Origin of the sequence: Streptococcus saliviloxodontae (genome assembly GCF_016908655.1) — a bacterium.
In the GTDB taxonomy this organism is placed as follows: domain Bacteria; phylum Bacillota; class Bacilli; order Lactobacillales; family Streptococcaceae; genus Streptococcus; species Streptococcus saliviloxodontae.
This window is the reverse complement of the sequence record NZ_JAFBEI010000014.1, coordinates 1-49,720: the sequence shown is the minus strand read 5'-3', so window position 1 is coordinate 49,720 and position 49,720 is coordinate 1. Positions and strand designations below refer to the sequence as shown.

Below are 49,720 nucleotides of genomic sequence, written 5' to 3'. Positions count from 1 at the left end.
TTATCCTTTGACAAATATCTAAGCCGACTACTTTAGGTCAAAAAAGGTTCTGTCGTTCAGAAAATGAAATGGAGTATCTCATGCGTTTGTCGTGCGAAGTAAGTAAAAAGGCTTTACAGAGCCTTTTTTTCGTGTTATAATTAAATTTGTGTGAAATAATAGCAGAGAAACATGAAGCTCGTCAACAGGTGTCTTGAAATAAGTAACCTTGGCTGTTTAGGCGAAGGGCACCTGCACGAATCAGGGTTTCTTAAGACGTTATTTCCTCACTATTATTTTAAGAGGAGGGCATTATAAATGTCACGTTATACAGGTCCATCATGGAAACAATCACGTCGCCTTGGTTTGTCACTTACAGGCACAGGTAAAGAATTGGCACGTCGTAACTACGTACCAGGTCAACACGGTCCAAACAACCGTTCAAAACTTTCAGAATACGGTTTGCAACTTGCTGAGAAACAAAAACTTCGTTTCTCATACGGTTTGGGTGAAAAACAATTCCGTAACTTGTTCGTACAAGCTACTAAAGTTAAAGGTGGAACACTTGGTTTCAACTTTATGGTTCTTCTTGAGCGTCGTCTTGACAACGTTGTTTACCGCCTTGGTCTTGCAACTACTCGTCGTCAAGCACGTCAATTCGTAAACCACGGTCACATCCTTGTTGACGGTAAACGTGTTGATATCCCATCATTCCGCGTTGAAGTTGGTCAAGTGATTTCTGTTCGTGAAAAATCAGCTAAAGTTCCAGCTATTCTTGAAGCAGTTGAAGCAACAATCGGTCGCCCAGCATTCGTATCATTCGATGCTGAAAAACTTGAAGGTTCATTGACTCGTCTTCCAGAACGTGATGAAATCAACCCAGAAATCAACGAAGCACTTGTCGTTGAATTCTACAACAAAATGCTTTAATTTTAAAGACAATCAAAAAGAACTTGGAATGTATGTATTTCAAGTTCTTTTTTGTTTTGGATGAGCTTAAGGTAACAATTTTAGGAGGAGCTTGGTCATTTCCTCTGGTGTTTCAATCTTTCCTTTTGCAATCCAGGCTTGAAAAATGCCGAAGACAGCTTGTGAAAAGTAGATGCTAGCATAGTCATGCTCAACAAGATTTAAATCGGTATGACCAAATCGCTCAAAGGTGTTGCGATCGATAAATCTCCTGACTTTTGTGAGAAGGAATCCTTGGAGCTCTTGGGATCCATTGCTACTGATGAGAGCAGATAATAGCTCTTCTCGCTTAAACAAGGAGAAGATATCAATTAGGGCTGCTTGTTTATCATTGTGGTGCTGATTAAAGATATCTTCGATGACTAGAAAGAGTTCTTTTTGATACGAATCAATCATCTCGTACTTGTCTTTGAAGTGGGTATAAAAGCTGGATCGACTGATACCAGCAGTTCGAGCTAGGTTGATGGTAGTAATATCATTAAATGTTTGTGTCTGTAGACAGGTTACCATGGCTTTTAAAATTGCTTTTCGTGTATTTTCTTTTCGATGATCCATTGTTAAAATTCCTTTATGAACATTTTTGGACATTGTGTCTAAAAAATGGTTATTTTGCTTGATTATTATCAATAGCTCTGTATAATATAGTTTATCAAAACTTAGACAGTATGTCTAAAAAGGAGTAACGGATGTTTTCTAAGTTAAAATCATTATTAAGGAAACCTATGGTTTGGATAACTATGATTGGTGTTTCTTGTTTGCCTGCTCTATATAATCTTAGTTTTCTAACATCAATGTGGGATCCCTATGGAAATCTCAATCATTTACCTGTTGCGGTTGTCAATGAGGACAAGGTTGCACAGTTAAATGGGAAGCAAGTGACTATCGGTAAAGATATGACACGTCGACTCTCTAAGAGTGATGATATGGACTTTCATATTGTATCTGCTCAAACAGCTAAGAAAGGGTTGGAATCGGGTAGTTACTATATGGTCATTACCCTACCTAAAGATTTATCACAAAAATCAACAACCCTTCTAACTACCCATCCAGAGAAAATGACGATAAAGTATGAGACATCAAAAGGACGTAGTTTTGTTGCTGCTAAGATGAGTGATTCTGCAGCTACAGCGCTAACCAAAAAAATCTCAGAGCAAGTGACAGGTACTTATACGAAATCTGTTTTTGCTAGTCTTTCACAATTGCAATCCGGTATGAAACAAGCTTCATCTGGAGGAAAAGCCTTGGTTGATGGTGCAGATAAGCTTGAGGCGGGAGGACAAACTTTATCAACTGGCTTGTCTAAATTAGCAACTTCAACAAATACATTGACAGATGGTGCAGGAACTTTAGAATCTGGTTTGGCTACCTATACAGGAGGCGTGTCGCAGGTTTCATCTGGTTTATCAACTCTGTCAACAGGTCTATCTACTTACACTAGCGGCGTTTCCACTTTGGCAAGTGGTGCTGGTCAATTGGATTCGAAATCAGAGTCGCTAGTTCAAGCTGTCGCACAATTGAAGGAAAAATCAACTCAGGTTCAAAGCTTGGTTGATGGTGCGGATAAGTTAAACAGTGGCTTATCACAATTAGCTAGTTCAAGTACGCTCTCTGCAGAGCAAACCAATCAAATTAATAGCTTGATTTCAGGCTTGCCTCAATTACAGTCAGCTATTAGCCAACTCAATGCTAGTTTATCTCAAACAGCTCAGCCAGTCTCATCTATTGATACTAGTAGTATTTCAACGCTCTTGGGAGATATGTCTAGCCAAGCACAGGCTATTTTGTCAGCTGCAGAGTCAGATAAGGCGTCAAGCCTTTCGGCAGTTCAATCTACTGCTGCTTATCAGAGCATGACTGCAGATCAGCAGGCGGAGATTACAGGTGCTTTGAGTGGTAGTTCTTCTTCAGTAGCTTCCTATGCTCAAACTCTCTTGTCAGATTTAGCATCTATGTCAACAGTCATGTCTAACTTACAAACAGGTTTACAGGCTATTCAAACTGCAGGTGCACAGATGAGCAATCTTCAAGCATCCGTTAGCCAGATTGATGCATCCGCTTCTATTGTATTACCAGGAGTGTCATCTGCTTTGACTAGCCTATCTACCGGCTTATCCCAAGTCAATACAGCCTTGACTAATCAAATTGTACCAGGAAGTAGTCAGCTTACTTCGGGAGTTTCTCAACTTCAAACAGCTTTATCGAGTGGAGCAGATCAGTTATTATCAGGGGTAAGAGCTTATACTGGAGCAGTCTCATCCATCAATTTAGGCGCTCAAAAATTAGCAGCTAATAATAATCAGTTGACTAGTGGGGTAGCTCAATTACAAACAGGTGCTTCACAATTAGATAGTAACTCATCTAAATTGATGAGCGGTAGCAGTCAATTGACAACTGGAGCAGCTCAGTTAGCTAATGGAGCAGGTCAATTATCATCTGGATCTGATACTTTGACAAGTGGTTTAAGCACCCTATCAGCAGGGGTGACTAGTTTGTCAGACTCATTGGCCACAGCAAGTGACCAGCTAACCTTAGTCTCTGTGACTGATAAAAATGCTAAAGCTGTCGTTAGCCCAGTTAGCCTCAAGAAGAAGGATAGAGATAAAGTGAAGACAAATGGTGTCGGATTAGCGCCTTATATGATGTCCGTAGCGATGATGGTTGCAGCTTTATCAGCAAATGTCATTTTTGCGAAATCTCTTGATGGTAAATCATTTGCTAGCCGTTGGGATTGGGCAAAGAGTAAGTTAATGGTCAATGGCCTGATTGCTACTCTAGGAGCGTTGATTTTATATACTGTTGTTCGCTTGATTGGTGTCGATCCTAATTATCATATGGCTACTCTAGGGTTAACAGTATTGATTTCATGGACATTGATGACGCTAGTAACAGCCTTAATTGGATGGAATAGTCGTTTCGGCTCATTTGCTGCCTTGATTGTGCTATTATTACAACTAGGATCAAGTGCAGGAACTTATCCTATCGAACTTAGTCCGAAATTCTTCCAGGTCATTCAACCTTATCTTCCGATGACTTATGCTGTTTCGGGTCTTCGCCAAACGATTTCGATGAGAGGGGACATTACTCATCAAGTCTTTGTTTTAGGCCTCTTTCTAGTAGGATTTATGGTTCTAGGTTTACTCATTTATCATCCAGAGGAAGAAGATTAATGTGGAAAATAGCAGAGCAAATTACTTGCTTTGCTATTTCTGATAGGATAGACTAGTACAGTTAAATCATTGGAAAAGGAAATATTATGTCAGTTATTACACTTATTTTAGCAACTTTAGTAGCTTTGGAACATCTTTATATTATGTACCTCGAAACATTTGCAACCCAATCTGATAGCACGGGACGAGTCTTCAATATGTCTAAAGAAGAGCGTGAGCGTGACTCGGTGGATAAACTTTTCAAAAATCAAGGTATCTATAATGGTTTGATTGCCCTTTTCATGCTTTACGGTATCTTTACAGGAAACGTAACGGTTGTTACTATCTTCTTGCTCAATGTTGTCCTAGCAGCAGCTTACGGTGCCCTCACAGCAGATAAGAAAATCATCTTGACACAAGGTGGCTTAGCAATCTTAGCTCTAGTTAGTCTCTTGTTTTAACATAAAAATCCATCTAGACAAAAAACTAGGTGGATTTTATTTTTATTGGATAGAGACATCACTGACTGAGGACTGAATGGTAAGAAAATTAGTTTTACTGTCCTTAAGTTGGTTTGTAATAGTGTTGTCTTCGTTGTCAGTTTTGTCAATTAATGTTAGGTCATAGCTATCTAAGGTGATATCAATATCACCGCTATTAGAGACAATAGTATTCTCTCCCAAGAATTTAACGCCGTTAGCATAGTAATCTCCAGTTGATAGTGTTAACATACTGTCTGTAAGACTAAGATGATCGAAGTCTGTGTCACCAGTTTGGAGGTTTATTTGAGATTTTTTAAGTTGGCTATTAGAGGCATAGAGGTCACCCAGTTTGAGTGTCAAGTTGGTATTAGAGATGTCACTATTATTTGCTGTGAAATCTCCAGATGTGACTGTCAGATTGAGATTGGAGACGGTTTGGTTATTAAGTGATACAGAGCCTGAAAAATGACCATAAATAGATGAAATAACCTGTTTTTTAGGAATGTAGAGGATGATTTCATTAACGTATTGTCCTGTCCAGTGATTATTTTTGATCATACCGATGAGATCGCTGAGTTTCAGATGATTAATTTGATAATCTGAAGTAGAAGAGTTATTCTTATCAGTAATTGTCAATGTTTTATCTTTGTTGGTAATATTGATACCATTTTTGGCATAGCTGATGTAGGCTTGATCCTTGTCCGTTGTTTTGATAGTAAGGTCGTGAAATCCAGTCTTCTGATTAGTGTCCTCAAGTTTGATACTAGTAAAGTTATCTAGGGATTTCTTATAGAAAGTCTGCTTGTGTTCTTGTTGATATAGCGTATTAAGCTCATCAATACCTCCAGTAAAATAACCAATAGCAGTTAATAGGATTCCCAAAACTAGACCGAAACTGGCAATAACCAGAATAAGTTTCTTTATTTTTTTCATGATTTTCTCCCTTTTTGAATCATCCATTTGATAAATCTAAACAGTAATCTCACAAACCATTCGAAGATCAGATAGCCTAAAAAGATCACGATAATAGCACAGCTAATGATGATCAGTCCAAGTCCGATACCCAAAAGACCTCCAGAAAAACTAGTTGCTAAGCTTGTAAGTCCACTGTAAATGATACTTGCCCCCAATACTCCTCCTGCAAAAAGAATACCTAATAAAGTAATGAAAGCAGCGAAAAAGATTGCGATGACAGTGATGATAGCTGCCGATAGTATCAGAAATAGCGGAATGGCTACTGGTGAGGCTAGCACTGCCAAGAGGGTGATCCAAAGCAGACTCAAGTGCTTCTTCGGAGATGTTACCTGTTCATCCATTTTATCATCGAGGAGTTGATAGAGGATATCACTAGCTGCCTCTTTTGGGCTACCAAGCTCTTCAATCACTTGAGCTACGTTTTCAGGACCTGCCTCGTCAAAATACTCTATGAAGTAGTCCATGGCTTCTTCGTAGTCTTCTTTTGGTAGGCGTTTGAGGTAACGCTCTAGTTGTGTCAGGTATTCAGTCCTTGTCATGTCTTAATCTCCCTTCAATAATCCCATCTACTGTATCTTTGTAGCTCTGCCATTCTCCACGAAGAAAGGCAAGGTGATCAGTCCCTTCTGGTGTGATGCGGTAGTATTTTCTTTTTCGTCCTTGATATTCTTGACTGTAGGTCGTCACGTAGCCCGCCTGACCGATTTTTTTGAGAATGGGGTAGAGCGTTGACTCTTTGATGTTGGCGACTAGCTTGATGGTTTGGCTAATCTCATAACCATAGGAGTCATTCTTCTCAATAATACTCAAAATCAAAAATTCAATCAGAGTTGCTGATGTTGGAAAGTACATCTCAGTCCTCCTTTATGTATAAATTTTATATATAAATATTTTACACATAGAGTATAAAATATTTTAAAAAAGCTGTCAAGAAAAATATATAAAAATTTTATATATTTTTCTTGACAGGAGATTAACAGTGTTGACGAAGTTAAGTCATAAGTTCAATGATCTAATTTGAATCATTAATCTTTTTTCTTGCTAAAATTTTCATTTTCTCCTAAAATAGTTAATTAGATTAATTAAGTTAATTAACTATTTTAGGAGGATTTATGTCTGATACTAGTCAACTTATCAAAAAAATTTATCATATGATGGGGAGAGTCTACTATGATTTGGGTATGGAAATCGAAAAAAATATCAACCTTAGTGAACGTGATGTTTATTATCTTGGTATTATTTATCGAAATCAGCCCCTAAAATTATCTGAATTTGCTCAAATATCACGAGTATCAAAACCAGCGGCAACACAAATTGTCAATCGTTTTTTAGACAAAGACTATGTTACCAAGGTAAACTCATCAAAGGATAGACGTGTCTCATTTATTAGTTTATCACCAGACATGCTACATTATTTTCAAGAAAGCGAACAGGTGCTCGATAAAGTATTTGAGAGTTTGGTAGAGAATCTTACGCCTCAAGAACATGAATCTGCACAAGCTATTCTTACTAAAATGCTAACTTCAGAAAGGAAACTCAATGATTAAAACAATTAAAAATAAGGGACGACAGCTAGAATTTGATGTTGCCAAGGTCTTTGCTATCTTCTTTATGGTGCTCATCCATGTTTATGAGACTATCAACGGTTCTGAAAATGGAGTACTGGCTTCTAAGACATGGGAAATTTTTTTAGAATTTGTTGGAGGACCACTTGCTGCCCCTATTTTCATGCTAGCTATGGGAGTTGGTATGGTTTATACACGTCACAATACTACTAAAGATTTTGCAAAACGTGGGGTACAGTTGCTTGGTTTGGGCTATCTACTTAATTTTCTACGAGGTGTCTTTCCACTTTTATTAGGAAATTTCGTCACAACTACTTTGGGTTGGCAACTTGCAGAAAATCGAACGCATTTTAACCTTTTAGAAAATTTGATGACTGTTGATATCTTGCCTTTTGCTGGATTAACTTTCCTTCTCGTTGCTTTATTAAAACAACTCAGATTTAAAACGTGGCAAATGCTACTTCTTGCACTGATATTATCAACTTTGGGAATGACTGTTGGTCGATTAACTGGTTCACATACGTTGGAGACTTATGTAGTTGGCTTACTTTTCTATTTTAACCAGTACACCAGCTTTCCTTTGACACTATGGTTCGTTTACCCTATCTTTGGTATGTTTTTTGGAGAGCTGTTGCAACAGACAGATAACAAAGATAGATTTTACCAAACTGTACTACAAGTGGCATTGGTAACGTTCATTACAATCACTGCTGTAGCTTATTATTTTAATATTGATTATCGTTACTTTTTTACTTCAGATTTTTATTATCAACAAAATCCTCTATCAACCCTATGGACATTATCCATTGTTCTCATAGCTATGTATCTCTACTACCAGCTCTCTAAACTGATTACAAGTAATTTTATTCTTTCTTGGACGAAATTCATAGGTTCTAATCTCAATCAGATTTATATTATTCATTGGTTAATCATTCCTTATATTGTTGGCTTTGTTGGTAATATCACCCCAATTACAGCAACTCTTTTATCCCTTTGTATTATGCTCTTTTCCATTTGTATTCGTAAAGGTTACCTCCTACTGAAAGATAAAGATCTCCAGTAAAGATAATCTAAAAACCGACACTTATTGGCAAGTTTGTCGGTTTTTTTATTATTTGATAACAGGGCTTAACTTCAATATCTAAATGTTATGTCCATCTAAAAAGGTAGAGTTGTTATTGATTTGTAGTGCAATATAATGAATTTCAAAAATTCAAGAATCGCATAAAATCAAGTATTTTCAGCATATGCTGAAATGTAGAAAAGTGAAGACGGTGGCTCCTGAAAACTGAAAGAGAGGTGATGCTTATGCAAGTATCAGTCAATTTCGACAGAAAGGAGGGAGTATTCTCATCGCTTTGAATATGCAAAAAGAGAGAACCAGTCTGATTCTCTCTCGCTGCTGATTATAAGTCAACCCACTACAGTTGACAAAGAGCCTGAATTTCAAGGAGAAGTCGAGCAGAACAGTTACACAACAGAACAACTCAATCAAGCGTTGGAACTGGAAAACAATAATACGATGTCTGATGAAGATAAAATAGACCTTATCACTCTTAAATATGAAAAAGACATTCAGAAGAAGACCGATAATCTGATTACGCTCTACAAAGACCAATCAAACAAAGAGCTTGATGAGATTCGATTTGAAGATACAAGTTTATAGGTTTATTTTCTATTTATTAAAGAAATTGGCGATTTATTTATTACCTCTAGAAATACCTTTGAAAAAATGGAAGGGTGCATAGGGACATCTTCTGAAAGCCACACAGAAATTATTGAAATAGTGTAATCAATTGAGATTCTAACTGTTTGTTTTGTAGTAAGAGGAGATACGTTAATTTTATTTTCTTCTAAATAGGTAATAATTGGAGTGTAGTAATTATCGAATAGGTATTTTCTCCATTTTAAATCAACTTCAGAATTGTATAATATTTTTAGCCACTCTCTGTAATCGTAAATGACAGGTAAAAGATAAGTAGCTACCCTTTCATAGATTAATGAAACATTTGGATCTGTTAGAACGTTCTCAGAAAAGACAGATAAAATCTTATTGTCTATTTCTTCATGTATATATTTAAATATCTCTTCGGTATTTTTGAAATGTTTTTGATAGATTGCTTGACGGGATATTCCTGCTTCATTAGCAATTTCTGCTAAAGTTAATTTACCTTTTGTTTTGTCACTTGAAGCAATGCGAAGAACAGCATTTACTATTTTCTTCCGTGTGTCTTTTACCATAAAGAACTCCTTTGACAAAAAAATGAAAGTAAAAAATTTACAAAATGAAACTTTTAATTATTTAGCTGTTATAATATCAACAACTATTGTTTTTTTAATTACATTTTGTAAATTTTTTATAGTTTTAAATTTATTAAGCATTAGTTATAATCAAGATGTGAACAAAGAAAATGTTCACATTCAGTGCAATATGGTTTAGGAGGTACTTAATATGTTAGTTATTTTGATTCAAGTAGCTGCTGCCTTGGGTATTCCTACTGCTACAGCTACTACAGTTGTAAATGTTATTCTCAACGCTGGAACACTTATTACTGTTCTAGGAATTATTTCATCAATTGCTTCTAGTGGAGCTACAACTTTGCTTACAGCAGGTTGGGCAGGTTTTAAAGCAACTGTTAAATCGTTAGCGAAGAAAAGTATGGCACGTGCTATTGCCTACTAAATAAAATTCAATAATCGTTATAGTTTAATTATACCATATTGCGCTGGTTTTGTTTTTGGAGAAAATTATGAATCAATATTTATATTTAATTTTTAGAATAGTATTGAGAAGTAAACTGTATAGTTTGAAAAATACTTTTAAGTTTTTGAATCAATTAAAGTTTCGTAATTTAGTTTTTGTGTGGTTACTGATATCGCTTTTTAAATTATTTTGTTCCTTAGTAAGTATTATAATGTTAGACGAACTATTAGCATTTTTTAGAATTCAATTTTTACTACCTTATGTTATAATCTTACTCATATATATATTTAGCATAGAGGAAATTGAAAAACATAATTTTTATCTAAAAGCTATAAAACAGTACTACTTAGAAGCACCTCTTTCCAAAAGGGAATTGGTTAATTTTTTTATAATTTTGCCAAACGTAATAAATCTATTGTTTAAAATAGACACAATTCTCCCTTTTTTATTTTTTAGTATATTTTTATCTAATCATATTTTTGCTGTATCAGCAGTACTTGTGATTTTATACGTTTTGTTACAAAATAGCTACAAGACAGCTATATATGTAATAGAAGAACGCAACGAGTTGAATTTTATTAACAAAGTAATAGGTAGAATATTTTTTTTAATTATTTCTTTTTTTATTGTAAACAAAATATTTAAAATAGTCGTAATATCAATACGAAGTATGAAGGAACTTTTTATAGGCTATAATTATTCTAGTGTTAGTTCTAAATTTGAGGAGAGTCTAAGAAATTTAATTCCTAATACTGAAATATTTTTAAATATTAGTAAAAATTTCTACTTATCCTTATTGCTATTTGCTTTTTTTATTAATATCTTTAATTATATTATAAAAATTAACAAGTTAATTGGATTAGAAAAAGTCATAGTCAAAAAAGGATATGATATTAGCCATTTAAGGATTTTCAAATATATAAATTTTTCAGGTATAGAAAAATTACTGCTAAGGCAAATTCTAGGGGTAAAGAATACATTTTTGTTTTTGGCTGATAATTCTGAAATATTTGTTACTTATTATTTAGTTTACTTAGTTTGTAACAATGTAAATAACTTTTATGTAAAAATTTATATTTTATTAGCTTTTTTTATAATCGGAAATTCGAATATTATAAATTCTTTTGTCATTAAAAATATTGATTTTTTTAGAAATCATAATGATATTCCTGCCATAGGTTATTGGAAAATATCTGAAAAAGGTATAGTTGACCTATATAAAATAAAAAAAGGAATATTAGAAAAAATTACTTACCCTCTTGCAATCGAGCATGTAATTATTTCTTATGTTACTGCAATTACCATATGTAACAATTTGTATGAATTAATAATCTATACAATGTTGCACTTTGTTTTCTTTTTGATATTAAATAAACTGATTAGATTTAATTCGTCTTTATCAACTTTTATGACACCATATGTGTTTGCAAGGTTTTATAAACTATTGAAAGTATCGGCTATATCAGAATACGAATTTGAAATGTATAATAAAATTTACAATTTTTATAAATTTCCTTTGGTTGTTTTAACTCTGTTACCGTTAACACTTCAAATATTTGTTAACATCTTTAATGGAATGACTTTGCTATTTTTAATAGTTTGTTTAGGTATCTATTTCTTATACATTGGCAGAGAAGAGGAATTACTTTTAGAAAAGGGGCAGAATGAATATGAAAAAATTAATGTTTAATATTACTGCCTGTTTGAAATATTTTAAAAATAACTTGATATTCACTTTAATACTCTTTATAGCATCTCTTTTAAGTGGAGTGATTATTTTTCATAGTAATAAAATTCCCATTAACCCAGTTTCCCCTTCATTTAATACTTTGTTATTAAATAACTTATTAGTTTGTTTAACGATAATATTTTCGGGTATAATTTCGTTTGGTTTTTTTGGAAACTTTGTACTTATAGCAAATTCTGTTTTTTTGGGAAGAGTGATTGTTGGTGTATATAATATGTATGGTATTTCCCCAATATTAAAATACCTAGCACCTCATTTTATTTTTGAAATAACAGCATTATTAATAGCAACAGCTATTTCACAAGAAACTAATAAATTCTTTTATAATTTCCGTCATACAGATATTAGGGTAATTAGGATAAAATATGATTTGATTGCTTTATTAATAATGCTTACACTGCTCTGCGTAGCTGCTTTTATTGAATCACAGCTATAATGCTAATGTCGGGAGGTAAAAGAGGATGTTAACAATTAACAATTTAACTTTTAGCTATGATAGTGAAACGAATATTTTCTCTAACTTTAATTTTTTTGTAAAAGAGGGAGAATTCGTTTGTTTAGAGGGCGAAAACGGTACAGGAAAGACAACCTTGCTAAATATCATTGCTGGTTTAACTTATTCACCTAATATGGACATTGAGATGTTCAATGAGAAAATTAGTCAAAATGAATTGAAAAACAGTGTAATTTATGTTCCGACAAAACCAGAATTTTATAATGACTTTACTGTAGAAGAATTTATTGAATTAATTTATTTTCTTTGGAAACAAGAAAAGCAATTTAAAGCACAGGTAAAAAAGAATATTGACTTGCTAGGCTTAACGTTTTCCCCTAATCAAAATGTTGGAAGTTTTTCCCTTGGTATGCAATATAAATTGTATTTATGTGCTTTTTTAGCGATACCCAGAAAAATAATTTTATTAGATGAGCCATTCAATGCACTAGATATTAACAGTAGAGAAATTGCCATAGCAATGGTCAAGGAGTATGTGAGACACAATAGCGGTGCATGTATATTTTCAAGTCATGTAAGAGAAACAATCAATAGTTTAAAAACACGAGTAGTTCCTGTTCAAGGAGAAAATTTATGAGAAAAAATATTCTAAAATTTCTTTATTTAATATTATTTATAGCATATGTGACTGTAGTATTCTTATTTAGAGATAGACAAGAAATAATACTTATAGGTGTTATTAGTCTTCCGATAGTAATGGCGATAATAGGCGTTCTTTTGCTAAAGTCAAAAAGATAAATCATCTTTTATATCACTCCTCTCTAAGATATCTTTTCTTCCCAATTATCTAACTTGCAAGATATTTTTTAATTCCTAATTTGTAAAATTAAGTTAGACATAAAGAGTCGTCAGAGTTATCCTCATTTAATTTTGATTGTTCTAAATGTGAAAGTATATACAAAATGATACTTTTGTGTTATAATATCTGAGAAAGAGGAGGAGAAATTATGCAACTAACAGTTAATAAATGGGGGAATAGTTCAGCTATACGTCTCCCCAAACAATTAGTGCAGCAACTACAATTACATACCAACGATATTCTTGAGTATGAAGTGTCAGGGAACAAGATTATTCTTAAAAAAGCAACGACAGTTCCAGAATTAACGGTTGATGACCTTTTTAAAGATTACCAAGGAGACCCTGTATCTGTAACACCATATCTTTTTGAAAGTGTTGGTAATGAACAATGGTAAGTATTAAGCAAGGGTCTATCATCAAAATTAACCTTGACCCTAAACAAGGTCATGAACAAAAAGGCTACCGTCCTTATATTTGTTTAAGCCATAGTGTTGTCACGAAGTATTCTAACATTGCTATTTTCGCCCCTATCAGCAACACTAAAAGGGACTATCCTTTTTATGTTCCTTTGAAAGAGGTGGAGACAACGGGTAAGGTCTTGCTAGACCAGTTGGTCACCATTGACTTTAATGCTCGTGATTATCGCTATATCGAGGATGTTTCAGATGAATTATTGACTGACTTGTTAGCTCGTGTAAAGGTACTGTTTGAAAAGGGGTAGCATATCGTTAGTTTCTCTTCGTAAAGAAAAATGAGAAAATTTTTACAATCAGCATAGAATTATAAGACAAAAGCCCTTGAAAATAGGGCTTTTCGCTTTATTTAAGTTACATTAACCAATGTGAATTGTGAGAGGTTGGTTAAGGGCAAAAGCAATTTTACTCATGGTCTCAATACTGGTATTGTTACCACGTTCAATGCGTGCAATAGTTGATTGGGGAACATGCGATAGGGCAGCAAGTTCTCGTTGAGACAGTCCAGCCTTTTGTCTAGCATTAGAAACGGCGATTGCGCTTTCTAAAATAGCCTTTTCTCCCAAATAGCCAGCCTTGAAATCATTATTTTTCAGTTCATCTTGTAAAAAATCATCAAATTTAATAGTTGTCATGGTCATTTTCCTCAAATTCTTTTTTCAATTCTTTAGCATGCCGAATTTCACTAGCTGGTGTCTTTTGCGTTTTCTTGGTGAAACCATGTGTGATAACATAACAATTATCGACCACATGAAAATAGAGAGCACGTTGAATATTAGAAGATACCTTTGAGCGGATTTCAAAAATATCACTATCAAGTTTCTTAACCCATTCCATACGCTGAGCTATCAACAATCCTTGCTCCTGAATAACACTAATAGTTGCAAGTAACTTCTGCTTATCTTTTTCTGGCAGGGTTTGTAAAAACTCAATGAATTCGGTGCGCCCATTTAAGCGTGTATAAAATTCAAATTTTGGTTTTTTCATTGTAGTTATATGATAGCATATATTGTTCATAAATGCAATAAATGACCTTTGGTACACAAAAAAGCTCTAGTCTAACTAGAACTTTTTATACTATCCGATTCAATTTTCATTCCTAAAAAGGTAGAGAAAAAAGTAGAGATTTCATTGATTTATACCACAATGTAGCGAAAATCAAAAATTTAAAAATCGCATTAAATCAAGGTTTTCAGCAGGTACTGAAATATAACGAAACCTTATTTTACTTCAGTGAGAAAGTCATGATGTTGTTAACTGTTGATGATGTTTAGAAGCGTTGATTTTATTACGTTTTAGTCAAGGTAAAAATATATAAAATATGATCATTTATTATTTCATGAAGATTTAATCAGTCAAAAATCAGTCAAGTTTGTCTAAAAAAGAAGCAGTGTTAAGAAAAGATAACTTAATAGAATACTAATGGTATCAAAGCTTTAGAAATATTTTTATTTAAATTTTTAAGAAAAATGCACAAAGCTCTTGCAAAGGCTTTCAAAAAGTACTATACTATCAGTGTAGGGTTATTGTTCATATTAAAAAAATATATAAAGTACTATACTATCAGTGTAGGGTTATTGTTCATATTAAAAAAATATATATAGGAGGACAGAGTCATGAAAAAGATGTCTGTACAAGAGCAACAAGCTGTTACTGGTGGAGCAAGTTGGGAATGCTTGCAATGTGGTTATCATAGTGAATGGCACTTATTGACTTCTACTGCAAGTCAAAGAGCATATGAACATGAATCAAGATATGGTCATTATGGTAAGACAAGAGTCAGATAATAACTGACAAGACTTCTGTTTTTAATTTTTAATTATAGCTACTAGCTTATAGTTTTGGTTAGTAGCTATTTTGGTATTCTTGGAGAAGAAAATGCTAAAGTTAGAAAATATTAAAAAAAATTATTCTAAAAAAATGGCTGTTGATAATATAAGCTTTGAATTTAATAATGGTGTATATGGACTGCTAGGGTCTAACGGAGCTGGTAAGACTACTCTCATTAACATTATTTGTGGACTTGTCAAACCATCTGGCGGTAAAGTCATTTTTAACAATAAAGATATTCTTTTAGATAAAACGATACTGCTCAATAGTATTGGCTATTTACCACAGCATTTTTCGTATTATCCTAATTTTTTGGCGTTAGACTTTCTTAGATATATGGGAGTTCTAAAGGGAATTGAAGAGAATTTAGATGAAAAGTGTGAAGAGCTACTAAAATTGGTTGGTTTATCTAAGGAATCACAAAATAAAATAAAAACATTTTCTGGGGGGATGAAACAACGTTTAGGCATAGCACAAAGTTTACTTAATGATCCTAAAGTTTTGGTTCTTGATGAGCCAACAGTTGGTTTAGACCCTAAAGAAAGAATACGATTTAGAAATCTAATAAGTTCTCTTGGCAAGGAAAGAATAGTTATTTTATCAACGCATATTGTTGGAGATATTGAATCAATAGCAAATGAAATTATTATTTTAAAAGAGGGAAATATTGTAGATACGGGAAAACCAACATATTTTTTAGATAAATTAAGCAATAAGGTATGGGAAATTGAGACAGATTTTGATAGTGCTGAGTGTTTAAAACTTGATTACACAGTATCAAATCAAAGAGTTAATGGAGATAAAATGATTTTAAGAATTGTATCGGATTCTATACCAAATGGGAATTTTAAATCGGTGACTCCAAACTTTGAGGATGTTTATTTGTATTATTTTCCTAATCAAGGAGAAAGCTGATGAAAAAATTGTATAGATTTGAATTAAAAAAAATATTTCATAATAATACTTTTTTATTTACAATACTAACTTTAGTAATTGTAGTATTTGGTATATTATGGATAAATTTTAGTAATTCACAAATGGCTTCAGGCGTTGGAATTTCGACAAGGAATTCTATTCAGTATAATCAAAAAGTAGCTAAGCAATTTGAAGGGAAATTAGACGATAGTAAGATAAAAGATATTTTAGCAAATTATCTTGAATTCTATAAAGAAAAAGTTGGTAACTCAAATAAAATATCTAATAAGCCCATGGATGTTTTTTCTTACTATATAGCAGATAATTTACTAGATACTCAAAATAATCTAGCTAGTTTAGTTGCTAAAGATCCAAATGTAACAATAGATGAAGTTGATATAAAGCCTTTGTCTAGTTTGAATATTAATGATTCAATCAAAAATTTAAAAATAACTTCATATTTTTCATGGTCAGATCTTTTTAAGGCAATAACTGCAATATTTATACCAATGATTGTTGCTATTATTGTTATAAATTCAAGGATTTTTTCAGATGAAAAATCTCAAAAAATGGATCATATACTTTTAACAACGAAGTATGGGCGTAATAAGTTAACTGTGGAAAAAATAAAGGCGGGATTCACTTCTTCAATCTTTATATTTTTTATGACAATGCTGATGATTTTAGCAGAATATACCTATTTTTATGGATTTTCTGGTTGGGATGGTAGTATTCAGGCTAACTTTTATTTGAAAACATTCAGTTTTCCTGTAACTATGAATAATTTGCAAGTGCTTCTTGTTCTTTTATTTATTCAGTTTTTAAATATTATCCTAATAACAAGTATTACTATGTTAATTTCAAGCTTGATGAACTCATCATATACAACAATGTTAGTTACTTTGGGAGTAATTGCTCTACCTAAAGGACTTGATAAAGTTTTAATGAGTGGTAGTTTTTTCAGTAAAGTGCAGCAATATATGCCAATTAATAATTTTACGCTAGATAATATTTTGAAACATATGGGTTTTGCTGAGAATTTCTTTTTCAATAATTTTTGGATAAATCTAGGAGTTGTTTGTGCATTAGCACTGATTGGTAGTATGTTAAGTATTTTTGCAGTATATACTTATCAAAAAAATTATTATATTTCATAATGATTATTTTTGTAGAAGTTATATGATAATTACTGTTTTTAGTACTAATTATAGTGAATGATATTAGTTATCAGATAAAAATTTTAGCTTATATCACGGAAAAATCACAAGTAAGGATTTATTTGATAAATTATTTCAGATAAATCCTTTTTATTTTTTTAAAATTTTTTGAGGAGAGGTATATGCTAGGGCGTTTTAAAGGAGTGTTACAACATGACACTCAGGACTGTGGTGCTGCATGTTTGACTTCTATTCTAAATTATTTTGGAAATAATGCATCACTGTCTTTAATAAAAGAGGAATTGAAAGTTGATAAATCAGGCTCCAATCTTTATACATTGAGTTTAATAGCAGAAAGGCATGGATTGGCATCTGAGGCTTTAAATGGTACTTTTGATGAATTATTAGATGAGATAAAAATAAAGAACATTTCTCTGCCTTTTATAGCTCATTTTCAAAACGATCGCTTTTTAGGACATTTTGTTGTAGTATATAAAATCTGTCATAGTAAGATGTTGATTTTTGATCCTAGTGAAGGTAACAAGAGACTGTCTTTTGAAGAATTTTTACAGAAATGGACTGGATCAATTTTAACTTTTGAAAAAACAAAGAGTTGTAAAAAGACAAAGCAAGTTAATATTACATATGGTATGCTAAGAAAAATTATGGTCAAAGATAGGAAGAATTTTTCTTATGTGATTGTATATTCATTATGTATATCTTTAATTTCAATGCTTGGGGCATTCTTTTACAAGAATGTTGTTGATAGTGTAATATCATCTGAAAAGACTGTAACTACGGTTGGGGGAATTATAGATCAACTTATTTCTAATATCAATCTATTATTTTTAGTTTTGATACTACTTTATATTTTTCAATTAATTCTTAATATATTAAATGGATTTACTTTAGCTAAAATTTCTGAACGAATAAACAATAATTTGATGATGCTATTTTTTAATCATGTGATTGGTTTACCCTTGGAATTTATAGATAGAACGGATTCAGGGAGTATTTTATCTAGATATAATAATATTATTGAAATTCAAAATCAAGGAATTAATGCGCTTTTATCAATTATATTAGATACAATAATGGCAATAGTTGGGGCAATTATTTTATTGCTAATAAGTCCTTTATTATTTATTTTAGTATTTATTGTACTTATGCTATATAGTATCTTAACGATTGTTTTTATATCACCATTGAAAAATGCTAATCGAGATATTCAAAAAGAACATTCGGATTCTGTAACGACTTTAAATGAGGTGTTAGATGGAATTGGTACGATAAAAATATATCAAGGCGAATGGAGGTTTGTACAAAAATTTAGTTATACAATTCATCAATTATCGAAGGGGATTTTTAAAAGTTTAAATTTAAAAAATATTTTAGATTCTTTAGTTATTTTTGTAGAATCGGTAGGAACAATTGCTATTATTTTGTTAGGTGGAAAGCTAGTTGTTTCGGATTCTATTTCGTTAGGAGCTTTGATAGCTTTTGAATCTTTAGCTTCCTTTTTTACTATACCTGTTAAAAATATTATAAAAACAATAGGAGAATTTCAAAATGTATTGATTTCTATTAGTCGTTTGGAAGATGTTTTTGCGGTTGAGGAAGAATACTCTTTAAATAAAAGTGATATATTAACTGATAAAAAAATTAAACGAATAACATTGAGTAGTGTAGAGTATAGTTATAATTTGATAGCTAATAGTCTTAATGATATTAATTTAGTGATAGATTTTGGTACTATTACAGGGATATTGGGAGGAAATGGTAGTGGAAAATCAACTCTTTTAAAAATGGTTGCTACTTTAATTTATCCTACAAGAGGAAAAATATTTTTTAATGAAATGGAATTGACGAAAGATGTTTTATCGGATATAAGGCAAAAACTATCATATGTTAGTCAATCTCCATATGTATTTGAGGGAACGTTGAGAGAAAATTTAACTTTGGGAAGTTTAAAAATATCAGAGAAACAAATGATTGATCTTTGTCAGAAATTTGATTTATTTAATCTAGTTGTAGGTGGGAATGATTTAGATTTATTTTTGCTAGAAAATGGAGAGAATTTATCAGGAGGACAAAAACAAAAGATAGGAATAGTTCGAGCTTTACTAAGTAATCCTGATGTTTTATTGTTAGATGAAGCAACTAGTGGTTTGGATAAAGAATCAGAGAGAAAAGTTTTTGAACATTTAAAAATTATAAAAAATGATATGATTATTATAACTATATTTCATGATTTAGATTTTGTAAAATATATTGATCAAGCTGTTATGATAGATAAAGGAAAAGTAGTCTATGATGGTAGTGTAGAGAATATAAAAGCAGTGAAAGACTGAAATTAAAATATATATAGAATAAAGTGCATTAGTTTTTTTACTAATGCACTTAACTGTGTATTAAATAGATTTTTTGTTGTACTTATAGTATATCTTTTGACATATATTAACGTTGTTGATATAATGTTAATATAAGAAGAGAGGTGTATGGTTTATGACTACAATTACATTTAAAGTTGATGATGAAATGAAAAAGGAAGCAACAGAACTTTATAAATCAATGGGGCTAGATTTATCTAGTGCATTACGCTTGTTTATAAAGCAATCTCTTGTTACTCGTAGTATTCCTTTTGTTATTAAAGCTGATGAATTAACTCCTGTTCTTGATGATGTCGTAAAGGGGGTTAATATGAGTGAGGAATTTACTGATGTTAAAAGTTTGATGGAGAGTTTAGATGCTTAAAATTAAATATCACAGACAGTTTAAAAGAGATTATAAACTAGCTTTAAAACGTGGTTTAAAAGCTTCTAAACTAGAGGAAGTCTTAGAAATTTTAATAAAGGGTGAAAGTTTACCAGAAAAATATAGAGACCACCAATTAGTGGCAAGTAAATATTACCAAAATGTTAGGGAATGTCATATTCAGCCTGATTGGTTATTAATTTATCAGATTGATAATGATAATTTGATTTTAAACTTAGTGCGAACGGGTAGTCATTCGGATTTATTTTAAAAAAGAAGTATCGTGAGTGATAAAATGAACGAGTTGAGTAATAGGGAATTTATCAAAAGGTTAGAGCAAAAGATACCATCTAAAAAGGTAAACTTTGATAATCCTGTTGATGTCAAAGAATTTTTCGGTGATGAAGATTTTTTAGAGTATGAAGAAGTGTTCAAAGATTATATTGATTTAGGATATATTTTTACTAGAACGTACGTCCGAAAGGGGAATAAACAGGGTTCTCCTCTTTATCATAATGAAATATCAGCTTTTTTAAGAGGAGGTAAAAGTCAATCAGCAAAGTATAATAAAAAGTCAGGAAAAACATATAAGGATATAGATGAGTATTTAGATTTTGGAAGACCTATCCATGTTGTTCCTCATATGTTTCGTCATAGTTTTGTTTCTATTTTGGCGAGTGAAAAAGTTCCATTAGAGACTATACGTTCGTTAGTTGGACATGCGGAAGATTCAAAGGAAATAGAACGTGTTTATCTTCATGTATTGAAAAAAGAGAAGCGATATATGAAAGATGTTATGATGAATTTGGATGAAAAATTATCTGACTAATATCCAATCAGTCAAAAATCAGTCAAAAATGCTATTTTTGAACTAAAAAAGCCTAGAAACGTTGATTTCGTAGGCTTTTAATGTATTCAATTATTTAACTTCAGTGAAAACAACGTGTTTACGAAGTTTTGGTGAGTATTTTTTCAATTGAAGACGGTCTGGAGTGTTACGTTTGTTTTTTGAAGTAAGGTACAAGCGTTCACCAGATTCTTTGTGTTCAAGTGTAATATTTACGCGCATGGTATCTCCCTTCTATTATTTAGCTTCGTTAGCTTTAGCGATTTTACGTCCTTTGTAGTATCCTTTAAGTGATACACGGTGTGAACGTGAGTAATCTCCAGTAGTTTCGTCAAATTGTACTGATGGTGCAGTCAATTTGTAGTGTGTACGACGTTTGTTTTTCTTCGCTTTTGAAGTGTGACGTGCAGGTACTGCCATTTTTTGTTTCCTCCGATTAATTTTTAATGTTCTTGATTTTCATCAACTGTAACATAATAACATATCTTTTTTGTAAAGTAAAGTTACTTGACAGATTTTTTAGTCTTTCAAATGGAAAGAGTAAGATGCGATAACAATATCTTCGTGCCAACGAAGGTAGTATTTGAGACGAAGGCTCATTTGGTTGTGAAGAAGATTTTGCCAAGATTTTTTAGGAACAAACTGAGGGATTAGAACGGTCAGTGTTTCTTGATGGTCACGTGCTTCCTGACTTGCTTGACTAACATAGTCAACAGTAGGTTTGATGACGTCACGGTAACTTGTAACAATATTGACAAGCTGTACATCAGGGAACTCTCGTTTGAAATCTTCTTGTAGTTCATCGTCTTTTTCCTTTGTTTCAGAGGTAGAGACGTGTAGGGCTGTGACATGAGGGGTTAGAGATTGTGCATAGCTGATGGCTTCTACGCTAGCTTGAGTGAGATTACCAATCAAAACGAGAACTCGATTTCCCTTGTAGTGAACGGCTCTAGCTTCACTTTCTTGGATACGGAGTTGTTTAGCAACATTGGTGTAGTGACGTTTGATAGCATAAAACATAACCATGAGAATGCCGATAATTGGAAAGAAAGGCCAAATAGCAGCCAAACGGAAAATCAATAATATAGCGATGATGCTGTAACAAATGAGTGCCCCGATAAGGTTTGTGGCTGCCTTTTTGAGAAAATGTTGTGGAGATTGCTTTTTCCAGTAGAGTACCATACCGGTCTGTGCAAGGGCGAAGGGAATGAAAACTCCGATAGTGTATAGTGGAATGAGTCCCTCAGTAGACCCATTTGAAGCGATGAGTAAGATGATCGCACCGAGCGCTAGTGTTATAATCCCATTAGAGTATCCAAGACGCGCGCCTTTTTCGAGATAGAGGTGTGGCATGTATTTGTTTTTTGCCATATTGAAGGACAAAATAGGGAAGGCAGAAAAGCCTGTATTTGCTGCGACAGCTAGAATTAAGGCAGTTGCCAATTGAAAAATATAAAAGAGTATCCGACCAATAATAGACGAACCGAATACTTTTTTAGCAATTTGAGCCAGTATTGTCACATGACTAGAGGGCAAAATACCTAACCAGTAGTTCAAGAACGTGATACCCACAAACATAAACCCAAGAATGATTGACATGGTGATTAAGGTTTGAATGGCATTTTTGGTTTTTGGTGTTTTAAAGAAAGGAACAGCATTCGAAATTGCTTCAACCCCTGTTAGTGAGGCCGATCCGCTAGTGAAAGCTCGAAGGAGTAAGACGATGGTCAAGCCAGAGATGTGCTGTCCAACATGTGCGGTGGCTGAGTAGTCTAGTTGTCCAGTAGCAATTTTAAAGAGCCCAAAAATCAATAAAAATAGTGTGGATGCGATAAAGAGATAAACTGGAATGAAGAGAGCAGAAGCGGACTCTTGCAAACCACGCAAATTCATCAACATCAAAATAAGCACTAAAATAATAGAGATATGTACATTATAGGGATGTAGGTCGGGAAATGCAGAAGTAATGGCATCCGCACCTGAGGAGACAGAGACAGCCACTGTCAGCATGTAGTCGATAAGAAGGCTACCACCGGCCAATAATCCTAAGCTAGGGGAAAGGTTTTCTGTAGACACCATGTAGGCTCCGCCTCCACTTGGGTAAGCGTGGATAACCTGACTATACGAGATGGTCAGACTGATTAGTAAGATGATAACCCCGATTCCGATAGGCAAAGACCACCAAATGGCACCGACAGATAGGGCTGTCAGAACTAAGATCACCTGTTCAGGACCATAAGCGATAGAAGACAGAGCATCGCTTGAAAGCATGGCTAGGGCTTGAGATTTGCCAAGAAGATGATTTTCTCCTGACTCATCATCAGATTTTAGGGGAGACCCTAAAAGGACGTTTTTTATTTTTGTGAACATCCTAAATTTTCCTCCGAAATAAAAACAATATGAAGGCATTATAGTCTTATTAGAGCGTAAAAGCAATATTTTTGTGTAACAAATAGATTACAAAAGAACTGTAAAAAGGATATAGTTAATAACTATTAAAAATCATAGGAAATATATATTTTACGCCTATAGCTATTTACGATATGATAGAGAAACTAAAATAAAAAAAGAGGTTTTTATGACTTATCGCAAATTAGCAGAGCATATTGTCACCAATGTGGGTGGAGAATCAAATATCGAGACTGTCACTCATTGTGCAACACGTCTTCGTTTGACGTTAAATCAGGAAGATCTAGCCAATGATGAAGCATTGAAGGAGCTTCAAGGTGTCATTGGTGTCGCAAGAAGTGGTGGTCAGTATCAAGTTGTTATTGGACCTGATGTTCAGGAAGTTTATCGCTTTGTTTTGGAAACTCTAGGACGAGATGACGCTTTGGAGACTAAGGCAGGGACTGAATCAGACAGTGAAAAGAGTCTAGGGCAAACTATTTTAGCTGCAATATCAGGTATCTTTACTCCTGTTCTTCCAATCATCACTGCTGCAGGTATGATTAAAGCGGTATTGTCTCTTCTTGTTGTCTTTAAATTAGTAGCGGTGACAGATTATAATTACCAAATCCTCAATTTTATTGGTGATGCTGGTTTTTACTTCCTCCCGATCTTTCTTGGGGGGACTGCTGCACGTCAGTTCAAGGCAAATCAATATTTGGGGATGCTGATTGGGGCAATTTTACTACATCCAACTTTTGCAACCTTAGTGACAACAGCTAAAGAGTCTGGAACAAGTTTAAGTTTGTTCGGCCTCCCTATCAGTCTAGTTTCTTACTCATCAACTGTTATTCCAGTTATTTTATCAGTTTGGTTAATGGCTTACATTGAGCGATTTATGGAACGTTGGTCACCAAAATCTGTTAAATTCTTCTTGGTCCCTGCAGTAACGACACTAGTAACAGCAGTTCTTGCCCTGGTTGTCATTGGTCCAATTGGTTCTATTTTAGGGGATTGGTTAGCAGCCTTCTTTACTTGGTTAGAGAATTTCGGTCCATGGGTTGTTCCGACCTTGGTTGGAACCTTCTCTCCTTTCCTTGTGATGACAGGAACACATTATGGTTTGGTATCTTTGGGAATCAATAATCGAATGACAATTGGATATGACACCATTGCTCAACCTGGTATGTTACCATCAAACGTTGGGCAAGGCGGAGCTGCACTAGCGATTGCATTTAAAACAAAGGATCCAGATAAAAAAGCCTTGGCTTCATCTGCAGGTTTGACAGCTATTTTAGGGATCACTGAACCAGCACTTTATGGTGTGACCTTGCAAAATCGTGCTGCTTTGATTGGTAGTATGGCAGCCGGAGGTATTGGTGGTTTCTTCCTAGGTATTATGGGAGCTAGAAATTTTTCAGGTGGATCGCCAGGATTGCTAACAGTAGCAGCCTATATTGGAGACAATACTCTTTACTATTTATATGTGGCTCTAGCTGGAATTGCTTTGTCAGTCGTTGTCGCATTTGTAGTCACTTTTATTCTTTATAAAGAAGATTAAAGAAGAGTTAGGGCTATTTAGAGAGCAGGTTGATTTTCAACCCGCTCTTTTTTCCTATCGAAAAATGTTTGAAAACATGGTAAAATATAGGAGATTACGAGAATAGAGAAAGGAGAAGGTCTGTAAACCTGTCAGGTAAACTGAATATGGTTGGAAAGCGTGGAAAATAGATAATCGCCTTAGAAATTGGGACTTCTATCCGGTTTCCTAAATTTCAGTTACTTTCTGTACGACCTTTGTATCTTATTATGAAACTTCAAAAACCTAAGGGAACGCAGGATATTCTGCCGAAAGAAGCAGCAAAGTGGCAGTATGTTGAAAACTTTGCTCGCGAGACCTTTAAAAAATACAACTACGGTGAAATTCGCACACCTATGTTTGAACATTATGAGGTCATCAGTCGTTCTGTCGGTGACACGACTGATATTGTGACCAAGGAAATGTATGATTTTTATGACAAGGGTGACCGTCATATTACGCTTCGACCAGAAGGGACAGCACCTGTTGTGCGTTCTTTTGTGGAGAACAAGCTCTTTGCGCCAGAAGTTCAAAAACCTGTCAAGATGTACTATATCGGCTCTATGTTCCGTTATGAGCGTCCGCAGGCAGGTCGTTTGCGTGAGTTCCACCAGATTGGTGTCGAGGCTTTTGGTTCGCCAAATCCTGCGACTGACGTCGAAACAATGGCAATGGCTTATCATCTCTTTACAGACCTTGGTATCAAAGATATCACGCTTCATCTCAATTCACTTGGCAGCCCTGCTAGTCGTGTGGCTTACCGTCAGGCTTTGATTGATTATTTAACACCAATGAAAGATAGTCTCTCAAAGGACAGTCAGCGTCGCCTGGAAGAAAATCCGCTGCGCGTGCTTGACTCTAAAGAAAAAGAGGACAAGGCTGCAGTTGAAAATGCACCGTCAATCTTAGACTACCTTGATGAAGAAAGTAAAGAGCACTTTGATGCCGTTCGTGAGATGCTTGAGGCTCTTGACATCCCTTATGTTATTGATACCAACATGGTGCGTGGTCTTGATTACTACAACCATACGATTTTTGAGTTTATCACTAAGGTTGACAAGTCTGATTTGACCATCTGTGCGGGTGGTCGTTACGATGGCTTGGTTGAGTACTTCGGTGGTCCTGAGACTGCTGGTTTTGGATTCGGCTTGGGGCTTGAGCGTCTTCTCCTTATCCTTGATAAGCAAGGGATTGACTTGCCACTTGAAGAGAGCCTTGATGTCTATATCGCCGTTTTAGGTTCTTCTGTCAATAGCAAAGCTTTGGAGCTTGTTCAAGCTATCCGCAAGCAAGGTTTCTCAGCAGAGCGTGACTACCTTGGCCGCAAGATCAAGGCTCAGTTTAAGTCAGCTGATACTTTCCAAGCAAAAACACTGATCACACTTGGAGAAAGCGAAGTTGAGAGTGGTCAGTTAACGCTTAAAAATAATCAAACACGCCAAGAAATCACAGCAAGTCTTGAAGAGATTAAAACAGACTTCGCTAGCCTTTTAGAAAAACTTAACTAAGAAACCCATTCTCAAGTGACCATTTTGTCATTTGAGAATATTTTTGTCAAAAAAGTAAAAATCATCCAAGGTTAGGGCTTGTATATGACCTAGGGTCGTGAGCTAGAATGAGTATGAACACAGGAATGTGTATCTCATTAAAAGGAGGTGACAGGAATGTCGCAAAGCTATTCTACTGGAGAAGTCGCTAAGTTAGCTGGTGTAACAGTTAGAACCGTTCAGTACTATGACCAAAAAGGTATTTTACGTCCTAGTAGGGTTAGTGAAGGTGGTCGTCGGATTTATAGTCAAGCTGATTTACAGCAGTTGCAAGTGATTGTCTTTTTGAGAGATTTAGATTTTTCTCTGGAACAAATCAGGTACTTTCTAGCAGATGCTAGTTCTGAAAAGACTTTAGACTTGTTACTGAGAGAGCAAGTAAGAGACCTAAAGACAGAGATTGCTAGCAAAAAGGCTAAACTTGACAGGGTTGTCAATCTTCTTGACGCTACCAAACATCACCGAGTGACTTCGAGTGAGGCTTTAGCAGATATTTCCCTAACCATGACCAATCAAAAAGCTTGGAAGAAACTGCAGTGGAAGATGTACTTGATATTAGCTGCCGAGGTTGTCTCATATGCTTTAGCTGTTTTTACAAGTACTCATTTCAATCTCAGATGGTTACTGTGGGCAGCGGTTCTAACCTTTGTTGTAGGGTTTAACGTTTCAGTTATTTATTTCAGAAGACAGTTTATCTATCTCTGTCCAAACTGCCATCAAACCTTTGAGCCTTCTTTCAAAGAGTTTGCTATTGCAGGCCATACTCCAAGAACTCGCAGGTTGACTTGTCCTCATTGTCACGAGAAATCTTATTGCTTAGAATTGGCGAAAGAAAGTAAGTAGGTTGAGGGATTTCCTCAGCCTTTTCATGTGCATCCAGTGAAAAATCTGCTATAATGTGGGAAGATTTGTGGAGGAATAACTCATGAAAAAAATAATTGAACGCTTTGATGTTTTGAGTGATGCTATTATCGCTATTGTCATGACCATTTTGGTTTTGGAGATTAAGGCACCGACAACCAGTGAGCAACTACCTGATTTTATCAAGGAAGTCAGTCTTTACTTGATTTCTTTTGTCTTGCTTAGTAATATCTGGTACCGTCGTGCTAAAATCATCGGTCGTCAACGTATCGCTAGGTCAGAGAGTTTTCTTATCGACGTGGTAGCCCATGCTTTGATGACTCTCTTTCCTCTGGCTATCAAACTGTTAGTCTCTTATGATGATACGCAGGTTGCCATTATCATCTTTGGTGTACTTAATCTTTTGGTCATGTCTCTCGTGAACCTCATTCCCATTGTGGAGTTGTCGCATGGGAATAGAACAGAAGTTGAGCAACATCTGTTTGATTTTTATGTGCGTATCTTCTTTTTTAGAATCATCGTGAATATTATCTTGATTATTGTAGCGAGCTATTTGGGACGATTTGGTGTTTACATTTACCTCTTTCTTCCAATTGCCGATTTTATCAGTAGTTACTTGCGAGACCGAAAGGTTGAGCAGTACTGGGGTGACGATGAGGCATTGAAAGAGATGATGGCAAAACGTAGTTCCAGACGTAACGAAAAATAACCTTATTTTTGTAAAAACTCTACCTCAATGGGTGGGGTTTTCTTTTTCTTTTTGCTATAATAATTAAGAATAACTAGAGTACCCTGAGGTCTCAGAAACAAAAATGACAGCTTACTTTTGCGAGGGGCTGAAAAGGAGTATTTATTACTATGAATCGTACAATGTATGCAGGTCGTGTCCGTGCTGAGCATATCGGACAAGAAATCACCCTTAAAGGTTGGGTTGGTCGCCGTCGTGACCTTGGAGGGCTTATCTTTATTGATCTCCGTGACCGTGAAGGTATCATGCAGTTGGTTATCAATCCTGAAGAGGTTTCAGCTGATGTGATGGCTACTGCGGAAGGTTTGCGTAATGAGTTTGTTGTTGAAGTAACTGGACTGGTCGCAGCACGTGAGCAGGCGAATGACAATCTGCCAACGGGTAGTGTCGAGCTGAAAGTCACAAGTTTGACAGTCTTGAACACTGCTAAAACAACACCATTTGAAATCAAAGACGGTGTTGAAGTTTCAGACGATAATCGTCTTAAATACCGTTATCTTGACCTTCGTCGTCCAGAAATGCTTGAAAATTTTAAGTTGCGTGCCAAGGTGACACACTCAATCCGTAACTATCTTGATGAACTTGAGTTTATTGATGTGGAGACACCGATGTTGACCAAATCAACACCAGAGGGGGCTCGTGATTATCTTGTGCCATCTCGTGTGAGCCAAGGTCACTTCTATGCTTTGCCACAAAGCCCACAGATTACGAAACAGCTTTTGATGAATGCTGGTTTTGACCGTTACTACCAAATCGTCAAATGTTTCCGTGATGAGGATTTGCGTGGTGACCGTCAACCTGAGTTTACACAAGTTGACTTGGAAACATCTTTCCTTAATGATCAAGATATTCAGGATATTGTTGAAGGCATGATTGCTAAGGTCATGAAAGATACAAAAGGTATCAACGTTAGCTTGCCATTCCCACGTATGGCTTATGACGATGCGATGAACTTATACGGCTCAGACAAGCCAGATACACGTTTTGAGATGCTTTTACAAGACTTGACAGAGGTTGTCAAGGGAGTTGACTTCAAAGTCTTTTCAGAAGCTGAGGCAGTTAAGGCTATCGTTGTAAAAGGTAATGCTGATAAATACTCACGTAAAGACATTGATAAGATGACTGAATTTGCCAAACAATTCGGTGCCAAAGGACTTGCTTGGGTGAAAGTGACTGATGGAGCGATTGCTGGTCCAGTAGCTAAGTTCTTGACAGTAATTGAAGACAAGTTGACAAATACTTTACAACTTGAAGAGAATGACTTGGTTCTCTTTGTAGCTGATACGCTTGAAGTTGCCAATAATACTTTGGGTGCTTTGCGTGGACGCATTGCTAAAGAGCTTAATTTGATTGACGATACTAAATTCAATTTCCTCTGGGTTATTGATTGGCCAATGTTCGAATGGTCTGAGGAAGAGGGACGCTATATGTCTGCTCACCACCCATTCACTTTGCCAACGGAAGATTCAGCTCACGAGCTTGAAGGAGATCTTGCCAAAGTGCGTGCTGTTGCCTACGATATTGTTTTAAATGGTTATGAGCTCGGTGGAGGTAGTCTCCGTATCAATCAAAAAGAGATGCAAGAGCGCATGTTCAAGGCTCTTGGTTTCTCAGCAGAGGATGCCAATGAACAATTCGGTTTCCTTTTGGAAGCTATGGATTACGGTTTCCCACCACACGGTGGACTTGCTATCGGTCTTGACCGTTTCGTGATGTTGCTTGCAGGTAAAGATAATATCCGTGAAGTCATCGCCTTTCCTAAAAATAACAAGGCTAGTGACCCAATGACTCAAGCACCAAGTGTGGTTGCAGACAAACAACTTGATGAGCTTGCTTTGACAGTTGATCTATCAACAGAAGAGTAGGCTGAGTCTATCTCTTTAGGCTAATAGAATGACACGATTCTACTGATTTGCTTGTAGCAAATAAAGGAAACAGAGCAATGAAGCGAAAAACAAGATTTAAGAAAAAGCTTAGGTATTTTATTAGTCGAGAGGCAAAGAAAGTTGGACTTTTGAAAACCCTCAGAAGTATTTCAAGAGAAAAGTACGCAGAGAAGATTTCCGCTTCTCTGCTTTATGGTCTCCTCTCGGCGATTGCAGTTAATTTCTTCTTCCAACCAGGTCATGTTTACTCTAGCGGTGTGACTGGTCTAGCGCAGGTTCTCTCCGCTATCAGTGAGCGTACGATAGGGGTAGATATTCCGGTTTCAGTGACTTTTTATGCAATCAATCTTCCTCTTTTGATATTGGCTTGGTATAAGATTGGTCATAAATTTACCGTTTTCACCTTTATCACAGTGACACTTAGTTCGGTCTTTATCCAGCTAGTGCCTAAAGTGACACTGACTCAAGATCCTTTGATTAATGCTATCTTTGGTGGCTTGGTTATGGGAACTGGTATTGGCTATGGTCTACGCTCTCGTATTTCTAGTGGGGGTACGGACATTGTCAGTCTGACTATTCGTAAGCACACTGGTCGTGATGTTGGTCGTATCTCTTTGATGGTAAATGCGGCTATCATGACCTTTGCAGGTATTTTATTTGGTTGGCAATACGCTCTTTACTCAATGATTACAATCTTTGTATCTAGTCGTGTGACAGACGCTATTTATACTAAGCAAAAGAAAATGCAAGCCATGATTGTGACTAGTGACCCCGATCGAGTCATCCGAATGATTCATAAGAAACTTCATCGGGGAGTGACCTGTATTAATGATGCAGAAGGCACCTATAATCATGAGAAAAAGTCTGTTTTACTAGCAATTATCACTCGTGAAGAATACAATGATTTTAAACACTATATGGGGAAAGCTGATCCTAAGGCATTTGTTTCTATTGCAGAGAATGTTCATGTTATGGGACGATTCGTTGATATGGATTAGTTAGTGATGAAGAGAAGTTTTAGGAGACGTCATGCAGGTTGATTATACACTCAGACTACGAAATGTTGTTATGATTGCTTTTGGGGCCGCCATTTATGCCTTTGGCTTTGTCTATTTCAACATGGCAAATAATATCGCTGCCAATGGCATTGCAGGTTTGACCTTGGTTTTTCATGCCTTATTTGGTATTGATCCGACCTATACAGGTTATTTGGTCAATCTTCCCTTGGTTGCCTTGGGTGCTTATCTGTTCGGTAAGCGTGCCATGGTCTATACAATTGAGGGGATTGCTGCCATGTATTTCTTTATCTGGCTTTTTCAAAGAATCCCTTTCTACGTGGACTTGCAGCAGGATAACTTGGTTGTCTCTTTGCTCGCAGGGATAATAGCAGGGATGGGAGGCGGTTTGGTCTTTCGGTCAGGTGGAACTATCGGTGGATCAGATATTGTTGCGCGTGTTATCGAAGATAAATTAGGTATTCAGCTTAACCAAGCTCTTCTAGGTTTTGATATTTTTGTCATGATTTTGTCTCTGACTTATATTTCTATTCCTCAGATGATGTATGCTTTGATTGCTAGTTTTATGTATAGCCAGGTGGTTAACCTCATTCAAAATGGTGGTTATGCTGTTCGTGGCATGTTTATTATTTCAGACCAATCGGAAGCTATTTCTAAGCGTATCATGGAGGATCTAGGACGTGGGGTAACTTATCTCAAGGGTGAAGGAGCTTACTCTGGTCATGATAAGAAAGTCATGTATGTCGTCTTGAGTCCAACAGATGCAAGGGAAGTCAAGCGAATCGTTGCTGATATTGATAGTAAAGCCTTTCTATCCATTTTTAATGTTGATGAGGTTGTTAGTCCAGAATTTATCGTTTCTCGAAGTAAATATCATAAACAATTGAAATTGTAGGGAGGAGTTATGATTAAAAGGCAAATAAAGAATTTGACTTTAATTGCTGTAGGGATTGCTATCTATACTTTTGGTTTTGTACATTTTAATATGGCAAATCATTTGGCAGAGGGTGGTATTTCAGGGCTTACGTTGATCATTCATGCTTTGTTTGGCATTAATCCAGCAGTATCATCATTACTTTTAAATATTCCTTTGTTCATATTAGGAGCCAGAGTGTTAGGTAAGAAATCACTAGTCTTGACAATCTATGGTACCGTGTTGATGTCAGTCTTCCTTTGGTTTTGGCAGTTAGTGCCACTTAATTTGGGTTTGGAAGATGATATGATGCTAGTAGCTGTTGTAGCTGGTCTTTTTTCTGGAGCTGGAAGTGGCTTGGTCTTTCGCTATGGAGCAACTACTGGCGGTACCGACATCATTGGTCGTGTCATAGAAGAAAAATTTGGATTTAAGCTGGGACAAACGCTCCTTTTCATTGATGTTATTGTTTTGGTGGCATCTTTGAGCTACATTGATCTAAAGCACATGCTCTACACACTTGTTGTCAGTTTTGTCTTTAGTCAGGTCCTAACTATTGTTCAAAATGGTGGTTATACTATTCGCGGCATGCTGATTGTGACAGAGAAGTCAGAAGAAGCAGCGCAAGCCATTCTTAAAGAAATCAATCGAGGTGTGACCTATTTTAAAGGTCAAGGGGCTTACTCGGGTCGTGACCGCAAGGTACTTTACGTAGTGCTTAATCCCGGTGAAGTACGAGATGTTAAGGCGATTCTGTCTGATATTGATCCAGATGCCTTTATATCAGTTATTGATGTTGATGAGGTTGTCAGCTCGGACTTTAATATTAGACGAAAGAACTATGATAAATAGCAAGAAGAGGTTAAGACCAAGGTCTAACCTCTTTTGTGATAGTGTGATGCAGTGGACGGTTAGGTCAGCGGGTACCTCTGACTTGCAAGCGCTGAGACTTTTTATCAACTTTTCGAAGCCTACCTTTGAATAGACTGCTTCAGGTCATCAGGGAAAGATAGGGTATTACTGATACAAGCGATATTGTCAGGTTACCGATTCTCATCTCTCATTTTTAATACTATTCTTTTAAAAAATGATACTATCTTAGGAAGTTCCAAGAAAACGCTTGCAAAATAATGGTTTTTAACTTAGGATATGTCTTATAAGGATTGTTACTGTTTAGCAGGCAAAACCTAAATGAATACAAGATATGGATGTGAATGCAGTCTCACAGGCCTATTTGGTATTTGTTTAGGTTTTTCTTATTGTACAAAAGCATTAGGAGGGTTTAACATGTCAAAAAAAGATTACACTGAACTTGCTAAAGATATCATCGCTCATGTTGGTGGTAAAGAAAATATCGTAGGTTTGAAACACTGTGTGACGCGTCTTCGTTTTAATTTAAAAGATGAGACTAAAGCAGACGATGATTACCTTAAGGCGCGTGATGGTGTTGTGACCGTTGTTAAAGCAGGAGGTCAGTACCAAGTTGTTATTGGTAATCATGTTCCAGATGTTTATGCAGATGTGCAGAAAGTTGCAGGTATTACTGGAGATGGTAGCCTCGATATTGATGAAGGGGATGCACCAAAAGGTAATTTATTTGATCAATTTATCGCTCTGGTATCAGGTCTTTTTCAACCCATGCTAGGAGCTCTTTCTGCTACAGGTATGATAAAAGGTGTAGTAGCTTTGATGGTAGCTTTTGGAGTTCCAAAAACAGACGGTGCTTATGTCGTTTTAAATGCAGTTGGAGACGGCTTTTTCCAGTTCTTACCAATAATTCTTGCCTACAATGCTGCCAATCGTTTTAAAATGAACAAATTTACAGCAATGGCATTGTCATTTGCTCTTGTTTATCCCAATATTGCAGCAAGTTTCACAGCTGATAAGCCACTCTACACCTTGTTTGCAGGGTCTATTATTGAGTCACCAGTTTATGCAACATTCTTAGGGTTACCTATTATCTTTCCAAGTTCAAGCTATCTTCAAACAGTTCTACCAATTATATTGGCTGTCTATGCTGGATCAAAAATAGAAGCCTTCTTTAGCAAGATTATTCCAGATGTGGTGAAAGTATTTATCGTTCCTTTCTTTACTTTGATTATTGCGGCACCGTTGGCATTTATCGTCATTGGTCCTCTAATGACTTGGGCATCTGATCTTGTAGGAGCTGGTTTCCAAGCGGTTTACGACTTTAATCCAATTATTTACGGCTTCGTTCTAGGAGCAGCTTGGCAAGTTCTTGTTATGTTTGGTTTGCACTGGGGTCTTGTTCCGATTGCTATTCTTGATATGGCAACTCACGGACAATCCACTTTCTTGGTTGCTACGGTATCTATTTGTTTTGCCCAAGCTGGATCACTCCTTAACATTATGATACGTACAAAAGAATCTAAGGTGAAACAACTTGCAGTGCCAGCGTTTATATCAGCTTTATTTGGGGTTACAGAACCAGCTATATACGGTATTACACTTCCAATGCGTACGCCTTTTATTGTAACTTGTATTGTAGGAGCTATCTTCGGGGCTTATCAAAGTTTCTTTGATGTAACAGGCTATGTTATGGGTGGTATGGGACTTTTCGCTTTTCCTTCTTATATCGCACCCAACGGTAACATTACAAGCATGATTCACTATGGTGTAGCAGTTGTGGGTTCGCTTATTCTAGGCTTTGTGTTGACACAATTTGTGAAAATTCCTAAACTTTACGATAAATAAATAGCAAAAGATAATATACTCGATGGTGAAGTGTATTATCTTTTCTGTCTTTATGTGAGTCTTTTAATAATTGAGAAAATGTGAGGTTTTAATGATGAAAAGGTCTTTGTCTCAATCATTGGTTATTACTTTTCTAGGGGGAGTGGGTTTATTAACTGCGACGAGCTATCCTGTTGCTGCGCAAGAATCTGTTTCTATTTCTGATACTGCTATTGTCATTCAAGGTTATGAGTTTGGTCCAGCAGTTCCTAAAATCGTTCTTACCCTGGATCATGCAGTATCATCTGTTTCGAAGGAAGGTCTGAAAGTAGAGACCGCAGGTGTTAATCGTCAAGTTCAAAAGGTTTATCTATCTGATAAGGATGGAGATAAGATTGATAAGTCTAGTAGGTATATTACGATTCAGATGCCTGTGACTTTCAATACTGATACAAATGCTGCTGAAGCAACGCCATTTTCCTATAACATGGAAACCTATCAGAATAACTGGGTTACAAGCTATCCTGTCTCCGTTTATAACCTACAGGTGACATCAAATAAGAAAACAGTAGCACTTAGTAGTACTAGGGATGCAATCTCGAACCGTCGCTCTAAGCAGCTAGAGGTATTTAATGACAGTTCTAGTTATTCAGGGACCTACACTAATCCCTTAACTCAGGATGATGAGGAGTTAAGGCTAAATTATGCTGCTTACGAACCTAAAAAGCTGGTATCAGGTGCTAAAAATCCATTAATCATTTGGCTCCATGGCCAAGGAGAAGGTGGTACTGATACAGATATTACCTTACTGGGCAATGAAGTAACAGCTCTGACAAGTCAGTCTATCCAATCTCACTTTAAATCTGGAAAACAAAGTGGCGCTTATGTGTTGGCTGTGCAAGCTCCCACCTATTGGATGGATGAAGGTGATGGAACTAATGGAGCTGGTGCGGGTAAGTCACGTTACACTGAAATTTTGATGGATACTATCAAAGATTATGTTGCTAAGCATCCTGACGTTGATAGTAATCGTATCTATCTGACAGGGGGGTCTAATGGAGGTTACATGACGTTGAATCTGGCTATCCAAAATCCAGGTTATTTTGCTGCATTGGTTCCTCAAGCTGCAGCCTACTCTTACTATCAGTACGAACGTAATGCTGATGGTACTTACGTGACTGTTCCAAGTGACACCAGCTTGTCGGGAGCAGCCTTTGTTCCCACTGATCAGGTTAATTTTGACCAAGAGCAGATTGCAGCACTTAAGGATACTCCAATCTGGTTTATTCATGCTTCTAATGACAGTGTCGTTGATCCAAGTAAGTACGCTCTACCAGTTTATAAGGCATTGGTTGATAGTGGAGCTAGCAATAAATGGATGTCTTACTATGAGTCAGTAGAAGGGAGTGATATGAAAGGTGTATCATATATGGGACACTGGTCGTGGCTTTACTTTTTTAATGATCGCGTTTCAGGAGTTCAAAATACAGATACAGTGAAAACCAGTAGTGGTCTAGCAGGATTTAGCCCAGATAATAAAAATCAAGGAGGTCGTTCACAAGTAGTTGTCGGAGATACTAATTATCATAATATTTTTGATTGGATGAATGCCCAAGAAAAAAAGGAGTAGCAAGATGAAGATGAAAAGATTAGTAGTATTAGGTGTGATAGGACTGACTTGTCTTAGCTTGGTGGCTTGTACTAGTCAGAATATGAAGCAGGACAAGAATAATTTTAATAGGTCTTTGGTACAGACTGTAACCGGGGGGAAGATTAAGGGGCATGAGGATGAAGATCATAATGTTTTGGAATGGTTAGGTCTTCCTTATGCTAAAGCAGAGAGATGGGAGGCTCCAACTAGAGTAGATAAGTGGAGCGAAACTCTAGATGCTACAAAGGCAGGTGAAAGTGATATCCAGTTTTCAAGTGGCAAGGTTTCAGGAATTGAGAACGCTCTTAATTTAGATATTAGCCGACCTAATAGTTCTGACAAGAATTTACCTGTCATTGTTTATATCCATGGAGGTAATAATCAGACAGGTACAGCTCAGGAAATACAGGGAAATGATTTTGTTAATGATATCAATGCGGTGTATGTATCTGTCAATTATCGTCTGGGTGTTTTCGGGTTCAACCCTCTTCAAGCATTGAAGACAGGAACAGCAGAAAAAAATTCAGGAAATTATGCTTTACTTGATATCTTAGCAGCCTTGGACTGGGTACAAGGTAATATTGAGACATTTGGTGGGAATAAGGATAATGTAACCTTAGCAGGGTTTTCAGCAGGAGGTCGCGATGTTATGGCAACTCTGATTTCACCTATGTTTAAAGGAAAGTATAATAAGGCGATCTCTTTTAGTGGAGGTATGACATTAGCTGATATGTCAGATAGCCAGACTATTTTTGCTAAAGCAATTGCACCATTAGTTGTTAATGATGGCGTCAAGTCTAGCGAGGAGGAAGCACAAAAATGGCTCTTAACGAGTGGTTCTGATGTAGCAGATTACTTAGCCGGCTTATCAGCAGAGCGATTAGCGCAGTTGATGGATAATGCCGCTATTCGAATGAGCGTTTTTCCACATTTGTATAAGGACGGAACGGTTATTCCTAAGGAAGGTTTTTCTACAAGTAGCTTTAATGATGTTCCCCTTCTTCTATTTACTGGGACTAATGAATTTTCTCTTTTTGCTGCCTACGATAATTATTTTGCACGAGATTTTACTAGTGGGAGGATTTTTCATGATTCAGAAAAAATGGCTGCTTTTGATTACGTCAAAAACTATGGAGGGCAATTATACCGATTATCAAATGGAGTGGAGAGTGCTAAAAAACTATCAGGTAACTATAAATCACCTATTTATATAGGAGAAATTTCTTACGGTGACGATAGTCAAGTGACTCCGGATTTAGCCAGAACTTTTGGAGCTTTTCATGGTATTTTTGAACCTATGTTACAGAGTCCATCCAATTATGCCAGTATTATTGGTAATAGTTTTGATAATAAAGGTGCGCAAGCTATGTCTAAGGATTTTAAACTTTATTTGAAGCAATTCTTAGATACTGGTGATCCTAATAAAGCAAATTTAACAAGGTGGTCTTCATGGTCAGATAATAATCAAGTACTGACTATAACAGCTAATCAGAATAAGAAGAAAATTATGTCTAGTCAGGATAATGTAACCGCTGAAGAGGTTCTTACTCAAATGAATGCTGACACGACTTTATCAGATTCCTTAAAATATCAAATGAATACTCAAGTTTTGAATGGACGTTGGTTTAGTTCTGTTGTTGACTCTCAGTTTAAGTAATATAAAAGTCATCACCAAATACACTCATTATCGTTTATTTTCTTTCAATAAGCGTTGTTTTTTAGAAATTACTTGCTAATTTATTAAAAAGGTTTTACAATTTAGGTGTAAAATTTATAAAAATAATATTAGGAGGACTGAAAAATGAAACTTTCTACTCATTTTAAACTACACAAGGTTAAAAAGCATTGGGTAACGATTATGGGAACAGCTATCGTACTTTCAGCAGTTGGTTCGGTGACGACAACTGTAACTGCTGATGACGTTTCTCAAACGCCAACAAGTACGGAAATAGTTTCTAATCAAGCTAATAGCACTTCTGAAACGATTCAGCCAACTACGGAGACTCCTAGTAGCGCAGAAAATATAGTGACAGAGCCTATGGATAGTAGCTCAGATATCAGTACCTCTGAAACAACGTCTAATGATGTTATTTCACAAGAGACTAGTGATGTTTTAACAAGTGACGTATCGGAATCTCCTGAGCCAAAAACAAGTGATGCGACTATTTCTGATGCTTCTAAAGGAGTAGTCGAGAAAGAACCAGTCACTAACCCATCTCCGACAAATCAGACTCCAGTTGAAGCTGAAACAACTAACAAAGAAGAAGTAGCAATTCCGTCTCAAGGTTTTTATGAAAAAGATAATAATTGGTATTACAAAAATACTAGTGGGGTGATAGCTAAAGGATATAGTACTATTGATGGCTTGCATTATTATTTTGATGAAAATGGTCGTCAACTTAAAGGGTTTGGTTATGATACTAATGGAAAATATATTGTAACAGATCATGATACAGGTGTTCTTCTAGAAGGAGAAGCAGCTAAAACAGCTCAGTATCGTGATCAGGTAAGTCGAGAATTTACCAAAGGAAAAGCTGATATTACCTATTATGATGAGAATGGTAAAACAGTCAGCAATCGTTTTGTACTTGATAAGTACTATCCAACAAATATAGATAGAAGCGCTCATCAGACAGGATGGCTCTACATTGGAGCAGATGGTAAGGCAGTCACAGGAGACCAGCTCATTGATGGGGTGCTTTACCATTTTGATAAAAAATACGGCGGTCAATACAAAGATACTGTCTACCATCAGCAAGAAGAAGGCTTAGACGGTAGCTTAGCTGGCTATTATTATTTGGATGAAAATGGTCGGCCAGTTAAAAATGCCTTTATCCAAGTAGCTACTGACAGCTATCAAGGTTATTACTATGCTGATCAAGATGGGCACTTAGCTGAAGGTTGGAAAACGATTGGTGGTAAGACGTATTACTTTGCTAAGTTAGATGATACGACTTACTATAATGATCATCGCGCTAGATTTGGGCAAATTAAAGGTCAACTATTGCTTATTGATGGTGCCAACTATTACTTTGATCCGAACACCGGTGAGATGTTAACAAACCAAACAGTAACTGTTGATGGTAAGGAGTACACTCTAGGACAAGACGGTAAAGTTCAGGAAAACTATGGATTTATTACCAAGGAAGACGGTCAAACTTATTATCAGTTGGAAAATGGTGATTACGCTAAGGGATTGACTGTTATTGACCATAAGAACTATTACTTTGATAAAGAAACTGGACAAATGGTTAGAAATAAAATTGTCGTAGATGAAGACCAGTATCTTTACGGTGCTAAGGGAAGCCGTTATTACAAATCATACTATTTTGGTAAAGATGGCTACGGTGTTCAAGGTTTACAGACTATAGACGGTAAGCTCTATTACTTTGGTACAGGTGGTCAATCTGTTTCTAGTAACTATCCACATGCTATTGCTGTGGAGGATGATTATTATTTTGTCGAAAATGATCAAGTTGTGACTAATCAACTTGTTAGTTACAATATTTTGTCGTTTGGCTACAGTCCTTATTATGGAAATAAGGTTGGTTATTATGGAGCTGATGGTAAGTTGCAACAGGGATGGTACGAAGAAGATGGCCAAACTTACTATACTATTGAGCCCGAAAATAGCATTTCCCAAAACTTTAAACCATCCTATACGCGTGCCAATGGATTGATTACTATTGATCATAATATTTATTATTTTGACAAGACTACAGGTCAGCTCAAAACTAATGGTTGGTATCAAGTAGATTCAAGTAGAGACGAATGGCGTTATATGGATGAAAATGGTAAAGTATTGACAGGATGGCAAGTACTCAATGGCAAAACCTACTATTATGGTACTGGCCAAACTGATAACGGTAACACATATATTAGCGAGGGTGTTCAAGTCAAAGGAAAATTACTTACCATTGATGGTTATCAATATTACTTTGATCCTAATTCTGGTGAGCTTTGGACCAACCGAACACTGAACTACGGTGGTTACACTTACCAACTTGATGACAAAGGTAGAGCCGTTCAACTTTAATAGGCTCTTACATCATGGTATTTTAATCTAAGAAAAGTAACGGCGGCGAGCTCTACCACATATGATATAAGAAAGGCACTCCTGTGAACATTTGATTCACAGGAGTGCCTTTCTTATATTTATGAGTGTCCTGCTGTAGGACTTGTGTTTCTTACATTTCGTTTGGTGCTTCAACTCCGAGTAGGCGGAGCGCTTCTTTAAGAACAGTTGCTGTAGCGTAGCTGAGTGCTAGTCGGCTGTCGCGTTCAGGATTTTCATCCAAGATACGTGTGTGTGCATAGTATTTGTTGAAGCTTTGAGCCAAGCTAATCGCAAATTTAGCGATGATAGATGGTTCAAAGTTATCGGCAGCACGCTTGATAATACGTGGGAAGTCTTGGATAAGTTTGATGATTTCCCAGCTTTCAGCATCATTAAGACTATAAGTTACTGAAGCGTCTGCTGTGAAATCAGCTTTGCGGAGGATAGATTGGATACGCGCGTGAGCGTATTGGACATAAGGTCCAGTTTCACCTTCGAAGGAAACCATAGCTTCCAGGTCAAAGTCATAGCCATTCATACGGTCTGTTTTAAGGTCGTAGAATTTGATGGCACCAACACCGACTGCATGAGCAACTTGATCTTTGTTGGCAAGGTTAGGGTTCTTGCTTTCAATTTGAGCTTTGGCACGGCTGACTGCCTCTGCGATTGTTGGCTCCAACAAGATGACATTTCCCTTACGAGTAGAGAGTTTTTTACCACCTTTTGTGACCAATCCAAATGGCACATGCGTCATATCATCTGACCAGTCGAAATCCATCTCTTTCAAGACAGCTTTTAGCTGTTTGAAGTGAGCTGCTTGTTCGTTTCCGACCACATAGATTGATTTGGCAAAGTCGTAAGTACGTTTACGGTAAAGGGCGGCAGCCAAGTCACGTGTGATGTAAAGTGTTGCACCGTCTGATTTTTTGATGAGGGCTGGATGTTCAATACCGTATTTTTCAAGGTTAACGACTTGAGCACCTTGGGATTCCTTTAAGAGACCTTTTTCAGTCAATAAGTCAACGACTTCATCCATCTTATCGTTGTAGAAGGCTTCTCCGTTGTAGCTATCGAAGGAAACATCAAGTTCATCGTAGAGACGGTTAAACTCAACCAAACTCTCATCACGGAACCATTGCCAGAGTTCAGTTGCTTCCTGGTCACCAGTTTCCAATTTACGGAACCATTCACGAGCTTCTTCATCTACTGATGGATCGTTTTCAGCCTCTGCATTGATGCGAACATAGAGTTGCAAGAGTTCATTGATAGGGTTAGCTTGAACAGCTTCTTTACTTCCCCATTTTTTGTAGGCAACAATCAGCATACCAAACTGCTTACCCCAGTCACCTAAGTGATTGATGCGAACAGGTTTGTAGCCTAATTTTTCAACGATGTTAGCGAGAGCATCTGCGATAACTGTTGAACGCAAGTGACCGATTGAGAAAGGTTTAGCGATGTTTGGTGATGACATGTCAAAAGCGACGTTACGGCCATTTCCGATATTTTGTTTGGCATAGTCAGAGCCGGTTGAGATAACTTGCTCAAGGACTTCTGCTGAGATTTTTGATTTATCAAGGAAGAAATTGATGTAGGGACCAACAGCTTCAACCTTTTCAAAGTTACTTGTATCGATTTGCTCAGCAATATCACTAGCAATCATTTGAGGTGCTTTGCGGAGCACTTTAGCAAGTGAGAAGGCCGGGAAGGCAAGGTCTCCCATATCAGAATTTTTAGGTGTTTCCAGGAGATTGAAAATCGTTTCTTGGTCTAAATCAGTAACGACTTTAGCGATTTCTCCCGCGATCAGTGTTTTTGTATCCATTTTATTCTCCTAAATGATAGTAGTCATCCTATTTTACCACATTTTTAAAGGAAAAGGGAGAGGGATGGAATCTAAAAAAGTCAGAGTTTTTGCCAATTTTATCTTTTTTTAGATTGCGTATTGATTTAAATTTAGTTGCTTTTTTCCTATTTAAATATGTATCTTTATTCGCTAATGACTCTTAAAAGAATTTAAGGGAAAAAGCATCCTATTTACCTTAATTAGCTAATAAATAATAGATTACTATTAGTAAAAAAGTACTAATAACATTAAAGAGAGAGATAAATAACTTTTAGATAAAATTTGATTTTAAGTGCTGAAAAAAGCCCCTTTTTTTGATATAATCCGTAAGGATATTTATGCAATACAAATAATAAGTGAAAAGGAGAAGGAATGAACAAAAAACAACGTCACGTTAAAATCAAAGAAATGATTAAGGGTGGACGTATTGGAACACAAGAAGAAATTAAGGAACGCTTGGAAGCTATTGGGATTTATGTGACACAAGCGACATTATCGCGTGACCTACGTGAAATTGGATTGATGAAATTAAGAGCAGACGATGGCAAGCTCTATTATAGTTTAACCGAAGGGGATAGCTCCCAGTTTTCTGAGAATGTTAGTGAATACATTATGAAGGTATCTCGTGCAGAGTTTATGTTAGTGTTGACCACACGTTTGGGAGAAGCGGATGTTTTGGCTAATGTCATCGATGGCGAGAACCGAGAAGATATTCTTGGTACGGTAGCTGGGGCAGATACCTTATTGGTTATTTGTCAAAATGCTATTGTTGCCAAAGAATTAGAGAGAGAGATACAGTCTGAAATTTAATGACTACCTATGAACAAGCTCTGAGTCAATTGAAGGAGTTACTCAGTCAACACGATACCATTCAGTCCTTCAAAGAAGCACAGGCTAAAATCGAGCAATTACCGGACTTAACAGAAAATGTGATTGCTATGAAATCTTATCAGCAGAAAGCTGTTTTGATGCAGAAACTGGATAAGCCACAGGCGTCAGAAGACAACGCTCATGCATCGCAGCAGCTAAAGGATAGTTTGGATGAACTGCCTATTGTGCAGGATTACCGTCGACAGATGCAGGATGCTAGTGATTTGCTGAGTCATATCACTAAGAGAATAGAAGATCAGATAAATAAGGAGCTATCTAATGGCAAATGAAAAAATATCTCCGGGAATGCAACAGTATTTGGATATTAAAGCAGATTATCCAGATGCTTTTTTGCTTTTTAGGATGGGAGATTTCTATGAATTATTTTATGATGATGCTGTTAAGGCTGCCCAGCTGCTAGAAATTGGACTGACTAGTCGTAATAAAAATGCTGAAAATCCAATCCCTATGGCAGGAGTCCCACACCATTCAGCACAGCAATACATCGACATTTTAGTGGATCTTGGTTATAAGGTAGCCATTGCTGAGCAGATGGAGGATCCTAAGCAAGCTGTTGGTGTTGTCAAACGTGAAGTTGTTCAAGTTATCACGCCCGGGACTGCTGTAGATTCTAGTAAACCTGATAATAGCAATAATTTTTTGGTGGCGATTGATAAGAGTCAGCATCAATATGCCTTATCTTACATGGATTTGTCTACTGGCGAATTTTATGTGACTGAGTTACAAGATTTTGCATCAGTTAGAAGTGAAATTCAAAATTTAAAATCTAAGGAAGTAGTTATTGGTTGTGAGCTTTCAGAGGAAGAAAAACACATGCTCACCAAGCAAATGAATCTACTTTTATCTGAAGAATATGATATGTTTGACGATGTTCAACTGGTTGACAATAAGTTGACAGAGCTGGAAATAAAAGTGGCAGGAAAGCTTTTGCAGTATGTCCATAGAACACAAAAGCGTGAATTAAGCCACTTGCAAGCTGTTTTACACTATGAAATCAAAGACTACTTGCAGATGACTTACGCCACTAAATCGAGTTTAGACTTACTTGAAAATGCGAGAACATCTAAGAAACATGGCAGTCTGTACTGGTTATTAGATGAGACCAAGACAGCCATGGGAATGCGTCTTTTGCGAACATGGATTGACCGTCCTTTGGTAAATCAAGAAGCTATCGAACAACGTCAAGATATTATTCAAGTTTTCTTAGATCAGTTCTTTGAGAGAACTGATCTAAGTGAGAGTCTGAAAGGGGTTTATGATATTGAGCGTTTAGCCAGTCGTGTTTCCTTTGGTAAGGCAAATCCCAAGGACCTGTTGCAGCTCGGACAGACTCTGACACAAATTCCTGTTATCAAGGCTATTTTGGAATCTTTTGATGCCAGAGAACTTGACAGTCTCGTCAATGATATTGATCCCTTGCCTGAGTTGGAAAGTCTAATTCGTTCAGCTATAGATCCAGAAGCTTCTGCGACTATCACCGAAGGGGGGATTATCAAAACTGGGTTTGATGAGCGCTTAGACCATTATCGTCAAGTTATGCGCGAAGGGACAAGTTGGATTGCAGATATAGAGGCTAAGGAGCGTCAAGCATCTGGTATCTCAACACTGAAGATAGATTATAATAAGAAAGATGGCTACTATTTCCATGTAACAAATTCCAATCTTTCCCTTGTTCCAGAGCATTTCTTTAGAAAAGCTACTCTAAAAAATTCTGAGCGTTTTGGAACTGCTGAATTGGCTAAAATCGAAGGAGATATGCTAGAAGCACGAGAGCAGTCATCTGATTTGGAGTATAGCATTTTCATGCGTATTCGCGAGCAGGTAGAACGTTATATCCAACGCTTACAGCATCTTGCTAAGACGATTGCAACTGTTGATGTCCTTCAATCTTTAGCAGTGGTTGCTGAGACCAACCATTATGTTAGACCTCGCTTTAACAATCAGCAAGTCATTGCTATTGACCAAGGACGTCATGCAGTTGTTGAGAAAGTTATGGGAATACAAGAATATATTCCAAATAGTATTCATTTTGATCATCAGACTGATATTCAGCTGATTACAGGTCCTAATATGAGTGGTAAATCAACTTACATGCGTCAACTTGCCTTGACAGCTGTAATGGCACAAATAGGCTCTTTTGTTGCGGCAGATACGGTTGATTTACCTCTATTTGATGCCATTTTTACTCGTATAGGGGCAGCAGATGACTTGATTTCTGGGCAATCAACTTTCATGGTTGAGATGATGGAGGCTAATCATGCCATACAGAGAGCTAGTGATAAGTCGTTGATTTTATTTGATGAGCTGGGACGTGGGACAGCAACTTATGACGGTATGGCCTTAGCCCAGTCCATTATTGAGTATATTCACGATAAAGTAGGTGCCAAAACGATGTTTGCCACCCACTATCATGAGTTGACAGAGCTGTCAACTTCACTACAGCACCTTGTTAATGTTCACGTGGCCATTTTGGAAAAGGATGGCGAAGTTACTTTCCTACATAAAATTTCAGAAGGTCCAGCAGATAAATCTTACGGGATTCATGTTGCTAAGATTGCAGGACTTCCTAGTCAGTTATTAAGCAGAGCAGATGCTATTTTAACTGATTTGGAAGCTCACTCAGCTAAATTAACTGGAGAGAGTGAAAAAGAAAGCACTCAGCTAGTGCCACCTATTGCTAGTGACTCTAACGTTCAAGAGCAACTGTCTCTTTTTAGTGATGAGGAAAATAATGGAGTTATTGAGAGATTACGATCAACAGATTTAATGAATTTGACACCGATGCAAGCCATGAACTTGGTCTTTGAATTAAAAAATATGTTGTGATAAGGTTGGGAGTGTTTCCCAGCCTTTTTTGCTTTTGTGTTATAATGAAAGGAAGTAAGAAGCGAGGAAAAATATGTCGAAAATTATCGAATTACCAGAGGTACTTGCCAATCAGATTGCAGCAGGTGAGGTTGTGGAAAGACCGGCCAGTGTGGTCAAAGAGTTGGTAGAAAATGCGATTGATGCTGGGGCTAGCCAGATTACGGTTCAGATTGAAGAAGGTGGGTTAAAATCCATTCAGATTATCGATAATGGCGAAGGGATGGCTAGTGCTGATGTTGCGATGAGTTTACGTCGTCATGCGACAAGCAAAATTAAAAATCAAGGGGACCTGTTTCGTATCCGAACATTGGGATTTCGAGGAGAAGCCCTCCCTTCAATCGCATCAATTAGTCGCTTGACAATAAAGACATCAACAGCTGATGAAGCACATGGTACCTTGTTGGTTGCCAAAGGGGGAATCATCGAAACTCAAGAGCCCATATCAACTCCTGTGGGAACAAAGATAAGTGTTGAGGACCTCTTTTATAATACACCTGCACGTCTGAAGTATATGAAGAGCTTGCAAGCTGAGCTAGGGCATATTGTAGACGTTATCAATCGTCAGTGTTTAGCACATCCAGAGGTTGCCTTTACATTGATTGCAGACGGTAAAGAGATGACCCAGACGCCAGGAACGGGTGATTTACGTCAGGCGATATCCGGTATTTATGGTTTAAATACTGCTAAAAAAATGATTGAGATTTCAAATAGTGATCTTGATTTTGAAATATCGGGATATGTGAGTTTACCAGAGCTAACGCGTGCTAATCGTAATTATATTACCATCTTAATCAATGGGCGCTACATTAAAAATTTCTTGATTAATCGAGCTATTCTAGATGGCTACGGGTCTAAGCTGATGGTGGGGCGTTTTCCCATTGCCGTGATTGATATTCAGATTGATCCTTATCTAGCTGATGTCAATGTCCATCCAACTAAGCAGGAAGTTCGTATCTCCAAAGAAGCTGAACTCATGAAGTTGATCAGCGCAGCTATCTTTGATAGTTTGAAGGAGCAAGAGCTTATCCCAGATGCCTTGGAAAATTTAGCGAAGTCAAGTACTCGAGGTCAGTCTAAGCCAATTCAAACCAGTCTTCCGCTGAAAACGACTAATCTTTACTATGATAGTGAGCGCAACGATTTCTTCCTGAAGGATGATAAATCATCTGATATCCAGGAACGTCAAATGACTTTCGGTATCGATGACAATATAGATAAAGAACAGAACATTGACGATTCTGTCAACTCATCGTCAAGTCTCCATTTTGCCAAGCGTCAGTCAGTAGAGGAGAATCAAGACAATCATGACTCCTTAGATTTAAAAAATAAGACTAAACTGGCCAAGCTAGTTACTCAATTGGAGAATGAGGAGACCTCAACGTTTCCAGAATTAGATTTCTTTGGGCAGATGCATGGTACTTATCTTTTTGCTCAAGGACAGGGTGGTCTTTATATCATTGACCAACACGCAGCTCAGGAGCGTGTTAAGTATGAGTATTACCGTGAAAAAATTGGTGATGTTGATGATAGTTTGCAACAGTTGCTAGTTCCCTACCTCTTTGAATTTTCTGGAGATGATTACCTCAATTTGCAGGAAAAAATGGCTTTACTAAATCAAGTCGGTATCTATCTAGAGCCTTATGGTAACCATACTTTCATCCTTAGAGAACATCCCATTTGGATGAAAGAAGAGGAGATTGAGTCAGGTGTCTATGAAATGTGTGATATGTTACTGTTAACAAATGATGTCTCAATCAAAAAGTATCGCGCAGAGTTAGCAATCATGATGAGTTGTAAACGTTCCATCAAGGCAAATCATATCTTGGATGATTATTCAGCGAGGGACTTACTGGTACAACTTTCCAAGTGTAAAAATCCCTACAATTGTCCCCACGGTCGTCCAGTTCTTGTGAACTTTACAAAAGCGGATATGGAAAAGATGTTTAGACGTATTCAAGAGAATCATACGAGTCTGCGTGAGCTTGGAAAATACTAAAAGCAAGCCTAACTGTCTCTAAAAAAATCATATGCAAGTCATGCTTTCTTTACAGTTCTGTCAATAATCCCTATACTGAAATTGTAGAAAGGAATACAAAATGAACTTTAGCCAACAAATAAAATCATTAAGAGCTAAACACAAAATCACACAGCAAGAAATGGCAGAACAGCTTGGATTATCGCGACAAGCGATTTCTAATTGGGAAAATGATAGAAATCTTCCTGATATCGAAATGCTGATTCTGATTTCTAAACATTATGATATCAGTTTGGATGAACTGATTTTGGGAGAAACAGATATGACAAATATGACAAAAAAATTGATTGACGATACTAGCAAATCTAAACGTGTAGCGATGAATTTAAGGATTCTAAGAGTAGCAGTTAGCTTACTTGGTTTAGGATTTATCTGCTTTCTAATTGGTTTGTTTGGCCAGCCGTCATGGGAAAATTTTATGGCAGATGCCTCACGTATCTCACTTCTAGGAGGAATGATTACATTCGTTGTACTAGGCGTTAAAAATATCCTAGAACTCTTCAATCGTTAATCATTTATATCCACCCTAAGGGGTGGATTTTTGGTATAATGGAAAGATATTGCGACAAAGGAAGTTAGTTATGTACGATTATATTAAGGGTCAACTGACCAAGATTACCGCTAAGTTTATCGTTGTTGAGACAGGTGGCTTAGGTTATATGATCAACGTTGCCAATCCCTACTCATTTTCAGATCAGGTCAACCAAGAAGTTCAGATTTATCTACATCAGGTCATTCGAGAGGATGCCCACCTTCTATTTGGCTTTCACAGTCAAGATGAAAAAGATGTCTTTCTCAAGTTGATTTCAGTGTCTGGCATTGGTCCCATGACAGCCTTAGCCATCGTGGCTGTAGATGATAACGAAGGGCTTGTGGCTGCCATTGATAATAGCGATATCAAGTACCTCATGAAATTTCCAAAGATTGGTAAGAAAACAGCTCAGCAGATGGTACTTGATTTGGCTGGTAAGTTTGTTGATACGCCTGTGGAGAATAGCAAAGCTACTAAGGCTAAAGCCAATACCAATGAGAATTTAGAAGAAGCTATGGAAGCTCTCTTGGCCTTGGGCTACAAGGCAGCTGAGCTTAAGAAAATCAAAGCCTTCTTTGAAGGAACTAATGAAACAGCTGAACAGTACATCAAACAGGCTTTGAAAATGCTGATGAAATAATGAATCAGTCCATCTACCGTCATTTTAAACGGTTGACAAATAAACAACGGTATGTTAGTTTATAAACAAATAATATTTTGTAATAACTTTATACCCGTGGTGCTAGTTAATTTCAAAGTATCTTAAATTATAAGCTAATACGATTTATTCAATTCTTAACTGTAATCCTGTTAAGCCTCTAGCCAGTGTTTGTTCTATCTCAAAAAGGACACAAAGTTCTGAAAATCGTGTTTCAATAGTCCGTCTCATAGCCATCAGCTTCCAGTGATTATGTTGCTTAGCGCCTGTCATATTCTGGCGTAGAGGTGTCCAAAGATGATAACCTTTCTGTTTCAAATTCTCTCTAAGCTCGCGGCTAAGATAACCCAAGTCTGCCAAAATATAAGGCTGTTGACAGTTTTCTAAAAGTTCATTGACAGCTCTCATATCATGAATAGAGGCTGGTGTAACAACATAGTTCAAAATATAACCTGATAGAGTAACTAGCATGTGAACTTTAAATCCGTAAAACTATAGATGTTTAGAGGCATTGCTTGTCGAATGACTTGAACTAACCAAATCAATTGTCTTGCTCGCCGATTAAAGGGCTCTTCGTCAACTGTAGTGGGTTGACTTATAATTAGCAGCGAGAGAGAATCAGATTGGTTCTCTCTTTTTGCATGTTTAAAGCGATGAGAATCCGTTTTTTGAAGTTTTTAAAGTTCCTAAAACCAAAA

The 49,720-nt window shown here is 36.4% G+C and carries 45 protein-coding genes and 4 pseudogenes; 37 read left to right on the top strand and 12 right to left on the bottom strand.

Annotation, left to right across the window (positions count from 1 at the left end; translation table 11 throughout):
• The first annotated feature begins 297 nt into the window (after positions 1 to 297).
• On the top strand, positions 298 to 909 hold the full coding sequence (gene rpsD, locus JOC31_RS04360; RefSeq protein ID WP_205016944.1) for a 30S ribosomal protein S4: 612 nt from the start codon (positions 298 to 300) through the stop codon (positions 907 to 909).
• 66 nt (positions 910 to 975) lie between these two features.
• On the opposite strand, the gene JOC31_RS04355 is transcribed toward rpsD, so the two are convergent.
• Positions 976 to 1,503 (bottom strand): TetR/AcrR family transcriptional regulator, encoded by a 528-nt coding sequence (locus JOC31_RS04355; protein ID WP_239551646.1) that lies wholly within the window; start codon positions 1,501 to 1,503, stop codon positions 976 to 978.
• Positions 1,504 to 1,634: 131 nt separating this feature from the next.
• On the opposite strand from JOC31_RS04355, the gene JOC31_RS04350 reads away from it, so the two are divergent.
• Complete coding sequence (locus JOC31_RS04350) at positions 1,635 to 4,115, top strand: YhgE/Pip domain-containing protein (protein WP_205016942.1); 2,481 nt, start codon at positions 1,635 to 1,637, stop codon at positions 4,113 to 4,115.
• Positions 4,116 to 4,201: 86 nt separating this feature from the next.
• Positions 4,202 to 4,555, top strand: a complete 354-nt coding sequence (locus JOC31_RS04345; protein WP_205016941.1) for a DUF1304 domain-containing protein — start codon at positions 4,202 to 4,204, stop codon at positions 4,553 to 4,555.
• A gap of 42 nt (positions 4,556 to 4,597) precedes the next feature.
• Here JOC31_RS04345 and JOC31_RS04340 read toward each other — a convergent pair whose 3' ends face one another.
• From JOC31_RS04340 to JOC31_RS04330, 3 genes are read right to left on the bottom strand one after another with little or no spacing between them, the layout of a single operon-like run.
• Positions 4,598 to 5,509: a DUF4097 family beta strand repeat-containing protein gene (locus JOC31_RS04340; RefSeq protein ID WP_205016940.1), complete on the bottom strand. Its 912-nt coding sequence runs from the start codon at positions 5,507 to 5,509 to the stop codon at positions 4,598 to 4,600.
• Positions 5,506 to 6,090 (bottom strand): DUF1700 domain-containing protein, encoded by a 585-nt coding sequence (locus JOC31_RS04335; protein WP_205016939.1) that lies wholly within the window; start codon positions 6,088 to 6,090, stop codon positions 5,506 to 5,508. Before JOC31_RS04335 ends, JOC31_RS04340 begins: the two co-directional genes overlap by 4 nt.
• Positions 6,077 to 6,403 (bottom strand): PadR family transcriptional regulator, encoded by a 327-nt coding sequence (locus JOC31_RS04330; RefSeq protein WP_205016938.1) that lies wholly within the window; start codon positions 6,401 to 6,403, stop codon positions 6,077 to 6,079. The genes JOC31_RS04335 and JOC31_RS04330 overlap by 14 nt, the downstream gene beginning before the upstream one ends.
• 260 nt (positions 6,404 to 6,663) lie before the next feature.
• On the opposite strand from JOC31_RS04330, the gene JOC31_RS04325 reads away from it, so the two are divergent.
• From JOC31_RS04325 to JOC31_RS10010, 3 genes and pseudogenes are all read left to right on the top strand, one after another.
• The gene (locus tag JOC31_RS04325) at positions 6,664 to 7,098 is read left to right on the top strand and encodes a MarR family winged helix-turn-helix transcriptional regulator (protein WP_205016937.1); all 435 of its coding nucleotides are present in this window, start codon (positions 6,664 to 6,666) and stop codon (positions 7,096 to 7,098) included.
• Entirely contained in the window at positions 7,091 to 8,179 is a 1,089-nt protein-coding gene (locus JOC31_RS04320) for an acyltransferase family protein (RefSeq protein ID WP_205016936.1), read from the top strand. The genes JOC31_RS04325 and JOC31_RS04320 overlap by 8 nt, the downstream gene beginning before the upstream one ends.
• Before the next feature lie 378 nt (positions 8,180 to 8,557).
• A pseudogene (locus JOC31_RS10010) lies at positions 8,558 to 8,782 on the top strand (XRE family transcriptional regulator); the annotation flags it as partial.
• Positions 8,783 to 8,784: 2 nt separating this feature from the next.
• Here JOC31_RS10010 and JOC31_RS04310 read toward each other — a convergent pair.
• Positions 8,785 to 9,357, bottom strand: a complete 573-nt coding sequence (locus tag JOC31_RS04310) for a TetR/AcrR family transcriptional regulator (RefSeq protein ID WP_205016934.1) — start codon at positions 9,355 to 9,357, stop codon at positions 8,785 to 8,787.
• Positions 9,358 to 9,568: 211 nt separating this feature from the next.
• Between JOC31_RS04310 and JOC31_RS04305 the strand changes: the two genes are divergently transcribed.
• The 6 genes from JOC31_RS04305 to JOC31_RS04280 all read left to right on the top strand — a co-directional run bounded on the left by JOC31_RS04305 (position 9,569) and on the right by JOC31_RS04280 (position 13,600).
• Positions 9,569 to 9,799 carry an uberolysin/carnocyclin family circular bacteriocin gene (locus tag JOC31_RS04305; RefSeq protein ID WP_205016933.1) on the top strand — a complete coding sequence of 77 codons (231 nt, stop codon included), beginning with the start codon at positions 9,569 to 9,571 and terminating at the stop codon, positions 9,797 to 9,799.
• Between the two features lie 232 nt (positions 9,800 to 10,031).
• Positions 10,032 to 11,510: a hypothetical protein gene (locus JOC31_RS04300; RefSeq protein ID WP_205016932.1), complete on the top strand. Its 1,479-nt coding sequence runs from the start codon at positions 10,032 to 10,034 to the stop codon at positions 11,508 to 11,510.
• The gene (locus JOC31_RS04295) at positions 11,491 to 12,003 is read left to right on the top strand and encodes a stage II sporulation protein M (protein ID WP_205016931.1); all 513 of its coding nucleotides are present in this window, start codon (positions 11,491 to 11,493) and stop codon (positions 12,001 to 12,003) included. The genes JOC31_RS04300 and JOC31_RS04295 overlap by 20 nt, the downstream gene beginning before the upstream one ends.
• 25 nt (positions 12,004 to 12,028) lie before the next feature.
• Positions 12,029 to 12,658 carry an ATP-binding cassette domain-containing protein gene (locus tag JOC31_RS04290; RefSeq protein WP_205016930.1) on the top strand — a complete coding sequence of 210 codons (630 nt, stop codon included), beginning with the start codon at positions 12,029 to 12,031 and terminating at the stop codon, positions 12,656 to 12,658.
• Positions 12,659 to 13,028: 370 nt separating this feature from the next.
• Positions 13,029 to 13,274 carry an AbrB/MazE/SpoVT family DNA-binding domain-containing protein gene (locus JOC31_RS04285; RefSeq protein WP_205016929.1) on the top strand — a complete coding sequence of 82 codons (246 nt, stop codon included), beginning with the start codon at positions 13,029 to 13,031 and terminating at the stop codon, positions 13,272 to 13,274.
• Positions 13,268 to 13,600, top strand: coding sequence for a type II toxin-antitoxin system PemK/MazF family toxin (locus JOC31_RS04280; RefSeq protein WP_205016928.1), 333 nt, complete (start codon positions 13,268 to 13,270; stop codon positions 13,598 to 13,600). Before JOC31_RS04285 ends, JOC31_RS04280 begins: the two co-directional genes overlap by 7 nt.
• 111 nt (positions 13,601 to 13,711) lie before the next feature.
• Here the strand turns inward: JOC31_RS04280 and JOC31_RS04275 are convergent, their stop codons facing one another.
• Both JOC31_RS04275 and JOC31_RS04270 read right to left on the bottom strand, forming a co-directional pair.
• Entirely contained in the window at positions 13,712 to 13,987 is a 276-nt protein-coding gene (locus JOC31_RS04275) for a helix-turn-helix domain-containing protein (protein WP_205016927.1), read from the bottom strand.
• Entirely contained in the window at positions 13,974 to 14,339 is a 366-nt protein-coding gene (locus JOC31_RS04270; protein ID WP_205016926.1) for a type II toxin-antitoxin system RelE/ParE family toxin, read from the bottom strand. Before JOC31_RS04270 ends, JOC31_RS04275 begins: the two co-directional genes overlap by 14 nt.
• Positions 14,340 to 14,968: 629 nt before the next feature.
• Between JOC31_RS04270 and JOC31_RS04265 the strand changes: the two genes are divergently transcribed.
• The 7 genes and pseudogenes from JOC31_RS04265 to JOC31_RS04230 form a co-directional block, all read left to right on the top strand.
• Positions 14,969 to 15,139 (top strand): hypothetical protein, encoded by a 171-nt coding sequence (locus JOC31_RS04265; protein WP_205016925.1) that lies wholly within the window; start codon positions 14,969 to 14,971, stop codon positions 15,137 to 15,139.
• 91 nt (positions 15,140 to 15,230) lie between these two features.
• Positions 15,231 to 16,097 carry an ABC transporter ATP-binding protein gene (locus JOC31_RS04260; RefSeq protein ID WP_205016924.1) on the top strand — a complete coding sequence of 289 codons (867 nt, stop codon included), beginning with the start codon at positions 15,231 to 15,233 and terminating at the stop codon, positions 16,095 to 16,097.
• Entirely contained in the window at positions 16,097 to 17,254 is a 1,158-nt protein-coding gene (locus JOC31_RS04255) for an ABC transporter permease subunit (RefSeq protein ID WP_205016923.1), read from the top strand. Before JOC31_RS04260 ends, JOC31_RS04255 begins: the two co-directional genes overlap by 1 nt.
• A 182-nt stretch (positions 17,255 to 17,436) precedes the next feature.
• A complete protein-coding gene (locus JOC31_RS04250) occupies positions 17,437 to 19,605 on the top strand; it encodes a peptidase domain-containing ABC transporter (RefSeq protein WP_205016922.1) in 2,169 nt (722 codons plus the stop codon).
• Positions 19,606 to 19,759: 154 nt separating this feature from the next.
• Positions 19,760 to 20,008, top strand: coding sequence for a type II toxin-antitoxin system RelB/DinJ family antitoxin (locus tag JOC31_RS04245; protein WP_012962243.1), 249 nt, complete (start codon positions 19,760 to 19,762; stop codon positions 20,006 to 20,008).
• Entirely contained in the window at positions 20,001 to 20,279 is a 279-nt protein-coding gene (locus JOC31_RS04240) for a type II toxin-antitoxin system YafQ family toxin (protein WP_074627363.1), read from the top strand. Before JOC31_RS04245 ends, JOC31_RS04240 begins: the two co-directional genes overlap by 8 nt.
• A gap of 168 nt (positions 20,280 to 20,447) precedes the next feature.
• A pseudogene (locus JOC31_RS04230) lies at positions 20,448 to 20,837 on the top strand (tyrosine-type recombinase/integrase); the annotation flags it as partial.
• Positions 20,838 to 20,927: 90 nt separating this feature from the next.
• Here the strand turns inward: JOC31_RS04230 and rpmG are convergent.
• The 3 genes from rpmG to JOC31_RS04215 form a co-directional block, all read right to left on the bottom strand.
• A complete protein-coding gene (gene rpmG, locus JOC31_RS04225) occupies positions 20,928 to 21,077 on the bottom strand; it encodes a 50S ribosomal protein L33 (RefSeq protein WP_001265622.1) in 150 nt (49 codons plus the stop codon).
• Positions 21,078 to 21,092: 15 nt separating this feature from the next.
• Positions 21,093 to 21,275, bottom strand: a complete 183-nt coding sequence (gene rpmF, locus JOC31_RS04220; RefSeq protein WP_000290414.1) for a 50S ribosomal protein L32 — start codon at positions 21,273 to 21,275, stop codon at positions 21,093 to 21,095.
• A gap of 99 nt (positions 21,276 to 21,374) precedes the next feature.
• On the bottom strand, positions 21,375 to 23,225 hold the full coding sequence (locus JOC31_RS04215; protein ID WP_205016921.1) for an APC family permease: 1,851 nt from the start codon (positions 23,223 to 23,225) through the stop codon (positions 21,375 to 21,377).
• 208 nt (positions 23,226 to 23,433) lie between these two features.
• On the opposite strand from JOC31_RS04215, the gene JOC31_RS04210 reads away from it, so the two are divergent.
• From JOC31_RS04210 to JOC31_RS04155, 12 genes and pseudogenes are all read left to right on the top strand, one after another.
• A complete protein-coding gene (locus tag JOC31_RS04210) occupies positions 23,434 to 24,804 on the top strand; it encodes a PTS transporter subunit EIIC (protein ID WP_205016920.1) in 1,371 nt (456 codons plus the stop codon).
• Positions 24,805 to 25,052: 248 nt separating this feature from the next.
• Entirely contained in the window at positions 25,053 to 26,330 is a 1,278-nt protein-coding gene (gene hisS, locus JOC31_RS04205; protein ID WP_205016919.1) for a histidine--tRNA ligase, read from the top strand.
• Between the two features lie 156 nt (positions 26,331 to 26,486).
• On the top strand, positions 26,487 to 27,212 hold the full coding sequence (locus JOC31_RS04200) for a MerR family transcriptional regulator (protein ID WP_205016918.1): 726 nt from the start codon (positions 26,487 to 26,489) through the stop codon (positions 27,210 to 27,212).
• Between the two features lie 82 nt (positions 27,213 to 27,294).
• Positions 27,295 to 27,939 carry a TMEM175 family protein gene (locus tag JOC31_RS04195; RefSeq protein WP_205016917.1) on the top strand — a complete coding sequence of 215 codons (645 nt, stop codon included), beginning with the start codon at positions 27,295 to 27,297 and terminating at the stop codon, positions 27,937 to 27,939.
• A gap of 149 nt (positions 27,940 to 28,088) precedes the next feature.
• Complete coding sequence (gene aspS / locus JOC31_RS04190) at positions 28,089 to 29,843, top strand: aspartate--tRNA ligase (RefSeq protein WP_205016916.1); 1,755 nt, start codon at positions 28,089 to 28,091, stop codon at positions 29,841 to 29,843.
• Positions 29,844 to 29,920: 77 nt separating this feature from the next.
• Positions 29,921 to 30,862 (top strand): YitT family protein, encoded by a 942-nt coding sequence (locus tag JOC31_RS04185; RefSeq protein WP_205016915.1) that lies wholly within the window; start codon positions 29,921 to 29,923, stop codon positions 30,860 to 30,862.
• Positions 30,863 to 30,893: 31 nt separating this feature from the next.
• Positions 30,894 to 31,775, top strand: coding sequence for a YitT family protein (locus tag JOC31_RS04180; protein WP_205016914.1), 882 nt, complete (start codon positions 30,894 to 30,896; stop codon positions 31,773 to 31,775).
• Between the two features lie 9 nt (positions 31,776 to 31,784).
• Positions 31,785 to 32,645 (top strand): YitT family protein, encoded by an 861-nt coding sequence (locus tag JOC31_RS04175; RefSeq protein WP_205016913.1) that lies wholly within the window; start codon positions 31,785 to 31,787, stop codon positions 32,643 to 32,645.
• A gap of 435 nt (positions 32,646 to 33,080) precedes the next feature.
• Positions 33,081 to 34,499: pseudogene (locus JOC31_RS04170) on the top strand (PTS transporter subunit EIIC); the annotation flags it as partial.
• Between the two features lie 103 nt (positions 34,500 to 34,602).
• A complete protein-coding gene (locus JOC31_RS04165; RefSeq protein ID WP_205016946.1) occupies positions 34,603 to 36,117 on the top strand; it encodes a prolyl oligopeptidase family serine peptidase in 1,515 nt (504 codons plus the stop codon).
• Between the two features lie 4 nt (positions 36,118 to 36,121).
• Complete coding sequence (locus tag JOC31_RS04160) at positions 36,122 to 37,795, top strand: carboxylesterase family protein (protein WP_205016911.1); 1,674 nt, start codon at positions 36,122 to 36,124, stop codon at positions 37,793 to 37,795.
• A gap of 144 nt (positions 37,796 to 37,939) precedes the next feature.
• A complete protein-coding gene (locus JOC31_RS04155) occupies positions 37,940 to 40,174 on the top strand; it encodes a KxYKxGKxW signal peptide domain-containing protein (protein ID WP_205016945.1) in 2,235 nt (744 codons plus the stop codon).
• A 151-nt stretch (positions 40,175 to 40,325) separates the two neighbouring features.
• On the opposite strand, the gene argS is transcribed toward JOC31_RS04155, so the two are convergent.
• The gene (gene argS, locus JOC31_RS04150; RefSeq protein WP_205016910.1) at positions 40,326 to 42,017 is read right to left on the bottom strand and encodes an arginine--tRNA ligase; all 1,692 of its coding nucleotides are present in this window, start codon (positions 42,015 to 42,017) and stop codon (positions 40,326 to 40,328) included.
• Between the two features lie 393 nt (positions 42,018 to 42,410).
• Here argS and argR point away from each other — a divergent pair, with 393 nt between their 5' ends.
• The 6 genes from argR (at position 42,411) to ruvA (ending at position 49,004) form a co-directional block, all read left to right on the top strand.
• Positions 42,411 to 42,848 carry an arginine repressor gene (gene argR / locus JOC31_RS04145; RefSeq protein ID WP_205016909.1) on the top strand — a complete coding sequence of 146 codons (438 nt, stop codon included), beginning with the start codon at positions 42,411 to 42,413 and terminating at the stop codon, positions 42,846 to 42,848.
• Complete coding sequence (locus JOC31_RS04140; protein WP_205016908.1) at positions 42,848 to 43,198, top strand: YlbF family regulator; 351 nt, start codon at positions 42,848 to 42,850, stop codon at positions 43,196 to 43,198. Before argR ends, JOC31_RS04140 begins: the two co-directional genes overlap by 1 nt.
• Entirely contained in the window at positions 43,188 to 45,755 is a 2,568-nt protein-coding gene (gene mutS / locus JOC31_RS04135; protein WP_205016907.1) for a DNA mismatch repair protein MutS, read from the top strand. The genes JOC31_RS04140 and mutS overlap by 11 nt, the downstream gene beginning before the upstream one ends.
• A 73-nt stretch (positions 45,756 to 45,828) precedes the next feature.
• On the top strand, positions 45,829 to 47,793 hold the full coding sequence (gene mutL, locus JOC31_RS04130) for a DNA mismatch repair endonuclease MutL (protein ID WP_205016906.1): 1,965 nt from the start codon (positions 45,829 to 45,831) through the stop codon (positions 47,791 to 47,793).
• Positions 47,794 to 47,893: 100 nt separating this feature from the next.
• Positions 47,894 to 48,343, top strand: coding sequence for a helix-turn-helix transcriptional regulator (locus JOC31_RS04125; RefSeq protein WP_205016905.1), 450 nt, complete (start codon positions 47,894 to 47,896; stop codon positions 48,341 to 48,343).
• A gap of 70 nt (positions 48,344 to 48,413) precedes the next feature.
• Positions 48,414 to 49,004 carry a Holliday junction branch migration protein RuvA gene (gene ruvA, locus JOC31_RS04120; protein ID WP_205016904.1) on the top strand — a complete coding sequence of 197 codons (591 nt, stop codon included), beginning with the start codon at positions 48,414 to 48,416 and terminating at the stop codon, positions 49,002 to 49,004.
• A gap of 144 nt (positions 49,005 to 49,148) precedes the next feature.
• Here the strand turns inward: ruvA and JOC31_RS04115 are convergent.
• A pseudogene (locus JOC31_RS04115) lies at positions 49,149 to 49,603 on the bottom strand (IS982 family transposase); the annotation flags it as partial.
• Positions 49,604 to 49,720: the final 117 nt, after the last annotated feature.

Coding starts and splice junctions, on each gene's coding strand:
- JOC31_RS04350 (WP_205016942.1), top strand. CDS start 1,635: ATGTTTTCTAAGTTAAAATCATTATTAAGGAAACCTATGGTTTGGATA.
- JOC31_RS04160 (WP_205016911.1), top strand. CDS start 36,122: ATGAAGATGAAAAGATTAGTAGTATTAGGTGTGATAGGACTGACTTGT.
- JOC31_RS04250 (WP_205016922.1), top strand. CDS start 17,437: ATGCTAGGGCGTTTTAAAGGAGTGTTACAACATGACACTCAGGACTGT.
- JOC31_RS04320 (WP_205016936.1), top strand. CDS start 7,091: ATGATTAAAACAATTAAAAATAAGGGACGACAGCTAGAATTTGATGTT.
- argS (WP_205016910.1), bottom strand. CDS start 42,017: ATGGATACAAAAACACTGATCGCGGGAGAAATCGCTAAAGTCGTTACT.
- JOC31_RS04355 (WP_239551646.1), bottom strand. CDS start 1,503: ATGGATCATCGAAAAGAAAATACACGAAAAGCAATTTTAAAAGCCATG.
- JOC31_RS04280 (WP_205016928.1), top strand. CDS start 13,268: ATGGTAAGTATTAAGCAAGGGTCTATCATCAAAATTAACCTTGACCCT.
- JOC31_RS04260 (WP_205016924.1), top strand. CDS start 15,231: ATGCTAAAGTTAGAAAATATTAAAAAAAATTATTCTAAAAAAATGGCT.
- JOC31_RS04310 (WP_205016934.1), bottom strand. CDS start 9,357: ATGGTAAAAGACACACGGAAGAAAATAGTAAATGCTGTTCTTCGCATT.
- JOC31_RS04175 (WP_205016913.1), top strand. CDS start 31,785: ATGATTAAAAGGCAAATAAAGAATTTGACTTTAATTGCTGTAGGGATT.
- JOC31_RS04305 (WP_205016933.1), top strand. CDS start 9,569: ATGTTAGTTATTTTGATTCAAGTAGCTGCTGCCTTGGGTATTCCTACT.
- mutS (WP_205016907.1), top strand. CDS start 43,188: ATGGCAAATGAAAAAATATCTCCGGGAATGCAACAGTATTTGGATATT.
- JOC31_RS04285 (WP_205016929.1), top strand. CDS start 13,029: ATGCAACTAACAGTTAATAAATGGGGGAATAGTTCAGCTATACGTCTC.
- JOC31_RS04330 (WP_205016938.1), bottom strand. CDS start 6,403: ATGTACTTTCCAACATCAGCAACTCTGATTGAATTTTTGATTTTGAGT.
- rpmG (WP_001265622.1), bottom strand. CDS start 21,077: ATGCGCGTAAATATTACACTTGAACACAAAGAATCTGGTGAACGCTTG.
- JOC31_RS04325 (WP_205016937.1), top strand. CDS start 6,664: ATGTCTGATACTAGTCAACTTATCAAAAAAATTTATCATATGATGGGG.
- JOC31_RS04245 (WP_012962243.1), top strand. CDS start 19,760: ATGACTACAATTACATTTAAAGTTGATGATGAAATGAAAAAGGAAGCA.
- JOC31_RS04125 (WP_205016905.1), top strand. CDS start 47,894: ATGAACTTTAGCCAACAAATAAAATCATTAAGAGCTAAACACAAAATC.
- aspS (WP_205016916.1), top strand. CDS start 28,089: ATGAATCGTACAATGTATGCAGGTCGTGTCCGTGCTGAGCATATCGGA.
- JOC31_RS04140 (WP_205016908.1), top strand. CDS start 42,848: ATGACTACCTATGAACAAGCTCTGAGTCAATTGAAGGAGTTACTCAGT.
- JOC31_RS04155 (WP_205016945.1), top strand. CDS start 37,940: ATGAAACTTTCTACTCATTTTAAACTACACAAGGTTAAAAAGCATTGG.
- JOC31_RS04275 (WP_205016927.1), bottom strand. CDS start 13,987: ATGACAACTATTAAATTTGATGATTTTTTACAAGATGAACTGAAAAAT.
- JOC31_RS04180 (WP_205016914.1), top strand. CDS start 30,894: ATGCAGGTTGATTATACACTCAGACTACGAAATGTTGTTATGATTGCT.
- JOC31_RS04200 (WP_205016918.1), top strand. CDS start 26,487: ATGTCGCAAAGCTATTCTACTGGAGAAGTCGCTAAGTTAGCTGGTGTA.
- rpsD (WP_205016944.1), top strand. CDS start 298: ATGTCACGTTATACAGGTCCATCATGGAAACAATCACGTCGCCTTGGT.
- JOC31_RS04300 (WP_205016932.1), top strand. CDS start 10,032: ATGTTAGACGAACTATTAGCATTTTTTAGAATTCAATTTTTACTACCT.
- JOC31_RS04255 (WP_205016923.1), top strand. CDS start 16,097: ATGAAAAAATTGTATAGATTTGAATTAAAAAAAATATTTCATAATAAT.
- rpmF (WP_000290414.1), bottom strand. CDS start 21,275: ATGGCAGTACCTGCACGTCACACTTCAAAAGCGAAGAAAAACAAACGT.
- ruvA (WP_205016904.1), top strand. CDS start 48,414: ATGTACGATTATATTAAGGGTCAACTGACCAAGATTACCGCTAAGTTT.
- JOC31_RS04265 (WP_205016925.1), top strand. CDS start 14,969: ATGAAAAAGATGTCTGTACAAGAGCAACAAGCTGTTACTGGTGGAGCA.
- mutL (WP_205016906.1), top strand. CDS start 45,829: ATGTCGAAAATTATCGAATTACCAGAGGTACTTGCCAATCAGATTGCA.
- JOC31_RS04340 (WP_205016940.1), bottom strand. CDS start 5,509: ATGAAAAAAATAAAGAAACTTATTCTGGTTATTGCCAGTTTCGGTCTA.
- JOC31_RS04240 (WP_074627363.1), top strand. CDS start 20,001: ATGCTTAAAATTAAATATCACAGACAGTTTAAAAGAGATTATAAACTA.
- JOC31_RS04335 (WP_205016939.1), bottom strand. CDS start 6,090: ATGACAAGGACTGAATACCTGACACAACTAGAGCGTTACCTCAAACGC.
- JOC31_RS04290 (WP_205016930.1), top strand. CDS start 12,029: ATGTTAACAATTAACAATTTAACTTTTAGCTATGATAGTGAAACGAAT.
- JOC31_RS04185 (WP_205016915.1), top strand. CDS start 29,921: ATGAAGCGAAAAACAAGATTTAAGAAAAAGCTTAGGTATTTTATTAGT.
- JOC31_RS04195 (WP_205016917.1), top strand. CDS start 27,295: ATGAAAAAAATAATTGAACGCTTTGATGTTTTGAGTGATGCTATTATC.
- JOC31_RS04270 (WP_205016926.1), bottom strand. CDS start 14,339: ATGAAAAAACCAAAATTTGAATTTTATACACGCTTAAATGGGCGCACC.
- JOC31_RS04215 (WP_205016921.1), bottom strand. CDS start 23,225: ATGTTCACAAAAATAAAAAACGTCCTTTTAGGGTCTCCCCTAAAATCT.
- JOC31_RS04165 (WP_205016946.1), top strand. CDS start 34,603: ATGAAAAGGTCTTTGTCTCAATCATTGGTTATTACTTTTCTAGGGGGA.
- hisS (WP_205016919.1), top strand. CDS start 25,053: ATGAAACTTCAAAAACCTAAGGGAACGCAGGATATTCTGCCGAAAGAA.
- JOC31_RS04345 (WP_205016941.1), top strand. CDS start 4,202: ATGTCAGTTATTACACTTATTTTAGCAACTTTAGTAGCTTTGGAACAT.
- JOC31_RS04210 (WP_205016920.1), top strand. CDS start 23,434: ATGACTTATCGCAAATTAGCAGAGCATATTGTCACCAATGTGGGTGGA.
- argR (WP_205016909.1), top strand. CDS start 42,411: ATGAACAAAAAACAACGTCACGTTAAAATCAAAGAAATGATTAAGGGT.
- JOC31_RS04295 (WP_205016931.1), top strand. CDS start 11,491: ATGAAAAAATTAATGTTTAATATTACTGCCTGTTTGAAATATTTTAAA.